The organism is Pseudomonas sp. EB271-G4-1, assembly GCF_058791355.1.
On the sequence record NZ_JBYTEO010000001.1, the window covers coordinates 115344 to 172293 of the forward strand.

The 56950-nt window shown below is 59.6% G+C and carries 52 protein-coding genes (2 of these 52 only partly in view); 25 read left to right on the forward strand and 27 right to left on the reverse strand.

From position 1 onward, the window contains the following. Positions 1-87, forward strand: the 3' end of a protein-coding gene (gene recF, locus AC3WWR_RS00545) for a DNA replication/repair protein RecF (RefSeq protein ID WP_008064628.1). It extends 1017 nt beyond the left edge of the window; only the last 87 of its 1104 coding nucleotides appear in the window; its start codon lies beyond the left edge, outside the window; it ends in the stop codon at positions 85-87. A 5-nt stretch (positions 88-92) separates the two neighbouring features. Further along, the gene (gene gyrB / locus AC3WWR_RS00550; protein WP_033041074.1) at positions 93-2510 is read left to right on the forward strand and encodes a DNA topoisomerase (ATP-hydrolyzing) subunit B; all 2418 of its coding nucleotides are present in this window, start codon (positions 93-95) and stop codon (positions 2508-2510) included. A 264-nt stretch (positions 2511-2774) separates the two neighbouring features. Here gyrB and AC3WWR_RS00555 read toward each other — a convergent pair whose 3' ends face one another. The 4 genes from AC3WWR_RS00555 to glyQ all read right to left on the reverse strand — a co-directional run bounded on the left by AC3WWR_RS00555 (position 2775) and on the right by glyQ (position 7165). After that, positions 2775-3554 carry a lysophospholipid acyltransferase family protein gene (locus tag AC3WWR_RS00555; protein WP_020797994.1) on the reverse strand — a complete coding sequence of 260 codons (780 nt, stop codon included), beginning with the start codon at positions 3552-3554 and terminating at the stop codon, positions 2775-2777. Positions 3555-3620: 66 nt separating this feature from the next. Then, a complete protein-coding gene (gene gmhB / locus AC3WWR_RS00560) occupies positions 3621-4154 on the reverse strand; it encodes a D-glycero-beta-D-manno-heptose 1,7-bisphosphate 7-phosphatase (RefSeq protein WP_033045461.1) in 534 nt (177 codons plus the stop codon). A 6-nt stretch (positions 4155-4160) separates the two neighbouring features. Then, on the reverse strand, positions 4161-6215 hold the full coding sequence (gene glyS / locus AC3WWR_RS00565; protein WP_020797996.1) for a glycine--tRNA ligase subunit beta: 2055 nt from the start codon (positions 6213-6215) through the stop codon (positions 4161-4163). Continuing rightward, the gene (glyQ, locus tag AC3WWR_RS00570; protein ID WP_003213601.1) at positions 6212-7165 is read right to left on the reverse strand and encodes a glycine--tRNA ligase subunit alpha; all 954 of its coding nucleotides are present in this window, start codon (positions 7163-7165) and stop codon (positions 6212-6214) included. The genes glyS and glyQ overlap by 4 nt, the downstream gene beginning before the upstream one ends. Before the next feature lie 81 nt (positions 7166-7246). On the opposite strand from glyQ, the gene tag reads away from it, so the two are divergent. Both tag and AC3WWR_RS00580 read left to right on the forward strand, forming a co-directional pair. Next, positions 7247-7804 carry a DNA-3-methyladenine glycosylase I gene (tag, locus tag AC3WWR_RS00575; RefSeq protein WP_033045429.1) on the forward strand — a complete coding sequence of 186 codons (558 nt, stop codon included), beginning with the start codon at positions 7247-7249 and terminating at the stop codon, positions 7802-7804. Positions 7805-7844: 40 nt separating this feature from the next. Beyond that, on the forward strand, positions 7845-8732 hold the full coding sequence (locus AC3WWR_RS00580; RefSeq protein WP_020797998.1) for a lysophospholipid acyltransferase: 888 nt from the start codon (positions 7845-7847) through the stop codon (positions 8730-8732). 25 nt (positions 8733-8757) lie between these two features. Here AC3WWR_RS00580 and AC3WWR_RS00585 read toward each other — a convergent pair whose 3' ends face one another. The 5 genes from AC3WWR_RS00585 to def all read right to left on the reverse strand — a co-directional run bounded on the left by AC3WWR_RS00585 (position 8758) and on the right by def (position 13434). Continuing rightward, positions 8758-9072: a tetratricopeptide repeat protein gene (locus AC3WWR_RS00585; RefSeq protein WP_020797999.1), complete on the reverse strand. Its 315-nt coding sequence runs from the start codon at positions 9070-9072 to the stop codon at positions 8758-8760. Positions 9073-9195: 123 nt separating this feature from the next. Further along, on the reverse strand, positions 9196-10569 hold the full coding sequence (gene trkA, locus AC3WWR_RS00590) for a Trk system potassium transporter TrkA (RefSeq protein WP_020798000.1): 1374 nt from the start codon (positions 10567-10569) through the stop codon (positions 9196-9198). Between the two features lie 22 nt (positions 10570-10591). Beyond that, entirely contained in the window at positions 10592-11902 is a 1311-nt protein-coding gene (gene rsmB, locus AC3WWR_RS00595; protein WP_020798001.1) for a 16S rRNA (cytosine(967)-C(5))-methyltransferase RsmB, read from the reverse strand. Next, a complete protein-coding gene (fmt, locus tag AC3WWR_RS00600) occupies positions 11899-12858 on the reverse strand; it encodes a methionyl-tRNA formyltransferase (RefSeq protein WP_033045430.1) in 960 nt (319 codons plus the stop codon). Before fmt ends, rsmB begins: the two co-directional genes overlap by 4 nt. 69 nt (positions 12859-12927) lie before the next feature. Continuing rightward, a complete protein-coding gene (gene def, locus AC3WWR_RS00605; RefSeq protein WP_008064647.1) occupies positions 12928-13434 on the reverse strand; it encodes a peptide deformylase in 507 nt (168 codons plus the stop codon). A 175-nt stretch (positions 13435-13609) separates the two neighbouring features. Between def and AC3WWR_RS00610 the strand changes: the two genes are divergently transcribed. From AC3WWR_RS00610 to tsaC, 3 genes are all read left to right on the forward strand, one after another. Next, positions 13610-14635 (forward strand): LysM peptidoglycan-binding domain-containing protein, encoded by a 1026-nt coding sequence (locus tag AC3WWR_RS00610; protein ID WP_020798003.1) that lies wholly within the window; start codon positions 13610-13612, stop codon positions 14633-14635. An 80-nt stretch (positions 14636-14715) separates the two neighbouring features. Continuing rightward, complete coding sequence (dprA, locus tag AC3WWR_RS00615; RefSeq protein ID WP_020798004.1) at positions 14716-15822, forward strand: DNA-processing protein DprA; 1107 nt, start codon at positions 14716-14718, stop codon at positions 15820-15822. A gap of 54 nt (positions 15823-15876) precedes the next feature. Next, the gene (tsaC, locus tag AC3WWR_RS00620; protein ID WP_020798005.1) at positions 15877-16434 is read left to right on the forward strand and encodes an L-threonylcarbamoyladenylate synthase type 1 TsaC; all 558 of its coding nucleotides are present in this window, start codon (positions 15877-15879) and stop codon (positions 16432-16434) included. A 116-nt stretch (positions 16435-16550) separates the two neighbouring features. Here tsaC and AC3WWR_RS00625 read toward each other — a convergent pair whose 3' ends face one another. Beyond that, the gene (locus tag AC3WWR_RS00625; protein WP_020798006.1) at positions 16551-17528 is read right to left on the reverse strand and encodes an NADPH:quinone reductase; all 978 of its coding nucleotides are present in this window, start codon (positions 17526-17528) and stop codon (positions 16551-16553) included. A 162-nt stretch (positions 17529-17690) separates the two neighbouring features. On the opposite strand from AC3WWR_RS00625, the gene hemF reads away from it, so the two are divergent. Beyond that, positions 17691-18605 (forward strand): oxygen-dependent coproporphyrinogen oxidase, encoded by a 915-nt coding sequence (hemF, locus tag AC3WWR_RS00630; RefSeq protein ID WP_033045431.1) that lies wholly within the window; start codon positions 17691-17693, stop codon positions 18603-18605. 13 nt (positions 18606-18618) lie between these two features. Next, positions 18619-19440, forward strand: coding sequence for a shikimate dehydrogenase (gene aroE, locus AC3WWR_RS00635; RefSeq protein WP_033045432.1), 822 nt, complete (start codon positions 18619-18621; stop codon positions 19438-19440). Between the two features lie 121 nt (positions 19441-19561). Here aroE and AC3WWR_RS00640 read toward each other — a convergent pair whose 3' ends face one another. From AC3WWR_RS00640 to betC, 3 genes are all read right to left on the reverse strand, one after another. Then, entirely contained in the window at positions 19562-21130 is a 1569-nt protein-coding gene (locus tag AC3WWR_RS00640; protein WP_033045433.1) for a SulP family inorganic anion transporter, read from the reverse strand. Positions 21131-21295: 165 nt separating this feature from the next. Beyond that, positions 21296-22216: a choline ABC transporter substrate-binding protein gene (gene choX / locus AC3WWR_RS00645; protein WP_033040456.1), complete on the reverse strand. Its 921-nt coding sequence runs from the start codon at positions 22214-22216 to the stop codon at positions 21296-21298. 16 nt (positions 22217-22232) lie between these two features. Continuing rightward, on the reverse strand, positions 22233-23747 hold the full coding sequence (gene betC, locus AC3WWR_RS00650) for a choline-sulfatase (RefSeq protein WP_492598391.1): 1515 nt from the start codon (positions 23745-23747) through the stop codon (positions 22233-22235). Between the two features lie 114 nt (positions 23748-23861). Here betC and AC3WWR_RS00655 point away from each other — a divergent pair, with 114 nt between their 5' ends. After that, positions 23862-24812, forward strand: coding sequence for a choline sulfate utilization transcriptional regulator (locus AC3WWR_RS00655; RefSeq protein ID WP_492598392.1), 951 nt, complete (start codon positions 23862-23864; stop codon positions 24810-24812). On the opposite strand, the gene AC3WWR_RS00660 is transcribed toward AC3WWR_RS00655, so the two are convergent. Further along, the gene (locus tag AC3WWR_RS00660; protein WP_492598393.1) at positions 24809-25471 is read right to left on the reverse strand and encodes an NAD(P)-dependent oxidoreductase; all 663 of its coding nucleotides are present in this window, start codon (positions 25469-25471) and stop codon (positions 24809-24811) included. The genes AC3WWR_RS00655 and AC3WWR_RS00660 overlap by 4 nt on opposite strands. Before the next feature lie 85 nt (positions 25472-25556). Between AC3WWR_RS00660 and AC3WWR_RS00665 the strand changes: the two genes are divergently transcribed. Beyond that, positions 25557-25883, forward strand: coding sequence for a DOPA 4,5-dioxygenase family protein (locus AC3WWR_RS00665; RefSeq protein ID WP_492598394.1), 327 nt, complete (start codon positions 25557-25559; stop codon positions 25881-25883). Here the strand turns inward: AC3WWR_RS00665 and AC3WWR_RS00670 are convergent, their stop codons facing one another. Then, positions 25884-26285 (reverse strand): GFA family protein, encoded by a 402-nt coding sequence (locus AC3WWR_RS00670; protein ID WP_020798014.1) that lies wholly within the window; start codon positions 26283-26285, stop codon positions 25884-25886. A 409-nt stretch (positions 26286-26694) separates the two neighbouring features. On the opposite strand from AC3WWR_RS00670, the gene AC3WWR_RS00675 reads away from it, so the two are divergent. The 9 genes from AC3WWR_RS00675 to AC3WWR_RS00715 all read left to right on the forward strand — a co-directional run bounded on the left by AC3WWR_RS00675 (position 26695) and on the right by AC3WWR_RS00715 (position 36929). Further along, the gene (locus AC3WWR_RS00675; RefSeq protein WP_020798016.1) at positions 26695-28002 is read left to right on the forward strand and encodes a CitMHS family transporter; all 1308 of its coding nucleotides are present in this window, start codon (positions 26695-26697) and stop codon (positions 28000-28002) included. 85 nt (positions 28003-28087) lie between these two features. After that, positions 28088-28855: a TerC family protein gene (locus tag AC3WWR_RS00680; RefSeq protein WP_020798017.1), complete on the forward strand. Its 768-nt coding sequence runs from the start codon at positions 28088-28090 to the stop codon at positions 28853-28855. A 213-nt stretch (positions 28856-29068) separates the two neighbouring features. After that, on the forward strand, positions 29069-30727 hold the full coding sequence (locus tag AC3WWR_RS00685; RefSeq protein WP_168757031.1) for a Na/Pi cotransporter family protein: 1659 nt from the start codon (positions 29069-29071) through the stop codon (positions 30725-30727). A gap of 166 nt (positions 30728-30893) precedes the next feature. Continuing rightward, entirely contained in the window at positions 30894-32270 is a 1377-nt protein-coding gene (locus AC3WWR_RS00690; RefSeq protein ID WP_020798019.1) for a M16 family metallopeptidase, read from the forward strand. A gap of 64 nt (positions 32271-32334) precedes the next feature. Further along, positions 32335-33363, forward strand: coding sequence for a DUF5924 family protein (locus AC3WWR_RS00695; protein WP_020798020.1), 1029 nt, complete (start codon positions 32335-32337; stop codon positions 33361-33363). Positions 33364-33417: 54 nt separating this feature from the next. Beyond that, complete coding sequence (locus tag AC3WWR_RS00700; protein ID WP_020798021.1) at positions 33418-34566, forward strand: ABC transporter permease; 1149 nt, start codon at positions 33418-33420, stop codon at positions 34564-34566. Further along, positions 34563-35366, forward strand: coding sequence for an ABC transporter ATP-binding protein (locus AC3WWR_RS00705; protein ID WP_020798022.1), 804 nt, complete (start codon positions 34563-34565; stop codon positions 35364-35366). Before AC3WWR_RS00700 ends, AC3WWR_RS00705 begins: the two co-directional genes overlap by 4 nt. A 1-nt stretch (position 35367) precedes the next feature. Continuing rightward, positions 35368-36306 (forward strand): MlaD family protein, encoded by a 939-nt coding sequence (locus AC3WWR_RS00710; protein WP_020798023.1) that lies wholly within the window; start codon positions 35368-35370, stop codon positions 36304-36306. After that, on the forward strand, positions 36303-36929 hold the full coding sequence (locus AC3WWR_RS00715; RefSeq protein WP_492598395.1) for an ABC-type transport auxiliary lipoprotein family protein: 627 nt from the start codon (positions 36303-36305) through the stop codon (positions 36927-36929). The genes AC3WWR_RS00710 and AC3WWR_RS00715 overlap by 4 nt, the downstream gene beginning before the upstream one ends. A 127-nt stretch (positions 36930-37056) precedes the next feature. On the opposite strand, the gene AC3WWR_RS00720 is transcribed toward AC3WWR_RS00715, so the two are convergent. The 4 genes from AC3WWR_RS00720 to AC3WWR_RS00735 form a co-directional block, all read right to left on the reverse strand. Then, positions 37057-38286 carry a nucleoside recognition domain-containing protein gene (locus AC3WWR_RS00720; protein ID WP_020798025.1) on the reverse strand — a complete coding sequence of 410 codons (1230 nt, stop codon included), beginning with the start codon at positions 38284-38286 and terminating at the stop codon, positions 37057-37059. A 90-nt stretch (positions 38287-38376) separates the two neighbouring features. Next, positions 38377-39708, reverse strand: coding sequence for a glutamate/aspartate:proton symporter GltP (gene gltP / locus AC3WWR_RS00725; RefSeq protein WP_020798026.1), 1332 nt, complete (start codon positions 39706-39708; stop codon positions 38377-38379). A 662-nt stretch (positions 39709-40370) separates the two neighbouring features. Continuing rightward, on the reverse strand, positions 40371-40535 hold the full coding sequence (locus AC3WWR_RS00730; RefSeq protein WP_020798027.1) for a DUF1328 domain-containing protein: 165 nt from the start codon (positions 40533-40535) through the stop codon (positions 40371-40373). Positions 40536-40606: 71 nt separating this feature from the next. Further along, complete coding sequence (locus tag AC3WWR_RS00735; protein ID WP_083349947.1) at positions 40607-40894, reverse strand: hypothetical protein; 288 nt, start codon at positions 40892-40894, stop codon at positions 40607-40609. A 436-nt stretch (positions 40895-41330) separates the two neighbouring features. Between AC3WWR_RS00735 and algB the strand changes: the two genes are divergently transcribed. Further along, complete coding sequence (algB, locus tag AC3WWR_RS00740) at positions 41331-42677, forward strand: sigma-54-dependent response regulator transcription factor AlgB (RefSeq protein ID WP_020798029.1); 1347 nt, start codon at positions 41331-41333, stop codon at positions 42675-42677. Positions 42678-42687: 10 nt separating this feature from the next. Beyond that, complete coding sequence (locus AC3WWR_RS00745) at positions 42688-44472, forward strand: KinB sensor domain-containing domain (RefSeq protein ID WP_168757034.1); 1785 nt, start codon at positions 42688-42690, stop codon at positions 44470-44472. Between the two features lie 7 nt (positions 44473-44479). On the opposite strand, the gene AC3WWR_RS00750 is transcribed toward AC3WWR_RS00745, so the two are convergent. The 7 genes from AC3WWR_RS00750 to AC3WWR_RS00780 all read right to left on the reverse strand — a co-directional run bounded on the left by AC3WWR_RS00750 (position 44480) and on the right by AC3WWR_RS00780 (position 51733). Beyond that, entirely contained in the window at positions 44480-46090 is a 1611-nt protein-coding gene (locus AC3WWR_RS00750; protein ID WP_020798031.1) for an EAL domain-containing protein, read from the reverse strand. 75 nt (positions 46091-46165) lie between these two features. Further along, positions 46166-46945: an N-acetylmuramoyl-L-alanine amidase gene (locus AC3WWR_RS00755; protein WP_033038845.1), complete on the reverse strand. Its 780-nt coding sequence runs from the start codon at positions 46943-46945 to the stop codon at positions 46166-46168. A gap of 102 nt (positions 46946-47047) precedes the next feature. Beyond that, the gene (locus AC3WWR_RS00760) at positions 47048-49039 is read right to left on the reverse strand and encodes a GGDEF domain-containing protein (RefSeq protein ID WP_492598396.1); all 1992 of its coding nucleotides are present in this window, start codon (positions 49037-49039) and stop codon (positions 47048-47050) included. After that, entirely contained in the window at positions 49036-49914 is an 879-nt protein-coding gene (locus AC3WWR_RS00765; RefSeq protein ID WP_020798034.1) for an endonuclease/exonuclease/phosphatase family protein, read from the reverse strand. Before AC3WWR_RS00765 ends, AC3WWR_RS00760 begins: the two co-directional genes overlap by 4 nt. A 14-nt stretch (positions 49915-49928) precedes the next feature. Continuing rightward, positions 49929-50570 (reverse strand): thiol:disulfide interchange protein DsbA/DsbL, encoded by a 642-nt coding sequence (locus AC3WWR_RS00770; protein ID WP_020798035.1) that lies wholly within the window; start codon positions 50568-50570, stop codon positions 49929-49931. Positions 50571-50769: 199 nt separating this feature from the next. Beyond that, the gene (locus AC3WWR_RS00775) at positions 50770-51399 is read right to left on the reverse strand and encodes a c-type cytochrome (protein WP_033038853.1); all 630 of its coding nucleotides are present in this window, start codon (positions 51397-51399) and stop codon (positions 50770-50772) included. Between the two features lie 43 nt (positions 51400-51442). Further along, positions 51443-51733, reverse strand: coding sequence for a c-type cytochrome (locus AC3WWR_RS00780; RefSeq protein ID WP_033038856.1), 291 nt, complete (start codon positions 51731-51733; stop codon positions 51443-51445). Between the two features lie 191 nt (positions 51734-51924). Here AC3WWR_RS00780 and yihA point away from each other — a divergent pair, with 191 nt between their 5' ends. Continuing rightward, the gene (gene yihA / locus AC3WWR_RS00785; protein ID WP_020798038.1) at positions 51925-52569 is read left to right on the forward strand and encodes a ribosome biogenesis GTP-binding protein YihA/YsxC; all 645 of its coding nucleotides are present in this window, start codon (positions 51925-51927) and stop codon (positions 52567-52569) included. Between the two features lie 332 nt (positions 52570-52901). Here the strand turns inward: yihA and polA are convergent, their stop codons facing one another. Continuing rightward, the gene (gene polA, locus AC3WWR_RS00790; RefSeq protein WP_033038859.1) at positions 52902-55721 is read right to left on the reverse strand and encodes a DNA polymerase I; all 2820 of its coding nucleotides are present in this window, start codon (positions 55719-55721) and stop codon (positions 52902-52904) included. 74 nt (positions 55722-55795) lie between these two features. On the opposite strand from polA, the gene AC3WWR_RS00795 reads away from it, so the two are divergent. Next, positions 55796-56086, forward strand: a complete 291-nt coding sequence (locus tag AC3WWR_RS00795; protein ID WP_020798042.1) for a DUF2782 domain-containing protein — start codon at positions 55796-55798, stop codon at positions 56084-56086. 58 nt (positions 56087-56144) lie between these two features. Further along, positions 56145-56950 carry the 5' portion of a homoserine kinase gene (locus AC3WWR_RS00800; RefSeq protein ID WP_020798043.1) on the forward strand. 145 nt of this gene lie beyond the right edge of the window, so the window shows 806 of its 951 coding nt (coding positions 1-806); its start codon is at positions 56145-56147; its stop codon lies beyond the right edge, outside the window.

Consider the following 56950-nt stretch of genomic DNA (forward strand, 5'->3'; position numbering starts at 1 on the left):
AGGGAAGGCTGGCAGACGGAAACGCCAGTCGCCCTGTTCCACGTGGAACAGGGCCGTATCACCCAGACCCACGACCATCGGGAGTGAAGGCATTGAGCGAAGAAAATACGTACGACTCAACGAGCATTAAAGTGCTGAAAGGCCTGGATGCCGTACGCAAACGTCCCGGTATGTACATTGGTGACACCGACGATGGCAGCGGTCTGCACCACATGGTGTTCGAGGTGGTCGATAACTCGATCGACGAAGCGCTCGCCGGCCACTGCGACGACATCAGCATCATCATTCACCCGGATGAATCCATCACCGTCAAAGACAACGGTCGTGGCATCCCGGTAGACGTGCACAAGGAAGAAGGCGTTTCGGCAGCCGAGGTCATCATGACCGTGCTGCACGCCGGCGGTAAGTTCGATGACAACTCCTACAAGGTATCCGGCGGCCTGCACGGTGTAGGCGTGTCGGTAGTGAACGCACTGTCTGAAGAGCTCGTCCTCACCGTTCGCCGTAGCGGCAAGATCTGGGAACAGACCTACGTCCATGGTGTTCCGCAGGAACCGATGAAGATCGTTGGCGACAGCGAAACCACCGGCACCCAGATCCACTTCAAGGCTTCCAGCGAAACCTTCAAGAACATCCACTTCAGCTGGGACATCCTGGCCAAGCGGATTCGTGAACTGTCCTTCCTCAACTCCGGTGTCGGCATCGTCCTCAAGGATGAGCGCAGCGGCAAGGAAGAACTGTTCAAGTACGAAGGCGGCTTGCGCGCGTTCGTTGAATACCTGAACACCAACAAGACCCCGGTCAACCAGGTGTTCCATTTCAACATCCAGCGCGAAGACGGCATCGGCGTAGAAATCGCCCTGCAGTGGAACGACAGCTTCAACGAGAACCTGTTGTGCTTCACCAACAACATTCCGCAGCGCGATGGCGGTACTCACCTGGTGGGTTTCCGTTCCGCCCTGACGCGTAACCTCAATACGTATATCGAAGCCGAAGGCCTGGCGAAGAAGCACAAGGTCGCGACCACCGGTGACGATGCCCGTGAAGGCCTGACCGCGATCATTTCGGTAAAAGTGCCGGATCCGAAGTTCAGCTCCCAGACCAAGGACAAGCTGGTTTCTTCCGAAGTGAAGACCGCGGTCGAACAGGAAATGGGCAAGTACTTCTCCGACTTCCTGCTGGAAAACCCGAACGAAGCCAAGCTGGTTGTCGGCAAGATGATCGACGCGGCACGTGCTCGTGAAGCGGCGCGCAAGGCCCGTGAGATGACCCGCCGCAAAGGCGCGCTGGACATCGCCGGCCTGCCGGGCAAACTGGCTGACTGCCAGGAAAAGGACCCTGCCCTCTCCGAACTGTACCTCGTGGAAGGTGACTCTGCTGGCGGCTCCGCCAAGCAGGGACGCAACCGCAAGACCCAGGCGATCCTCCCGCTCAAGGGTAAGATCCTGAACGTCGAGAAGGCACGTTTCGACAAGATGATCTCGTCCCAGGAAGTGGGCACCTTGATCACCGCGCTCGGCTGCGGCATCGGTCGCGAAGAGTACAACATCGACAAGTTGCGTTATCACAACATCATCATCATGACCGATGCTGACGTCGACGGTTCGCACATTCGTACCCTGCTGCTGACGTTCTTCTTCCGTCAGCTCCCAGAGTTGATCGAGCGCGGCTACATCTATATTGCCCAGCCACCGCTGTACAAGGTCAAGAAGGGCAAGCAAGAGCAATACATCAAAGACGACGACGCCATGGAAGAGTACATGACGCAGTCGGCCCTGGAAGATGCGAGCCTGCACCTGAATGAAGAGGCACCGGGTATCTCCGGCGAAGCCCTTGAGCGCCTGGTGAATGACTTCCGCCTGGTGATGAAGACCCTCAAGCGTCTGTCGCGCCTGTACCCACAGGAACTGACCGAGCACTTCATCTACCTGCCGGCCGTGAGCCTGGAGCAACTGTCCGATCACGCAGCGATGCAGGATTGGCTGGCCCAGTATGAAGTGCGTCTGCGCACCGTCGAGAAGTCTGGCCTGGTCTACAAGGCCAGCCTGCGTGAAGACCGTGAGCGTAATGTCTGGCTGCCAGAGGTCGAGCTGATCTCCCACGGCCTGTCGAACTACGTCACGTTCAACCGTGACTTCTTCGGTAGCAACGACTACAAGACCGTCGTATCACTGGGCGCTCAGTTGAGCACTCTGCTCGACGATGGAGCGTACATCCAGCGTGGCGAGCGTAAGAAAGCGGTCACCGAGTTCAAGGAAGCCCTGGAATGGTTGATGGCTGAAAGCACCAAGCGCCACACCATTCAGCGATACAAAGGACTGGGTGAAATGAACCCGGACCAGCTGTGGGAAACCACCATGGACCCAAGCGTTCGCCGGATGCTGAAAGTAACCATCGAGGACGCCATTGGCGCGGACCAGATCTTCAACACCCTGATGGGTGATGCGGTCGAGCCTCGCCGTGACTTCATCGAAAGCAACGCCCTGGCGGTTTCCAACCTGGATTTCTGATCCCGGTTCAATCGCCAAACGAAAAAGGCCAACGTCGCGCGTTGGCCTTTTTTGTGGAAAAAAGTAAATCCTCTGCAAGTGTGAAACACCCACATTACAGGCATAAAAAAACCGGCTATATCAGCCGGTTTTTTTGCGCCCAAAAAAAACTTATGCACGTTTTTTGGTTTTTTTACGGTTTAAGAAATATCTATATAAATCATCAAGTTAGAATCAAAAAACAGCACTTTTCTCACAAACGGTACACAGGTTATCCACAGAACCTCAGACAGCCACCTGATCGTTGGCAGCAGGTGCTTGTGGAGTCGGTGGCAGAGAGCCCATTTCCCGCTGCATCTGCTCGTTCCAGGCCTGAACCCGATCGTTCAAATCGGCGATGGCGCGTGGTCCGCTTCCTTCGGCATACATCGGCGCGCCGATGATCACGGTGATGACACCCTGCTTCTTCGCCCAACCGTTTTTTGGCCAGAACTTGCCAGCGTTGTGTGCAATCGGCAGCACCGGTAGCTCGGCATTAACGGCCAACGCCGTACCGCCTCGCGAGAATTTGCCGATGGTGCCGTAGGGAACGCGCGTGCCTTCGGGGAAAATCAGCACCCAGACGTTATCCTTGAGCAATTCATCGCCTTTCTTGGCGACGTGCTTGAGTGCCGCTTTCGGGTTGTCCCGGTCGATGGCGATCGGGCGCAGCATGGCCATGGCCCAGCCGAAGAAAGGCACGTAGAGCAGTTCGCGCTTGAGGACCTGGCTCAAGGGCTCGAAATAGGCCGAGAGGAAGAACGTCTCCCAGGTGCTCTGGTGGTTCGACTGAATCACGCAGGGCTGTGCCGGAACGTTTTCGGCACCCTTCACTTCATAGCGAATGCCCAGGAACACCTTGCTCAGCCACAAGGCGCATCGGCACCAATACACGTTGATGAACCGATAGCGCGCCTTGAACGGCAGAAAGGGCGCGATAAAAAAACTCAGGCTGCACCACAGCAGGGAACTGGTGCCCAGCAGCAGGTAAAAGAGAAATGTTCTGATGGCCTGCAGTATCGACATGGCGACGTTTACCGTTACGGGCACTGCCCGACTGTTCAAGCGCACTCCCGATCTGTCGAAAGCGCTCTAATTGTGGATAAGTTCTGCGGCAATCGCCGCCAGATCGTCGAAAATCAAAGTGCCTGCCGGTAGGGTCTTGCCCAAAGTCTTTTCGCCTTTCCCGGTCTTAACTAAAACTGGCTGAGAATCGACGGCTTTGGCGGCTTCCAGGTCACCGAGACTATCGCCGACAAACCATAGATCAGTCAGCGATACGTTGTAATGTGCGGCGATGCTTTTCAACATCCCGGGTTTGGGTTTGCGGCAATCGCAGCCGTCGTCCGGCCCGTGCGGGCAGTAGACGATCAGGCCGACTTCACCACCCTGCTCGGCCACCAGTGAGCGCAAGCGCTCGTGCATGGCGTCGAGGGTGGCGAGATCGTAATAGCCGCGAGCGATGCCCGACTGGTTGGTGGCAACCGCCACCGTCCAGCCAGCCTTGCTCAACTGCGCGATGGCTTCGATCGAACCGGGGAGTGGAATCCACTCCTCCACCGACTTGATGTAAGCGTCGGAGTCGTAATTGATCACCCCGTCCCGATCGAGAATCAGCAGTTTCAAACAGTCTTACCCCAGCAACGAAATATCGGCGACGCCGAGGAACAAGCCACGCAAGCGCGCCAGCAGTGCATAACGGTTGGCGCGCACATTGGCGTCTTCCGCATTGACCATCACCGCTTCGAAGAACGCATCCACCGGCTCGCGCAATGCAGCCAGGCGAGCCAGCGATTCACTGTACTGACGTGCCGCGGCCATAGGCTGGACAGCCTGGTCAGCCTGCTGGATCGCCGAGTACAGGGAGAACTCGTTGGCATTGTCGAAGTACTTGGCTTCCACCACGGTCGGCACCGAGCCTTCGACCTTGCTCAGCAAGTTCGATACGCGCTTGTTCACCGCCGCCAGGGCCGCCGCTTCCGGCAACTTGCGGAAAGCCTGCACCGCTTGCACGCGCTGGTCGAAGTCCAGGGCCGAGCCCGGGTTCAAGGCACGAACCGACAGGTAGGTGGCCACATCGACGCCTTCATCCTCATAACGAGCACGCAGACGGTCGAAGATGAATTCCAGTACGGCATCGTTGAGGCCGGCAGCCTTGACCTTGGAACCGAACGCATTCACGGCGAAAGCCACGGCGTCGTTCAGGTCCAGATCCAGTTGTTTCTCGATCAGGATACGCAGCACGCCCAGTGCGGCACGGCGCAGGGCATAGGGGTCTTTGCTACCGGTCGGCAGCATGCCGATCCCGAAAATCCCCACGAGGGTGTCGAGCTTGTCGGCGATGGCCACGGCCGCACCGGTCAGGGTGGCAGGCAATTCGGCACCGGCACCGCGCGGCATGTATTGCTCGTTCAGGGCCAGGGCGACATCTTCCGGCTCGCCGTCATTGAGGGCGTAGTAGTAGCCGGCGACACCTTGCATCTCCGGGAACTCGCCGACCATTTCGGTGGCCAGGTCGCATTTCGACAGCAAGCCTGCACGAGCGGCCCACGAAGCGTTGCCGCCGATGCGCGCAGCGATGTAGGCGGCGAGCTTGGAAACGCGCTCGGCCTTGTCGTAGACGCTGCCGAGTTTTTCCTGGAACACCACGTTCTGCAGACGCTGGTTGAATTCTTCGAGCTTCTGCTTCTTGTCTTGCTTGAAGAAGAACTCGGCGTCAGTCAGGCGTGGGCGAACCACTTTTTCGTTACCGGCGATGATCTGCTGCGGGTCTTTGCTTTCGATGTTGGCCACGGTAATGAAACGTGGCAGCAACTTGCCTTCAGCATCCAGCAGGCAGAAGTACTTCTGGTTATCCTGCATGGTGGTGATCAGCGCTTCTTGCGGCACGTCGAGGAAACGCTCCTCGAACGAGCACACCAGCGGCACCGGCCACTCGACCAGCGCGGTCACTTCATCGAGCAAGGCTGGTGGAACGATTGCCGTGCCTTCCTGGCGGGTGGCCAGCTCTTCGGTGCGCTTGCTGATGATGTCGCGACGCTCGTTGGCGTCGGCCAGCACGTAAGCGGCACGCAGGTCGGCCAGGTAGCTGGACGGCGAACCGATGCGCACGCTTTCTGGATGGTGGAAGCGGTGACCACGGGAATCGCGGCCGGACTTCTGGGCAAGGATGGTGCAATCGATGACCTGGTCCCCGAGCAGCATCACCAGCCATTGGGTCGGACGCACGAATTCTTCCTTGCGCGCACCCCAACGCATGCGTTTAGGGATTGGCAGGTCGTTCAGCGAATCTTCGACGATGGTTGGCAGCAGGCTCGCGGTCGGCTTGCCGGCAATGCTCTGGCTGTAACGCAGTTTCGGACCGCTCTGATCGATTTCGCTCAGGTCGACCCCACATTTCTTGGCAAAGCCCAGTGCCGCTTGAGTCGGGTTGCCTTCGGCATCGAACGCGGCCTGGCGTGGCGGGCCATCGAGGTTGATGCTGCGATCCGGCTGCTGGGTGGCCAGCGAGGTGATCAGCACCGCCAGACGGCGTGGCGCGGCGTATACGGTTTTGGTCTCGTAGTTCAGGCCGGCAGCTTGCAGGCCCTTGTCGATACCGGCAAGGAATGCCTCGGCCAGGGTGTTCAGGGCCTTGGGTGGCAGTTCTTCAGTGCCCAATTCAACCAGAAAATCCAGAGCACTCATTGTGCAGCCTCCAGCTTGGCCAGTACTTCGTCACGCAGGTCCGGGGTCGCCATCGGGAAGCCCAGCTTGGCGCGAGCCAGCAGGTAGGCTTGCGCAACGGAACGCGCCAGGGTGCGAACACGCAGGATGTATTGCTGACGCGCAGTCACGGAAATCGCCCGGCGCGCATCCAGCAGGTTGAAGGTATGGGACGCCTTCAACACCATTTCGTAGCTTGGCAACGGCAGCGGCTGGTCGAGTTCGATCAGGCGCTTGGCTTCGCTTTCGTAGAAATCGAACAATTCGAACAGCTTCTCGACGTTGGCGTGTTCGAAGTTGTAGGTCGACTGCTCCACTTCGTTCTGGTGGAACACGTCGCCGTAGGTCACTTTGCCGAACGGACCGTCAGCCCAGACCAGGTCGTAGACCGAATCCACGCCTTGCAGGTACATGGCCAGGCGCTCGAGGCCGTAAGTGATCTCGCCGGTTACCGGGTAGCATTCGATGCCGCCCGCTTGCTGGAAGTAGGTGAACTGGGTCACTTCCATGCCGTTGAGCCAGACTTCCCAGCCCAGACCCCAGGCGCCGAGGGTCGGCGATTCCCAGTTGTCTTCGACGAACCGAATGTCATGCACCAATGGGTCCAGGCCCACGTGCTTGAGGGAGCCCAGGTACAGTTCCTGGAAGTTGTCCGGGTTCGGCTTGAGCACCACCTGGAACTGGTAGTAGTGCTGCAGACGGTTCGGGTTTTCGCCGTAGCGGCCGTCAGTCGGGCGACGACTTGGCTGTACATAAGCGGCGTTCCAGGTTTCCGGGCCAATGGCGCGCAGGAATGTAGCGGTGTGGAAAGTGCCGGCGCCTACTTCCATATCGTAGGGCTGAAGTACCACACAACCTTGCTCGGCCCAGTATTGCTGGAGGGCGAGGATCAAGTCTTGGAAGGTACGCACGGCTGGCGTAGGCTGGCTCACGAAATTCACCTGTTTCTTGGGCTGCGATTTAAAGAGCGGGAGTATACCCGATTCGTTGCTGCGCACGCCCCCTGGAGCCCTATGCCACGCTGCTTTTGGTGTACCGAAGATCCGCTGTACATGGCTTATCACGATCAGGAGTGGGGCACGCCGCTACGCGATGCGCAGGCATTGTTCGAGTTGCTTTTGCTCGAAGGGTTCCAGGCCGGCCTTTCCTGGATCACCGTGTTGCGCAAGCGCGAGCATTATCGCCGGGTGATGTACGGCTTCGACGTCCAGCGCGTGGCGCAGATGAGCGACGCGGAAATCGATGAACTGATGCTCGACCCGGGGATCATCCGCAATCGCCTCAAGCTCAACGCGGCCCGACGCAATGCCCAGGCCTGGATGGCACTGGAGGATCCGGTGGCGTTTCTCTGGTCCTTTGTCGGCGGTGTGCCGAAGATCAATCATTTCAAGGATCGCAGCGAAGTGCCGGCGATCACACCCGAGGCAGTGGAGATGAGCAAAGGCTTGAAAAAGGCCGGGTTCACCTTCGTTGGCCCGACCATTTGCTACGCACTGATGCAGGCATCGGGCATGGTCATGGACCACACCCGCGATTGCGATCGCTACGCGATGCTGGTCAACGGCGGTTAGAATGGCCGCCTCGCGCACAGCACAAGATCAGGAGTGACCTGTGGATAAGTTGAAAGGCGCCTTGCTGGTAGGCGCTCTGCGGCTGTTTGCCCTGCTTCCGTGGCGGGCCGTTCAAGCCGTGGGCTCGGCGATAGGCTGGGTCATGTGGAAAACCCCGAACCGTTCCCGCGATGTGGTGCGGATCAATCTGTCCAAGTGCTTTCCCGATATGGACCCCGCCGAGCGTGAGCGCCTGGTGGGCCAGAGCTTGCGGGACATTGGCAAGTCCCTGACTGAAAGCGCCTGTGCCTGGATCTGGCCGGCCCAGCGCTCCATCGACCTGGTTCGCGAGGTGGAAGGCCTCGACGTATTGAAAGACGCCCTCGCCTCCGGCAAAGGCGTGGTGGGCATCACCAGTCACCTGGGCAACTGGGAAGTGCTCAACCATTTCTACTGCAGCCAGTGCAAACCGATCATTTTCTATCGCCCGCCAAAATTGAAGGCGGTGGATGAGTTGCTGCAAAAGCAACGGGTTCAACTGGGCAACAAGGTGGCCGCTTCCACCAAGGAAGGCATCCTCAGTGTGATCAAGGAAGTGCGCAGAGGTGGTGCGGTGGGTATTCCAGCCGACCCGGAACCGGCCGAATCCGCGGGGATCTTCGTGCCGTTCTTCGCCGTACAGGCGCTGACCAGCAAGTTTGTGCCGAACATGCTCGCCGGTGGCAAAGCGGTGGGCGTGTTCCTGCATGCCCTGCGGTTGCCGGACGGTTCGGGCTACAAGGTGATCCTGGAAGCCGCGCCCGAGGCCATGTACAGCACCGATACCGCCACTTCTTGCGCAGCCATGAGCCAGGTCGTCGAGCGCTATGTGCGGGCGTATCCGAGCCAGTACATGTGGAGCATGAAGCGCTTCAAGAAGCGTCCTGCGGGTGAAGAACGCTGGTACTGAACCGGATGGCTTGGGCTGTCTGCAGTCAGTGCGCCTGACGGTCGAGTTTCTTCAGAAACACTGTCATTTCTTTTTCGGCCTGTTTGTCGCCGTGGTTTCGGGCGGCTTCCAGGCCTTTCTCCCAGGCTTGTCGCGCAGCCGCGACATCCGCCAGCGCCAGATGAGCCTTGCCTAACAGTTTCCAGGCGGCCGAGTACTTCGGATCGATCTCGACGCAGCGCTGGAAATGCTCGACGGCCTTGGCGTTTTCCCCAAGATCCAGGTAACCCTTGCCCAGGCCGAAGCGCAGTAATGAGTTATCCACACCCTTGGCGAGCATTTTTTCCAGGGATTCGATCATGGGTGACACCTCTTATGATCGTTCCCACGCTCTACGTGGGAACGCCTCAATGGACGCTCTGCGTCCGCTTTGGGACGCGGAGCGTCCCGGGCTGTATTCCCACAGAGAGCGTGGGAATGATCGTCAGAAGAAGCTGAGTCCAACGTGGAACAGCTTTTCCACATCGCGAATATGCTTTTTATCCACAAGGAACAGGATCACATGGTCGCCGGCGGCGATCACGGTGTCATCGTGCGCGATAATGACCTCTTCATCACGAATAATCGCGCCAATCGTCGTGCCCGGTGGCAAGCCGATGTTTTCGATGGCCTTGCCGATCACCTTGCTCGATTTCGCGTCGCCGTGCGCAATCGCCTCGATGGCTTCCGCAGCGCCGCGACGCAATGAGTGCACGCTGACGATATCGCCGCGACGCACGTGCGCCAGCAAGGTGCCGATGGTCGCCAGTTGCGGGCTGATGGCGATGTCGATGTCGCCGCCCTGGATCAGGTCGACGTAGGCCGGGTTATTGATGATGGTCATCACCTTCTTAGCGCCCAAGCGCTTGGCCAGCAGCGACGACATGATGTTGGCCTCGTCGTCGTTGGTCAGGGCCAGGAAGATGTCCGCGTCGGCGATGTTCTCTTCCAGCAGCAGGTCACGGTCCGAAGCGCTGCCCTGCAACACCACGGTGCTGTCGAGGGTGTCCGAGAGGTGTCGGCAGCGTGCCGGATTCATCTCGATGATCTTCACTTGGTAACGGCTTTCAATGGCTTCGGCCAGGCGTTCGCCGATTTGCCCGCCACCGGCGATGACGATGCGCTTGTAGGTCTCGTCGAGACGGCGCATTTCACTCATGACCGCGCGAATGTTCGCCCGAGCGGCGATGAAAAACACTTCGTCGTCCGCTTCGATCACCGTATCGCCCTGGGGCAGGATCGGTCGGTCGCGACGGAAAATGGCGGCCACGCGGGTTTCGACATTCGGCATGTGTTCACGCAGCTGGCGCAGTTGCTGACCTACCAGCGGCCCGCCGTAATAGGCCCGCACCGCAACCAACTGCGCCTTGCCCTCGGCGAAGTCGATCACCTGCAAGGCGCCCGGATGCTGGATCAGGCGCTTGATGTAGTTGGTGACCACCTGCTCGGGGCTGATCAGCACATCCACCGGGATCGCTTCATTGTCGAACAATTCGTTGCGGGTCAGGTACGCCGCTTCACGCACGCGGGCGATCTTGGTCGGTGTATGGAAAAGGGTATGGGCAACCTGGCAGGCCACCATATTGGTTTCATCGCTGCTGGTCACGGCGACCAGCATGTCGGCATCATCGGCGCCAGCCTGGCGCAGAATACTGGGCAGCGAACCGCGGCCTTGTACCGTACGGATGTCCAGTCGGTCGCCGAGGTCACGCAGGCGTTCGCCATCGGTGTCGACCACGGTAATGTCATTCGCTTCGCTTGCCAGGTGCTCCGCCAGCGAACCGCCGACCTGCCCCGCTCCGAGGATGATGATTTTCATCCAGTCACTCCGTTGAATCCGTTTAGCCGCGTGCGGCGGCGATCTTGATCAGCTTGGCGTAGTAGAACCCGTCGTGACCACCTTCCTGGGCGAGCAATTGCCGACCATGGAGTTGCTTGATCCCGGCCGTCGTGGCCAGGTCCAGTTCGCGGGCGCCCGGGGTGCGAGCGAGGAAGGCCTCGATCACTTCGGTGTTTTCGGTCGGCAGCGTGGAACAGGTGGCATAGAGCAGGATGCCGCCGACTTCCAGCGTCATCCACAGGGCGTCCAGCAATTCACCTTGCAGCAACGCCAGCGCAGCGATGTCATCGGGCTGGCGAGTCAGCTTGATGTCCGGGTGACGGCGAATCACGCCGGTGGCCGAGCACGGTGCATCGAGGAGGATGCGCTGGAAGGGCTTGCCGTCCCACCAGGTGGCGGTGTCGCGGCCGTCGGCGGCGATCAGTTCGGCGCTCAATTTCAGGCGTTCGAGGTTCTCGCGCACCCGCACCAGGCGTTTGGCTTCAAGGTCCACGGCGACGACGCCGGCCAGCTTGGGTTCGGCTTCGAGGATATGGCAGGTCTTGCCGCCGGGTGCACAGCAAGCGTCGAGCACGCGTTGGCCCGGCGCCAGGTCCAGCAAATCGGCAGCCAGTTGTGCCGCTTCGTCCTGCACGCTGATCCAGCCTTCGGCGAAGCCCGGCAGGCTGCGCACGTCGGCGGCTGCATCGAGGATGATGCCATCGCGGCTGTAAACGCATGCATTGGCGGCGATACCCGCTTCACTGAGCAGGCCAAGGTAGGCATCACGGCTGTGATGGCGGCGGTTGACCCGCAGAATCATGGGCGGGTGCGCGTTGTTCGCCGTGCAAATGGCTTCCCATTGCTCGGGCCAGAAGGCTTTGAGCGATTTTTGCAGCCAGCGCGGGTGGGCGGTGCGCACTACCGGGTCGTGTTCCAGCTCGGTCAGCAGGGTTTCGCTTTCCCGTTGCGCGCGGCGCAGTACGGCATTGAGCAAGGCCTTGGCCCAGGGTTTTTTCAGCTTGTCGGCGCAACCCACGGTTTCGCCGATCGCGGCGTGGGGAGGGACTCGGGTGTAGAGCAGTTGGTAGAGGCCCACTAGCAAGAGCGCCTCAACATCGGCGTCGGCAGCCTTGAACGGTTTCTGCAGCAGCTTGGCCGCCAGCGCGGATAAGCGCGGCTGCCAGCGAGCGGTGCCAAACGCCAGATCCTGAGTGAAACCGCGATCACGGTCTTCGACTTTGTCCAGTTGTGTCGGCAATGAACTGTTGAGGGAAGCTTTGCCGCTCAGGACAGCGGCGAGTGCCTTGGCGGCGGCCAAACGCGGGTTCATTGAGCGTCCACCGCTTGACCGAGGACGGTGCCGATGGCGAATTTCTCTCGACGGCTGTTGAACAGGTCACTGAAGTTCAGCGCCTTGCCACCGGGCAATTGCAGGCGGGTCAGGCACAGGGCCTGCTGACCGCAGGCAACGATCAGCCCGTCTTTGCTGGCAGCAAGAACTTCCCCCGCTGTGCCCTGCCCTTCGGCCACGTTCGCCGCCAGCACTTTCAACGCTTCGCCGTTCAGTGTGCTGTGGGTGATTGGCCAAGGATTGAAAGCGCGAACCAGACGCTCCAGCTCAACTGCTGGCCGCGTCCAGTCGATGCGCGCCTCATCCTTGTTCAATTTGTGTGCGTAGGTGGCCAGGCTGTCGTCCTGCACTTCACCTTCCAGCGTACCGGCGGCGAGGCCGGCAATCGCCTGGAGCACGGCGGGCGGACCCATTTCGGCCAGACGGTCGTGCAGGCTGCCACCGGTATCCTGGGCGCTGATCGGCGTGATGACTTTCAGCAGCATCGGCCCGGTGTCGAGGCCGGCTTCCATGCGCATTACCGTCACGCCGCTTTCGCTGTCACCGGCTTCGACGGCACGCTGGATCGGCGCCGCACCGCGCCAGCGAGGCAGCAGGGACGCGTGGCTATTGATGCAACCCAGGCGCGGAATATCCAGCACCACCTGAGGCAGGATCAGGCCGTAGGCAACCACCACCATCAAGTCCGGCTTCAGTGCGGCCAATTCGGCCTGGGCGTCGGCATTGCGCAAGGTCGGGGGTTGTAACACCGCAATATTGTTTTCAAGGGCGAGTTGCTTGACCGGGCTCGGCATCAGCTTTTGCCCACGACCCGCCGGACGATCCGGCTGGGTGTAGACCGCAACGATCTCGTAAGGGCTGTCGAGCAGGGCCTTGAGGTGTTCGGCGGCGAATTCCGGGGTGCCGGCAAAGACAATGCGCAGTGGCTCAGTCATGAAAGCTCTCGATTACAAAGCATCTTGAAAAGAAAAAGGCTTGCCGCAGCAAGCCTTTGAAGAGGGGCATCAAGCATTCTGGCGGTGAAGTTTTTCCAGTTTCTTCTTGATACGGTCACGTTTGAGCGTGGACAGGTAGTCGACGAACAATTTGCCGTTGAGGTGGTCGCATTCGTGCTGGATGCAAACGGCGAGCAGGCCTTCGGCGATCAGTTCGTATGGCTGGCCATCGCGGTCCAGGGCCTTGACCTTGACCTTTTGCGGGCGATCGACGTTTTCGTAGAAACCCGGCACCGAGAGGCAGCCTTCCTGGTATTGCTCCATCTCGTCGGTCAGGGGCTCGAACTCGGGGTTGATGAACACCCGTGGTTCGGTGCGGTCTTCGGAGAGGTCCATCACGACGATACGTTTGTGCACGTTGACCTGGGTCGCGGCGAGGCCGATGCCTGGCGCTTCATACATTGTTTCAAACATATCATCGACCAGCTGACGCACTTCGTCGTCCACTACGGTCACTGTCTTGGCGATCGTACGCAGGCGCGGGTCAGGGAATTCGAGGATGTTTAAAATGGCCATAAGCTTTGATTACTGCACGTGTGAAGTAAAGTCGGGTCGATGGCCTGGCTGCTCCGGAGAAGATGCAGGCTACCGTTGTAAAACGTAGCTCCCTTCTTTTCATAAGCAAGCGGGGAGCGAGCCACCGAGGGCTCTGGCGTTTCACGCGAACGTACATAATAAAGGGATTCATCGCATGAGGAAATCACTACTCGCCCTGCTCCTTCTGGCCTCGGCAGGTTTTGCGCACGGGCAAGTGCAACTTCGGGAGGGTTTTCCACAGCAGTACACCGTCGCTGCGGGCGACACACTTTGGGACATATCGGGTAAGTACCTGCGTGAGCCCTGGCAGTGGCCGCAACTCTGGCAGGTCAATCCACAGGTTGAAAACCCGAATCTCATCTACCCCGGGGACACGCTATCGCTGGTCTACGTCAACGGCCAACCACGATTGACCCTTAACCGCGGCACCTCGCGAGGCACCATTAAGCTTTCGCCACAGGTGCGTAGCAGCCCGGTGGCCGACGCCATACCGAGCATTCCGCTGAAATCGATCAACAGCTTTTTGCTGAGTAACCGCATCGTCGACAACGCCGAGGATTTCGACAAGGCGCCTTATATCGTTGCCGGTGATGCCGAACGCGTACTCAGCGGCATCGGCGACCGTATCTTCGCCCGCGGCCTCGTCGACCCGGCTCAACCGGTGTACGGCATTTTTCGTCAGGGCAAGGTCTACACCGATCCGCAGACCCAGGAATTCCTGGGCATCAACGCCGATGACATAGGCGGTGGCGAGATCGTCGCCACTGAAGGTGACGTCGCGACGCTGGTGCTGCAACGCACCACCCAGGAGGTGCGCCTCGGCGACCGCCTGTTCAGCGGCGAAGAACGTTCGATCAATTCGACGTTCATGCCGAGCGCTCCCGACACCCAGGTCAACGGCCTGATCATCGATGTACCACGCGGGGTCACGCAGATCGGTGCGCTGGACGTAGTTACCTTGAACAAGGGGAAACGCGACGGCCTGGCCGAAGGGAATGTCCTGGTAGTGATGAAAACCGGCGAAACCGTGCGTGACCGGATCACCGGCCAGCCATTGAAAATTCCGGATGAACGCGCCGGTCTTCTGATGGTTTTTCGCACCTACGACAAGCTCAGCTATGGACTGGTGCTGAAGGCCTCGCGTTCTTTGGCGGTGCTGGACAAGGTGCGGAATCCTTAGCGGACTTCACAAGTTACCAACAGAGTTATCCACAGCTTATTCCCATTTCGATGGGGGCTCATAACGATCAAGGATGATCCATGTCGATACCCGCTGTTTCATCGGTTTCCCCTGCGGAACTGGAAGCCCGTTTACGTCTGCACCGGTTACCGGAACTTGGTCCGGCGCGTTTCCGGAAATTGCTGGAAGCCTTCGGTTCGGCGTCCAAAGCCATCAGTGCACCCGCCAGTGCGTGGCGAGCGTTGGGCTTGCCGCAGGTGTGTGGCGAGGCCCGGCGCTCCCCTGAAATTCGTGACGGCGCCAGCCACGCATTGGCCTGGATAGAGCGTCAGGACCAGCATTTACTGATGTGGGACCAGCCCGACTACCCGGCGCTGCTGGCGCAAATCAGCGACGCGCCACCGTTGTTGTTCGTGGCGGGCGATCCGCAGATCCTGGAAAAACCGCAGTTAGCGATGGTCGGCAGTCGTCGTGCTTCACGGCCAGGCATGGACACCGCAGCCGCGTTTTCTCGCAGCCTGGCGGGTGCCGGGTTTGTCATCACCAGCGGGCTGGCCCTGGGGATCGATGCAGCCGCGCACCAGGCGGCACTGGATGTTGGCGGGCGAACGGTCGGGGTACTTGGCACGGGACTCGAAAATTTTTATCCACAGCGCAATCGGCGCCTGGCGGACGCAATGATCGCATCGGGCAGCGCGGTGCTCTCGGAGTTTCCGCTGGACGCCGCTCCGAGCGCCAGCAACTTCCCCCGACGCAACCGGATCATCAGCGGTTTGTCCCTCGGCGTGCTGGTCGTCGAAGCCAGTGTTGCCAGTGGTTCATTGATCACGGCCAGGCTGGCGGCGGAACAGGGGCGCGAGGTGTATGCGATTCCAGGGTCGATTCATCATCCCGGTGCTCGCGGCTGCCATCAGTTGATCCGCGACGGCGCCGTGCTGGTGGAGACCATAGAGCATATCCTCGAAGCCTTGCGCGGCTGGCAGCAGCTACCGTTTTCAACAGAAACACTCGCGACCGTAACGAGTCATCCGCTACTTGTACTGCTCCACGCCGCCCCCCACACCAGTGAAGCACTGGCCGATGCCAGCGGTTGGACCTTGCCCAAGGTCCTGGCGACGTTGACGGAGCTGGAAATGGATGGCCGCGCAGTCTGCGAAAACGGGCGCTGGTTTGCGCGGGTAAGCTAGGTTTTACAAGGAAGATCGGTAAACTGCGCAGAGCCTTATTCTGGAGAATTTTTCATGGTCAACAGTTGGCGTGTGCAGCAAGCCGCACGAGCAATTCGCGCAGGGGCGGTGATTGCCTACCCAACCGAAGCTGTCTGGGGTCTGGGTTGCGACCCGTGGGATGAAGAGGCAGTGGATCGTTTGCTGCTGATCAAGGGGCGGTCCGTGGACAAGGGGCTGATACTGGTGGCTGACAATATCCGCCAGTTCGACTTCCTCTTTGACGACTTTCCCGAGCTGTGGATGGATCGCATGGCCAGCACCTGGCCGGGGCCGAACACCTGGTTGGTGCCGCATCAGAACATGCTGCCGCAGTGGATTACCGGCGTGCATGAAACGGTGGCGCTGCGGGTCAGCGATCACCCGCAGGTGCGGGAATTGTGCGCACTGGTCGGGCCGTTGGTGTCGACGTCCGCCAACCCCCAGGGCCGGCCGGCAGCGCGCACGCGGATTCGCGTGGAGCAGTATTTCCGTGGTCAGGTTGATCTGGTGTTGGGTGGGAACCTGGGTGGGCGCAAGAACCCGAGTGTTATCCGGGATCTGGCGACCGGGCATGTTGTGCGCCCCGATTAAGACCGAGGTGACCGCATTCGCGAGCAAGCCCGCTCCCACATTTGATTAGTGTCGAACACCAATTCTGTGGTCACTGAAGATCCAATGTGGGAGCGGGCTTGCACGCGAAGAGGCCTTCAAGGCAATAAAATTACCGATCCGGTCGTACGCCGCGCGGACAACTCGGTCTGCGCCTTCGCTGCGTCCGCCAGTGGATAACGCTGGCTGATATCCACTTTCACTTTGCCGCTGATGATCATCTCGAACAGCTCATCGGCCATACGCTGCAGGTTTTCCGCGTTATTGGCGTAGGTCGCCAGCGTCGGCCGAGTGACGTACAACGAGCCTTTCCCCGCCAGAATCCCCAGGTTCACCCCGTCCACCGCCCCGGACGCATTGCCGAAGCTCACGACCAGCCCACGGGGCGCCGCGCAGTCTAGAGAGGTCAGCCAAGTGTCCTTGCCGACGCCGTCGTACACCACCGGGACCTTTTTGCCGTCAGTCAATTCCAGTACGCGTTGCGCGACGTTTTCATGGCTGTAGTCGATGGTCGCCCAGGCACCATTGGCCTTGGCCAGCGCGGCTTTCTGCGCCGAGCTCACGGTGCCGATCAACTTGACGCCCAAGGCCTTGGCCCATTGGCAGGCCAGGGAACCGACGCCACCGGCAGCGGCGTGGAACAGGATGGTCTCGCCACCCTTGAGTTCATAGGTCTGGCGCAGCAAGTACTGCACGGTCAGGCCCTTGAGCATCACACCCGCGGCCTGCTCGAAGCTGATGGCGTCCGGAAGGTGTACCAGGTTGGCCTCGGGCAAGACGTGGACCTCGCTGTAGGCACCCAACGGGCCGCTGCCGTAAGCCACGCGATCGCCGACCTTGAATCGGGTCACTTCGCTACCGACCGCTTCGACAACGCCCGCGCCTTCCGAACCGACACCCGATGGCAGGGCCGGTGGCGGATAGAGGCCGCTGCGGTAATAGGTGTCGATGAAGTTCAGGCCGATGGCCTTGTTGGTCACGCGAACCTGCTGCGGGCCGGGTTCGGAGGGCTGATAATCGACATACTCAAGCACTTCGGGGCCACCGTGGGCACGGAACTGGATACGCTTTGCCATCTGCACTCTCCTGAGATTGTTTTACCAAGCGCCCTATGGGACTGCGAAGCGTGATCTGCGTCAACTGCGACGAGCGCTTCGGCGGTGGTATGCTACGCGCCCATTTGCGCAGGCTGGCTCCTGTGGAGCGCCGCGTAGCTTTGCCCGATCCAAGGTGATGCCATGACTACCCGCACCGAGGCCGTAAAAGCCTACCTGCTCGATCTGCAAGACCGTATTTGCGCTGCCCTGGAGGCCGAAGACGGCGGCACGCGCTTCGTCGAAGACGCCTGGACCCGGCCTGCCGGCGGTGGCGGACGCACCCGAGTGGTCGAAAATGGCGCGGTCATTGAAAAGGGCGGCGTCAACTTTTCCCACGTCTTCGGCACCGGTTTACCACCGTCGGCCAGTGCCCACCGGCCGGAACTGGCCGGACGCGGTTTCGAGGCCCTGGGTGTGTCGCTGGTGATCCACCCGCACAACCCGCATGTACCGACTTCCCACGCCAACGTGCGGTTTTTCATCGCCGAAAAAGAAGGTGAAGAGCCGGTCTGGTGGTTTGGCGGCGGCTTCGACCTGACACCGTACTACGGCAATGAAGAAGATTGCGTGCACTGGCACCGCGTCGCCGAACAGGCCTGTGCGCCGTTCGGTGCGGACGTCTACCCGCGTTACAAGGCCTGGTGCGACAGCTACTTCTACATCAAGCATCGCCACGAACCGCGGGGAATCGGCGGCTTGTTTTTCGATGACCTGAATGAGTGGGATTTCGACACCAGCTTCGCGTTCATGCGTGCTATCGGTGACGCCTACATCGAGGCGTACCTGCCAATCGTGCAGCGCCGCAAAAACGACGCCTATTCCGCCAAGCAGCGGGAGTTCCAGGAGTACCGTCGTGGGCGTTACGTCGAATTCAACCTGGTCTACGACCGTGGCACCTTGTTCGGGCTGCAATCGGGCGGTCGCACCGAGTCGATTCTCATGTCGCTGCCGCCGCAAGTCCGCTGGGGTTACGACTGGAAAGCCGAGCCTGGCAGCGAAGAAGCACGCCTGACTGAGTATTTCCTGCAAGATCGCGATTGGTTGGCCAAGGCCTGAACGAGGAATCCAGATGGACCGTTACGTCGTATTCGGTAACCCGATTGGCCATAGCAAATCGCCGTTGATTCATCGTCTGTTCGCCGAGCAGACCGGGCAGAAACTCGACTACAGCACTTCACTGGCGCCCCTCGATGATTTTTCGAGCTGTGCCCGGGCGTTTTTCCTCGAAGGCCGTGGCGCGAATGTGACAGTACCGTTCAAGGAAGAGGCTTATCGCCTGGCCGACAAACTCACGGCGCGGGCACAGCGGGCCGGCGCGGTAAACACACTGAGCAAGCTGGAAGATGGCAGTTTGCTGGGCGATAACACCGACGGTGCTGGCCTGGTACGGGACCTGACGGTCAATGCCGGGTTCAGCCTCAAGGGCAAGCGCATCCTGCTGCTCGGTGCCGGCGGCGCAGTGCGCGGTGCGCTGGAGCCGTTGTTGGCTGAGCAGCCGGCGTCGGTGGTCATCGCCAACCGTACGGTGGACAAGGCCGAGTTGCTGGCCGAACTGTTCTGCGATCTGGGCCCGGTATCGGCCAGTGGTTATGACTGGCTTCAAGAGTCGGTAGACCTGATCATCAATGCGACGTCCGCGAGTCTGTCGGGCGATGTTCCGCCGATTGCCACCAGCCTGATCGAACCGGGCAAGACGGTGTGCTACGACATGATGTACGGCAAGGAGCCGACCTCGTTTTGCCGTTGGGCCAGCGAGCATGGCGCGGCGGTGTCGATGGATGGGCTGGGGATGTTGGCCGAGCAGGCGGCGGAAGCCTTCTTCCTGTGGCGCGGCGTGCGTCCGGATACGGCGCCGGTGCTGGCCGAACTTCGTCGGCAACTGGCTGAGTAAGACCCCCTGTAGGAGCGAGCCTGCTCGCGAAGAACCCAAGGACAACGCATGCATCCTGAATGCACGCGTTATCGTTGACGTCCATCGCGAGCAGGCTCGCTCCTACACGTATTAGGTTGTTTCAGTCTTCAAACCGGATCGGGCATTTCTCTGCCCCTTCCAGCTTCCTCAATTCATCCACCACCTGCGGCCGAGCCCGGCGCAGGGTCAGGCTGCGGTCCTGGCGCAGTAACCGCCGTGCTTCCTGATGCAGCATCTCAACCCCTGAATAGTCGATGAAGTTGATCTGCTGCGCCTCGATCACCACGCGTGCACCCTGCATTCGTTGCAGGCGAACTTGCAGGTAGTGGCTGGCGCCGAAGAAGATCGAGCCGCCGACCCGCAGAATGTCTTCATCGCCGTCACGCAAATGCTGCACCCGTGGTTGCGAGGTGCGCTTGAGGTAAAAGAACAGCGATGCCAGCACCCCGGCATAGATCGCTGTCTGCAGTTCCAGCAGCAGCGTGGCGACACAGGTCAGGCCCATGACCACGAACTCGGCGCGGCTGACCCGTAGCAACGCACGAATGCCACGATGGTCCACCAGGCCCCAGGCGATCAGCAAAATACTGCCGGCCATGGCCGGGATGGGAATGTGTGCGATCAGACTGGCACCGAAGACGGCGAACAACGCTACCCACAAAGCCGAAAAGACTCCCGCCAACGGCGAACAGGCCCCCGCTTCGTAGCTCAGGCCTGAACGGGTGAAGGAGCCGGCCGACAGCGATCCGGAAAAAAACGCGCCGACAATATTGGACAAGCCTTGGGCGCGGACTTCCTGATTGGCGTCGAGCAACTGTTGCGAGCGCGCCGACAGCGAACGGGCAATCGACAGGCTGGTGACCAGCCCGAGCATTCCGACCGCCACGGCACTGGGCAGCAGGCGCAGGATCAGGTCGAGGTCCAACGGCAATGGGCTAAAAGGCGGTAGCTTACCGGTGAAGGCGCTCACCAGTTTTACGTGACCGAACATGGAGGGCCAAAGCCAGACCATCACGGCAGCCAGCACCAGGGTAATCAACAGCGTCGGCCAGCGCGGCAAGCACAGCTTGAGGATCAGCCCGACCGCCACGGTGGCCAATCCGAGAATGAGCGAAGGTTTATCCACTTCACCCAGGTGTGTGGTCAGTGTGATGAAACTGTCCAGTGCGGTGGCCTGGCTGGGCAGCTCCAGCCCCAGCAAGTTGGGCAACTGGCCAACGGCAATGACCACCGCCGCGCCGAGGGTAAAGCCAAGCACCACCGAATGAGAGACGAAATTGACCAGCGCACCAAAGCGCAGCAACCCCAGCAGCCACTGGAAAATCCCTGCCAGAAGGGTCAGCAACAGGATCACGGTGACGTAGTCCTGCGTCGCAGGAATGGCCAGGGGACTGACGCTGGCGTACAGGACGATGGAAATGGCCGCCGTCGGACCGCAGATCAAATGCCACGACGAGCCCCACAGACAAGCGATCAACACCGGGATGATCGCCGCATACAAGCCGTATTCCGGTGGGAGGCCGGCAATCAGTGCGTAGGCGATGGATTGCGGCAACGCGAGAATCGCGCCACTGAGGCCGACGATCAGGTCACGACCGACGCTGGCGCGGGTTTGCCTGGGTAACCATGTGAGGAATGGGAAGAGTGAATGGCGGCTGGGAAGGGCCATGGGTCCTCTCGGATTGGGTTTTGCACAAGGTTAACAGACGCTGATCGTTCCCATGCTCTGCGTGGGAATGCCGCCATGGACGCTCCGCGTTTGCCCTTGGAGTGTGACGCGGAGCGTCACGGGATGCATTCCCACGCAGAGCGTGGGAACGATCAGTGGCGGGAGTTAGAGCTTGGCTTTCACTGCCGGTAACGCATCCTTGCCATCCACGGTCTTCACGCCATCGAGCCACTTGTCCAGCACTGCCGGGTTGGCCTTGATCCACGCCTTGGCCGCATCGGCATTGCTGACTTTCTTGTTCACCACCTCGGCCATGATGCTGTTCTCCATCTCTTGGGTGAAGCTCAGGTTGGTGAGCAGCTTGCCGACGTTCGGGCAGGCCTGTGCATAACCTTTGCGGGTCAGGGTGTGGACGCTGCCGGTGTCGCCGAAGTATTTCTCGCCACCCTTCAGGTAATGCATTTTCAGCTGCACGTTCATCGGGTGCGGTGTCCAGCCGAGGAAGGTCACGAACTTCTGTTTCTTCACCGCGCGGGACACTTCCGCAAGCATGGCCTGCTCGCTGGATTCGATCAGTTTCCATTGACCCATGTCGAAATCATTTTTCTTGATGATCTCTTGCAGCGAAATGTTTGCCGGTGCACCAGACCCGATGCCATAGATCTTGTGGTCGAACTTGTCGGCGTATTTGTTCAGGTCGGCAAAGTTATGCACACCCGCATCCCAGACGTAATCCGGGACAGCGAGGGTGAACTCGGTGCCGTCGAGGTTCTTCGCCAGTTGCGTGACGTCCCCGGTGGCGATGAACTTGTCGTAGAAACCCTGCTGCGCCGGCATCCAGTTGCCGAGGAAAACATCCACCTGGCCATCCTTGAGCCCGCCAAAGGTAATCGGCACCGCGAGGGTGTCGACCTTGGCCTTGTAGCCCATGCCGTCCAGCAGAAACCCGGTAATGGCGTTGGTTGCGGCGATATCGCTCCAGCCAGGGTCGGCCATTTTCACCGTCTCGCAACTTTGATCGGCATACACCGATGCACTGCCCAGGGCCAGAAGTCCGACCGTCAGTACTGTGGATAACTTTTGCATGGACTTCCCCTTAACATTATTGGTTTTGGCAGGGTTGTGGATAACGTGCTTTGCGCTCCAGATCGTCGAGGTCGATGTGATTGCGCATGTATTGCTGACTGGCATCCACCAGTGGCTGGTGATCCCAGCTCTTCAGCTTGCCGATGGTCAGGGCATCGGCGACGAAACGCCGGCGCCGCTGGCTCGCGAGCACCTGTTGATGGATAGCTGGAATGTCCCATTTGGCGCGAGCTTCGGCGAGAAATTCGTCGAAAAGTTGACGATGTTGCGGCGATTTGCTGAGTTCTTCCAGTTCTCGCGGGTCATTGCCTACATCGAAGAGCAGGCAAGGGTCATCTTCACTGTAGATGAATTTGTAAGCGCCACGACGAATCATCATCAATGGACTGATGGTGCCTTCGGCCATGTATTCGCCGAACACTTCATCGTGCCCGCCCTGCCCTTGCAAATGCGGAACCAGCGAACGGCCATCGAGCGGCAAGCCCGGTTCCAGAGTGCCGCCGGCCAGTTCTACAAAGGTCGGCAACAGGTCGGCGGTGGATACCGATGCACTGACCCGGCCGGCGCCGAATTGCCTTGGAGCACTTATCAACAGGGGGACACGAGCGGCCATTTCATACCAGTGCATTTTGTACCAGAGGCCCCGTTCGCCCAGCATGTCACCGTGGTCGCCGGAGAATACGATGATGGTGTCATCGATTAGCCCAGTATCCTCGAGGGTTTGCAGGAGTTTGCCGACGTTGCTGTCGATATAGCTGCAAGCACCGAAGTAGGCGCGGCGAGCGTCGCGGATTTTATCCACAGGCAATGGTTTGTCCCACAGGTCATAAACCTTGAGCAATCGCTGGGCATGCGGATCGAGTTGGTGTTGATCCGGTGTTTCCGGCAAAGGAATTTCGGCGTCGTCGTACAGGTCCCAGAAAGCCTTGGGAATCGTGTACGGGTCGTGGGGGTGAGTCATCGAAACCGTCAGGCAAAACGGCTGCTCGCCATCCTCGCGAATGTGGTCGAACAGGTACTGCTGGGCCTTGAACACTACCTCTTCATCGAAATCCAGTTGGTTGGTGCGCACGCAAGGGCCTGCCTGGAGAACCGACGACATGTTGTGGTACCAGGTCGGACGCACGTCCGGTTCGTCCCAGTTCACGGCCCAGCCGTAGTCGGCCGGGTAGATATCGCTGGTCAGGCGTTCTTCATAGCCGTGCAATTGGTCCGGACCACAGAAATGCATTTTGCCTGACAGCGCAGTGCGATAGCCGAGGCGCCGCAGGTAATGGGCATAAGTCGGCACATCGGCCGGGAAATCCGCCGCGTTGTCATAAGCCCCGATCTTGCTCGGCAGCTGGCCGCTGACCAGGGTAAAGCGCGAAGGTGCGCACAGCGGGCTGTTGCAATAAGCGCTGTCGAATACCACGCCCTCGGCGGCGAGGCGGCTCAGATTAGGCAATTTGATAGGCGAAGGACCGTAGAACGGCAACATTGGCGCGGCCATTTGATCGGCCATGATGAAAAGAATGTTCTTGCGCTTCATGTGATCGCGGCATTCCATAGTGGATGTTTATGCGAGAGTGCTGGGGTCGAGGATGTAACCCACACACTTTGCGGTAAAGCCCACGGGCGGCAATGACTAGGATAAGCACTGCTTATGTATGACGCGCTTGGTGACCTTTCTCTGGATTTGCTCCGCGCTTTCGAATCAGCGGCCCGTCAACGCAGCTTTACGGCGGCGGCGGTCGAGCTGGGAACCACGCAGCCGGCGGTCAGCCAGCAAATCAAGCGACTGGAGGAGCAGTTGGGGGCTCGACTGTTCGACCGCATCTATCGCGGCATTGAACTGACTGAGTCAGGTGCTATCCTTTTCGAGCAAGTTCAGCTGGGTTTGCAGAATATCGATGCAGGATTGAGCGCGATCAGCGCCCAGCATCAGCATGAAGTGCTACAAGTCGCCACCGATTTTGCCTTTGCCGCCTATTGGCTGATGCCTCGTTTGCACCGCTTTCACGCGGCCAACCCACAGGTCGACGTCAGTCTGGTGACCAGTGAACGTAGCCATAACATGTTGCGCAGCGACATCGATGTGGCAGTGCTGTTCGGGGATGGCCGCTTCAAGCAGGGCGAGAGTCATTGGTTATTCAGCGAGGAAGTGTTCCCGGTGTGCAGCCCGCAACTACTGAATGATCGCACCCTGCCCCTACCCGCTCGATCATTGTTGGAGTTTCCACTTCTGCACCTGCGTGGCGAAAACAGCAGCCACTGGTTTGACTGGAGCGGTGTCTTTCGCGAGTTGGGCATCACTTCGCCCCCGGCGCCCGGCCAATTGCGTTTCGATAATTACACCTTGTTGATTCAGGCCGCCATTGGCGGCCAGGGCGTGGCGATTGGCTGGCGGCACCTTGTGGATAACTTGCTGGCACAAGGTTTGTTATGTCGGCCGATTGCCGAAACGGTGATCTCCAGGCTGGGTTATTACGTGGTTTTGCCGCAGCGCAAGCGGCGTGGCGCCTTGATCCAGCAGTTTTTCGATTGGTTGATGGCCGAGCAGGCCAGCAGTGAGCAATCGTTGAACGGGATGGCACTGCCCTCAATTGCGATCTAGTTATCGGTGGCAACAAAATTTACGTGCTCGCCAATATGCAGGTTCAGATGCAACTCATCAGCGATCCCCACTGCCGTGCGGGCCAAACGTGCGAGCGGCTCGGTCAGTCCCGGCTCAAGGTTGCCGCCGATTTGACTGAAGTGCTCGATGGTCAGCCCCGGCACCCCGCGCGGGGCGTTTACCATCGTCCAGTGCAAGGGGCTGCTTTGTAGCGCTTCGCGGATTTCTTCGGCGGCGTGGCGTTGCAACCCGTCCTCGAACTCCGGATCGTCCAGCACCTCGAAATCCCCCACTAGAAACAATCGGGTAATGCCTGCTGCCTGCATGCCATCAAGCAATGCATCCACCGCCAGCACCTGCTCGACCGGGCCGGGCACAATGTTTTTTTCCACGTGTTCACTATTGAATGGCAACCCCGGTGCGTCTAATAAACAGATGACCGCCGAACTGCCGGCCACGCTTTGCTTGACCCGTTGTGCGTCGAACAGGTCGCCGGCCTTGGTACGCAAACCCGGGCGCGGCGCCAGCGCCGTCAAGTCATCGAGAATGGCGATCACTTCATGTTGGCGCCGCAACATTTCAGCCATCAGCGCACTGCCCAAGCTACTCATGGCACCATAAAGCACCACTTTCACCACCGGGGTTTCGGCATTTTTCATGGCTGAACTCCCTTGTTCTCTTTCCTGTATGGCATTTGACCTTTAGGAAACGGTGAGGGTTCGACTCGGTTTTGGAGGGATTCAGATGCAACAGATCAAGGGTTACCACGCCCATGTCTATTTCGATGCCAGCACCATCGACCAGGCGCGAGCCCTGTGTGAGCAAGCGGCACAATTGTTCCCGCTGAAAATGGGCCGGGTGCACGAACGCCCCGTCGGCCCGCACCCGGACTGGAGCTGCCAACTGGCGTTCGGCCCTGAACTGATCGGTGATGTGCTGCCGTGGTTGGCGCTCAACCGCAAGGGGTTGGTGGTGTTCCTGCACCCCGACACCGGCAACGATCTGCTGGATCACAGCGAGCACGCGATCTGGATGGGCGCGATTCGCCCGCTCGACCTGTCTATTTTCTGATCAGAGTGTTTCTTCGGCTTCGCCCGGTAAATGCTCATCCAGATGCAACCACGGCAGGCGGCTGTCGGTCCAGATGTGGCGTTCGGCCGGGGCCCGCTCCGGGTGATCGAGGGTGGCGATGGTCACGTCGATGCTGCCCGGGCTCAGGTGAGTCTCCAATGCCAGTTGCGCCCCACAGTTGCCGCAAAAATAGCGCGCGCAGGTTGGCGAAGAGTCGTACCGCGCCGGTTTTCCCGCGAGCCATTGAAAGGTTGTCGCCGGCACAGTGATCCAGGTGGTCACGATCCCGCCGCTGACCCGCCGGCAAATCGAGCAATGGCAATGGGCGATATCGTGTAAAGGCCCGCTGAATTGATATCGCAGTTGTCCGCAGTGGCAGCCGCCTGTGTGAAAGTCGACCATTCCTTTTCCTCCGGATGCGTTTTCACTGGCGTCTTCGCGAGCAGGCTCGCTCCCACAGGGGATCAAAATCATTGTGGGATCGAGCCTGCTCGCGAAGGGCACAACTCGGTTTCCCCTCCCTGCCCCGGTCCGACGACCGGTTGCACATCCGGTCAATGCTTTCATCGGCGAAAGCTGGCTGAAAGCTTCCACGATTAGGATCGCCCTCACTGCCGGCAACAGACCGGTTGGCTAAAGCGAATGTTCGATTGTTCGCCCAGCCCATTAAACAACAACAATGGTGACCCTGATGTCCTCTTCTATCCGCCGCTTCGCTGCAACTCCGCCCGTACGTCTCGTGCTTCCCGTTCTGCGCTGATCCCATCCGATCCGCCCATTTCCCTAGCCGCGCTACGCCTGGAGTATTCCCATGCTGACTTTCCTTGGCTTCGCCATGGTCATCACGTTCATGTTCCTGATCATGACCAAGCGCCTGTCCGCGTTGATCGCCTTGATCATCATCCCGATCGTTTTCGCCTTGTTTGGCGGTTTCGGCCCGAAAATCGGCCCGATGATGCTCGAAGGCATTACCAAGCTCGCGCCAACCGGCGTGATGCTGATGTTCGCGATTCTCTATTTTGCCCTGATGATCGACTCCGGCCTGTTTGACCCGGCCGTGCGCAAGATCCTCAAAATGGTCAAGGGCGACCCGTTGAAAGTGTCGGTGGGTACCGCCGTCCTGGCGCTCGTCGTTTCCCTCGACGGTGACGGCGCGACCACCTACATGATCTGCGTGGCCGCCATGCTGCCGCTCTACAGCCGTATCGGCATGAGCCCGCGGATCATGGCCGGCTTGATCATCCTCGCCGGTGGCGTGATGAACATGACTCCGTGGGGTGGCCCGACCGCCCGTGCCGCCAGTGCGCTGCACGTCGATCCATCGGCCATCTTCGTGCCGATGATTCCCGCGATGGCCGCCGGTGTCCTGGCCATCCTTGCCATTGCCTACTTCTACGGCAAACGTGAACGTGCGCGTCTGGGAGAGTTGCATCTGGTCGGTGATGAGGTGGATCACAGCGAGATCACCGTTTCGCAATTCCCGGATGCACGTCGGCCAAGCTTGATCTGGTTCAACGGCGCCCTGACCCTGGTCCTGATGTGCACCCTGATCGCCGGCCTGTTGCCGCTGCCGGTGCTGTTCATGGTGGCGTTCAGTATCGCGATGATCGTCAACTACCCGTGCCTGCAACAGCAGAAGGATCGCGTCGCGGCCCACGCTGGTAGCGTACTGGCGGTGGTCGGGCTAATCTTTGCCGCGGGTATCTTCACCGGTATCCTGTCGGGCACAGGCATGGTCGATGCCATGTCCAAAAGCCTGCTGTCGGTGATTCCGGACTTCCTCGGCCCATACCTGGCAGTGATCACGGCGTTGGTGAGCATGCCATTCACCTTCTTCATGTCGAATGATGCATTTTATTACGGCGTGTTGCCGGTACTGGCCGAAGCCGCCAGCCATTACGGTATTACCGCGGTGGAAATGGCACGTGCCTCGATCGTCGGTCAGCCCGTCCACTTGTTGAGCCCGCTGGTACCATCGACTTACCTCTTGGTGGCCCTGGCTGGCATCGATTTTGGTGATCACCAGCGCTTCACCCTGAAGTGGGCAGTGCTGGTTTGCATGTGCATACTGGTTGCCGCATTGCTGATGGGGATTTTTCCGCTGTTCAGCACTCTATAAGCCCAAGACTCACCATTTCGGGTCCAGGCTTCGCGGTTTGAAGTCGGGGCCCTTTTTGGTTTAACAATCGCTCAAAGGAATACACATGGAATGGCTGACCAACCCTGAAATCTGGGTTGCCTTCTTTACCCTGACTGCCCTGGAAATCGTCCTGGGTATCGATAACATCATCATGATTTCGATCTTGGTCAGCCGGATGCCCAAGCACATGCAACAGCGCACCCGGATTTTCGGCCTGGCGCTGGCCATGATCACGCGGATTCTGTTGCTGTTGTCGATCACTTGGGTCATGCGCCTTACCGCCGACTTGTTCGAAGTGTTCGGCCAGGGTATCTCCGGGCGTGACCTGATCCTGTTCTTCGGTGGCCTGTTCCTGCTGTGGAAAAGCTCGCAAGAGATGTACCACGCGCTGGAAGGTGAAGACGAAACCGATGACGAGCCTTCGATGAAGGGCGGCAACTTCCTCTACACCATCATCCAGATCGCGATCATCGACATCGTGTTCTCCCTGGACTCGGTGATCACTGCCGTCGGCATGGTTTCCCACGTACCGGTCATGGTGGCGGCGATTGTCGTGGCGGTGTTGGTGATGATGCTAGCCTCGGGCACGATCAGCGCGTTCATCGACAAGCACCCTTCGCTGAAGATGCTCGCGCTGTCGTTCCTGTTGATCGTGGGTACGGTGCTGATCGCCGAATCCTTCGACGTGCACGTGCCAAAAGGCTACGTCTACTTCGCCATGGCGTTCTCGCTGGCGGTGGAAGCGATCAACATCAAGATGCGCACCGCCATTGCAAGAAAGAAAAAGCAGCAGGACCCGGTGAAACTGCGCAAGGACATTCCGGGGCAGTAACTGGAATGTTGTGCTGAACAAAAGGGGCCTTGAGAGGCCCCTTTTTTGTCTGCATCAAACTGTTTTCATGACAGTTTCATTTCAATCGCTTCTTTAGCTATGCGATGCTGGCGCCCAGACCGTTAGCCAACTACAGCTTAATTACAGAACGTAGAATGTCGCGCGGCACCGCCAACTTGCTCCTTTGGGGCGCTACCACCACAGGGGGCCAGCATGCTCACCCTGCTCAATTTGCTCTCAGCCGTGGCCTTGCTGATCTGGGGCACGCATATCGTCCGAACCGGCATCTTGCGGGTCTACGGTTCCAACCTGCGCCACGTCATCGGCCAGAACATGTCCAAGCGCTGGCTGGCGTTCATCTCGGGGATCGTCGTGACCGCGATGGTCCAGAGCAGTAACGCCACGGCGATGCTTGTCACGTCGTTCGTCGGCCAGGGCCTGATGGCGCTGACCCCTGCTATGGCAACCATGCTGGGGGCCGATGTCGGTACGGCGTTGATGGCACGGGTGCTGACCTTCGATCTGTCATGGCTCTCGCCACTGCTGATTTTTCTCGGGGTGATTTTCTTCCTGTCGCGCAAACAGACGCGACTAGGGCAAATGGGCCGGGTCAGCATCGGCCTGGGGTTGATCATTCTGGCGCTGCAACTGATTGTCGAAGCAGCCGCGCCGATCACCAACGCCCAAGGGGTGAAAGTGATTTTCGCCTCTCTGACCGGCGACATTTTGCTCGACGCCCTGGTCGGCGCGTTGTTCGCGATGATTTCCTACTCCAGCCTGGCGGCGGTCCTGCTGACCGCAACCCTCGCCGGCGCCAGCGTGATCAGCCTGCCGGTGGCCATCGGCCTGGTGATCGGCGCCAACATCGGCAGCGGCATTCTCGCGTTCCTCAGCACCAGCATGCAGAACGCCGCCGGCCGCCAGGTGGCGCTGGGCAGCCTGTTGTACAAGATGATCGGGCTGTTGCTGATCATTCCCGTGCTCGACCCCTTGGTGCACTGGATCGACAGCCTCGACTTCAGCCCCCAGGAAATGGTCATCGGCTTCCACCTGCTCTACAACACGGCGCGTTGCCTGATCCTGCTGCCCAGTGTCGGGCCGATGGCCAGGTTCTGTGCGTGGATACTGCCCGAACGTCCGCAAACCAACGGTATGGCCAAACCCCGGCACCTTGACCCGACAGCATTGGTCACGCCAAGCCTGGCATTGGCCAACGCGGCCCGGGAAACCCTGCGCATGGGCGATCTGATCGACAACATGTTGGAAGCCATGCTCGACGTGCTGCACGGCAAGCAAACTGCAGTGACCCAGGAGGTGCGTCGTCTGAGTGATGACGTGGAGGCGCTCTACAGTGCGATCAAGCTGTACCTGGCGCAAATGCCCCGGGAAGACTTGAGTGACCAGGACAGCCGGCGCTGGGCGGAAATCATCGAGCTGGCGATCAACCTCAAGCTTGCCAGTGACTTGATCGAGCGCATGCTGCGCAAAGTCCAGCAACAGAAAACCTCCCAGCGCCGGTCGTTTTCCGAAGTGGGTCTGGAAGAGTTGGCCGGGCTGCACAGCCAGTTGATCTCCAACCTGCGCCTGGGCTTGTCGGTTTTCCTGAGTGCCGACAAGGAAAGTGCCCGCCAGTTACTGCGTGAGAAACGTCGCTTTCGCGCACAGGAACGCCGCCTGGCCCACGCTCATGTCAGTCGTTTGCAACGTAAGATCGTGCAAAGTATCGAGACCAGTTCGCTGCACCTGGAGTTGATTGCCGACATGAAGCGTTTGAATTCGCTGTTTTGCAGCAGTGCCTATGTGGTGCTGGAAACTTCCGACACTGGGGCGCTGGCCGTCGACGATTTGGCTGACATCACGCATTCGCCTTGAACGTCTGGCACGGTGGTCAGTCAGTAACATTGGTTTCGGGTTCAAGATCATCGCGAGCAGGCTCGCCCCCACAGTTGATTTGAGAAGCCTCTGTGGGAGCGAGCCTGCTCGCGATGGCTGCCTGGAAAGCGACACGGATCTCCAATCAGCCGTATGGAAGCTCGTTATGCGTTGTCTGTTGTTCGCCTGTCTGTTGCTTGGCTCATTCCCTTCGTTTGCCCTGGATCGCTTCCAGGTCGAAGGCTACACCCTGCGCAACGGTTTGCAGTTGGTGCTCAAGCCCGCCCCTGAGCGCGGCCACGTGGCGATCCGGTTGGTGGTCGGGGTAGGCCTGGATGATTTCGGTTGCGCCGATAAAGAACTGCCACACCTGCTCGAACACCTGCTGTTCAGCGGCATCGACGCCAGCGGTGAAGGCGGCCTGGAGGAGCGCATGCAGGCGCTGGGTGGCGAGTGGAATGCTTTCACCAGCAACGCCGACACCACCTTTGTGATCGAGGCCCCGGCGAAAAACCAGCGCAAGGTGCTCGATCTGCTGCTGGCGTTGCTGACGCAGACTCATTTCGACGACGACGCCATCCACGCCGCCAAGCAAGTGGTCGAGCGTGAAGATGGTGGCCACTACACCCACCTGCAACGCTGGCTGGATCGACAGGACCTGGGCAATACCGCCAGCAAACAACTGGCCGTGGAACTGGGCCTCAAATGCCCTGAGCGTGCGCAAGTCCATCACCTGACCCGCGAACAGCTGGAGAACGTGCGCAAGGGCTGGTACGCGCCCAACAACATGACGCTGATTGTCGTCGGCGACCTCGACCGCTTGCTGCCGGCCTATCTGGATCGGGCTTATGGCGCGTTGACCGCCATCGACCCGACAGAGCACCCGCCCCTGCCACAAATCCAGGCCAGCGCGGCCCATGAGCGCAACCTGATTCGCGGCTTCGTCGGTGGTGGGGCCAAGCTGCACTGGCTGGTACCGGAGCCGGTGCTGGACAATCAGCACGACGAAACCTTCGACCTGCTCAAGGACTATCTGGACTGGGCACTCTATCGCCAACTGCGCCTGGCGCACAGCTTGTCCTATGGTCCCTGGGCCGAGCGTGAGGTGTTTGGCGGCGTTGGCTTCATGAGCCTGAATGCCGACCTGGATCGCGACGACGTGGCCGAAGCGCAAGAGGTGCTGGATGAGCTGAAGGCCGGTTTGCTCAAGGATGGTCTCAACGCCGAGACCTTCAATCGCCTCAAACAGGCCGCCATCGCCCGCCAGTCGTGGGCCGTTCAAGGCAACAGCGCCCTGGCCGATTACTACTGGAGTTCCTTGGGAGACTATGCAGACGGCCGTTTCGCCAACCCGGTCAGGGAATTGCAAGCCGTCACGCTGGCGCAAGCGAACAAGGCCATGCGCGAATTGCTCTTGCAACCGGGCTATGTGCGGATCGAAAAACCGTTGGTGAGTTATGACCAATTGATGTGGATGATCGCCGGGTTGTCGGGATTGTTGCTGCTGAGCCTGGCGGCGTGGCGTTTTCATCGCAGAAAGTAAGCACTTTCGCTGATGAGGCGGTAACCTGTCAGGGATTTTTCCTACGACTAATGTGAACCGCCGAATGCCGACCCTGACCCTCTTCGTCCAGCGCATCCTCGAGCTGATGAAGCGTTACCCCGGGGTCATCGCGGCCGGTGGCTTTATCTCCGGAATCGGCAGCTTCATTCTGGTGGATCGCCAGCAGGGTCTGGCGAGCTGGATCACCACCATCATGCTGATCAGCTGGGTCTGGCTAATGCTGGAAAACAGCCTGACCAAGCTGTTCACCAGAATCTTCAAGCGGGAAATTCCCCAGCCTCTTCTGCGTTATGCGACGCAGATGATTCACCAGGAAAGCCTGTTCTTCGTCCTGCCGTTCTTTTTCATCACCACGACGTGGAACAGCGGCCAGTTTTTCTTCACCGGGCTGTTGGGTATCGCGGCGCTGATTTCCATCATCGACCCGCTCTACTACAAGTGGCTGGCACCCCGGCGCTGGGCGTTCCTGGCGCTGCACACCCTGACCCTGTTCGCCGCCCTCCTCACCGCATTGCCGGTGATCATGCACCTGACCACCTCGCAAAGCTTCAAATGGGCACTGGGCATCGCCGTGCTGTTGTCGTTTCCCAGCCTGGCGTCGATCTTTCCGATCCGCACCGTGCGCAATGCCCTGGCGATCCTGAGTATTACCGTGGGAATCGGCGGTGTCGGCTGGGTGCTACGTTCGTGGGTGCCACCCGCGACCCTGTGGATGACCGACGTGGCCATCAGCACGCAGATGCAGGATCGCACCCCCGGCGCCAGCCTCGAAGAAGTCAGCGCCGAGCAGATCCGCGGCGGTGGCCTCTATGCCTACACGGCGATCAACGCGCCACGCGGACTGGACGAGCGGATTTATCACGTGTGGCAATTCAACGGCAAAGAGGTCGACCGCATCCCTCTCGATATTCACGGTGGACGCAAGGAAGGCTACCGGGCCTGGACTCACAAGCAGAACTTCCCTGGCAATCCGGCAGGCAAATGGCAGGTGCGGGTGTTGACCGAAGACGGCCAATTGATCGGTGTGCTGCGCTTCAAGGTATTAGACAGCACACCGGTCAAAGAAAAGTGAGTGAGTTCGTGATATTACATAGCTCTGCGTAATAGCCGAAAAAGCACGGAGCTTATGACCAGTAGCACAGTGGCCGGCAATGCCCAACTGGATACCTCGCACTCCCCGCCTCAGATTCGGGTGACGGGAGACTGGACGCTTGCCCATTACGCCGACCTCAAGCACCTGAGTGAAAAGCTCGAAGGCCAGTACGACGACAGCACCCACATCGACCTCAATGGCCTCGGGGCCCTTGATACGGCCGGCGCCTCGCTGCTGGTGGAACTGTTGGGTTCCGAGCGCCTGGGTCGATCCGCCGAACATCCCGATTGCACCCTCTCCACTGCCGACCGCGCGTTGTTGCAAACCGTCTATCAGTCGATGACGGATTTCTGCGTGCCGCTCAAGGAGCCGGAAATCAGCGTCGGCATTCAATTGCTGACCCGCATCGGCCGCGCGGTGGACGCGGTCTGGCAGGACACCCTGCAATTGTTGGGGTTCGTCGGCCTGATTCTGGAAACCATCGTGCGTGGTCTGTTTCGCCCCAGCCGCTGGCGCATCACGCCGATGGTGGCGCACATCGAACAGACCGGTCTCGACGCCGCGCCCATCGTTGCACTGCTGACTTTTCTGGTGGGCGCCGTGGTGGCCTTTCTCGGGGCGACGGTGCTGACCACGTTCGGCGCCAGTGTGTTCACGGTGGACCTGGTGGCGTTTGCCTTCTTGCGCGAATTCGGCGTGCTGCTGACCGCAATCCTGATGGCCGGGCGCACCGCCAGTGCGTTCACCGCGCAGATCGGCTCGATGAAGGCCAACGAGGAAATCGACGCCATTCGCACCCTGGGTCTCGACCCGATCGAGTTGCTGGTGGTGCCGAGGGTCCTGGCGTTGCTGGTCGCCTTGCCAATGCTGACCTTTCTGGCGATGGTCTCGGGGATTATCGGTGGCGGCGTCGTTTGCGCAGTAGCGCTGGATATTTCGCCAGCGATGTTTCTGTCGCTGCTGCAATCGGACATCGGCGTCCAGCACTTTCTGGTGGGGATCGTCAAAGCGCCGATCTTCGCGTTTCTCATTGCAGCGATCGGTTGCCTGGAAGGCTTTAAAGTCAGCGGCAGTGCGGAGTCCGTCGGCGCTCACACCACGTCCAGCGTGGTGCAGTCGATTTTCGTGGTGATCGTGCTCGATGCCGTGGCCGCGCTGTTTTTCATGGAGATGAGTTGGTGAGTCGTTTACCCCGAGCGCCCGCCGAGGCGGTGATCGAAGTCCGCGGGCTGTGCAATCGTTTCGGTAGCCAGAGCGTGCACGAAAACCTCGATCTGGATCTGTACAAGGGCGAGATCCTGGCTGTGGTCGGTGGTTCCGGCAGCGGTAAGTCCGTGCTGCTGCGCAGCATCGTCGGTTTGCGCCAGCCCAGCGAGGGCGTGGTGAAAGTCTTCGGTAAAAACCTGCCGACCCTGCCTGAGCACGAGCGCTCCCTGATCGAACGGCGCTTTGGAGTGCTGTTCCAGAAAGGCGCCCTGTTCTCTTCGTTGACGGTGACCGAGAACGTCGCCCTGCCCCTGATCGAACACGCGGGATTGAGCCGTGACGATGCCGAGCACTTGGCGGCGGTAAAACTGGCCCTGGCTGGCTTGCCGCTGTCGGCGGCGGACAAGTACCCCGCGTCCCTGTCCGGCGGCATGATCAAGCGTGCGGCACTGGCACGGGCCTTGGCGCTGGACCCGGACATCCTGTTTCTCGACGAGCCCACCGCCGGTCTCGATCCGATTGGTGCCGCCGCCTTCGATCAACTGATCCTGACCCTGCGCGATGCCTTGGGCCTTAGCGTGTTCCTGGTGACCCACGACCTCGACACGCTCTACACCATCACCGACCGCGTGGCGGTGCTGGCGCAGAAGAAAGTGCTGGTGGCCGATGCCATTGATGTCGTCTCGGAAACCGACGATGCATGGATTCACGAATACTTCCATGGCCCTCGCGGCCGCGCGGCGCTGACGGCCGCTCAACAGCTCAACGAGGTCTGACATGGAAACCCGAGCCCATCATGTATTGATCGGCCTGTTCACCGTGATTGTGGTGACAGGCGCCCTGCTCTTTGGCCTTTGGCTGGCCAAGTCCAGTGTCGACACCGAGTTCAAGGACTACGAGGTTGTGTTCAACGAGGCGGTCAGTGGTCTATCCAAGGGCAGCCCGGTGCAGTACAGCGGGATCAAGGTCGGCGACGTGGTGCTGCTGCGGCTGGACCCGAAAGACCCGCGTCGGGTGCTGGCCAGGATTCGTCTGGGCGGCGACACACCGATCAAGGAAGATACCCAGGCCAAGCTGGCGCTGACCGGAGTCACCGGAACATCGATCATCCAGCTCAGCGGCGGTACGCCCCAGAGCCCGCCCCTCAAGGGCAAGGACGGCAAACTGCCGACCATTGTCGCTTCGCCCTCGCCCATCGCCCGGTTGCTCAATGACAGCAACGACCTCATGGCCGGAGTGAACATGCTGATGCACAACGCCAACCTGATGTTTTCCACGGAAAACATCGAGCGCATCAGCAAGACCCTGGAGCATCTTGAAGTCACCACCGGCACCATCGCCGACCAGCGTGGCGATATCCGCCAGGCCATGCAGCAACTGGCGGCGGTCGGCAAACAGGCCAGCACCATGATGGAACAGACGTCGACGCTGATGCGCAGCGCCAACGGCTTGCTCAATGATCAGGGCAAGCAGATGTTCGGCAGCGCCGAACAAGCCATGAAATCCCTGGAACAGAGCAGCGCGACGATCAACAAGCTGCTCAGCACCAATCAGGACTCGTTGAACAGCGGCATGCAGGGCCTCAATGGCCTGGCCCCGGCAATACGCGAGCTGCGTGAAACCCTGACCTCGTTGCGCTCCATCTCCCAACGCCTTGAGGCCAACCCCAGCGGTTACCTGCTGGGCAGTGACAAGAACAAGGAATTCACCCCATGAAGCTGTCCGCCCTCGCCCTCCTCGCCAGCTTCACATTGATCAGCGCCTGCTCGATCCTGCCCAAGCCCGAACCCTTCGATCTCTATCGATTGCCTTCGGCGCAAAGCAGTGTGACGCCTGCTCACGCCACGCCGCAGCGCTGGTCGTTGCGCCTGAACAAACCCCAGGCCAGCGAAGCGTTGAACAGCCCGAACATCGCCGTCATCCCCCAGGGTGACGTGATCAGTAGCTACAAGGGCGCACGTTGGAGCGACCCTGCGCCGGTGCTGATGCGCAATCGCCTGCTCGATGGTTTCCAGCGTGATGGCCGGGTGACGCTGCTTAGCACCGATGACAGCAACTTCCAGGCGGACCTGGAACTGGGTGGCAGCTTGCAGGCGTTTCAGACCGAATATCAGGGTACAAACGCCGGCGTGATCGTGCGCCTGGACGCCTTACTGGTGCGTGGTTATGACCAGCGCATCCTCGCCAGCAAACGTTTTGAAGTGCGCCAGCCTTTGAGTGATGTGAAGGTGCCGGCGGTGGTGGCCGGATTTGGCCAGGCCAGCGATCAACTGACGACGCAGGTGGTGGCGTGGGCGGTTGAGCAAGGGCAAAAGGTCGCACCGCCACCAAGGCCGTGAACCTGGCGCAAACCCCTGTAGGAGCGAGCATGCTCGCGATGGACGCCAAAGCAACGCTGGTTACCAGACACCCCGCGTTATCGTTGACGTCTTTCGCGAGCATGCTCGCTCCTACAGGGGATTGTGGTTAGCCGAAGAACCAGTAGCAGACCCCGATGGCGCCCAGTACACCGGCCAATTCCGCCAGTAACGCACACCCCACCGCATGCCGCGCTCGCTGGATGCCCACTGCGCCGAAGTACACCGCCAGCACATAGAACGTGGTTTCTGTACTGCCCTGAACCGTCGCCGCCACCAGTGCCGGGAAGCTGTCCACACCCGATGTTTTCATCGTTTCGATCAGCATCGCCCGGGCGGCGCTGCCGGAGAAGGGTTTGACCATCGCCGTTGGCAGCGCATCGACGAAGCGCGTGTCCCAGCCGGCCCATTCCACCAGGTGACGAATCCCGTCCAGGCCGAAATCCAGGGCGCCGGACGCCCGCAACACGCCTACGGCGCACAGCATCGCCACCAGATATGGCAGCAGGTTCTTCGCCACGTCAAAGCCTTCCTTGGCGCCTTCGACGAACGCTTCGTAGACCTTGACCTTGCGCAACGCGCCAATCACCAGAAACAGCATGATCAAGCCAAATAGCGTCAAGTTGCCGAGGATCGAAGACAAACCCGCCAGTGCAGTCGCTGACATCGTTCCCAGAAGCGCCATGAAACCGCCGAGGGCGAGGGCGCCGGGAATCAGGTACGCCAACACCACCGGGTCCCAGACGCGCAGGCGTTGCATGAAGGCTACGGCCAGGAAACCGACAATGGTCGAGCAACTGGTGGCGAGCAGGATCGGCAGGAACACCAGCGTCGGGTCGGGCGCACCTTGCTGGGCGCGGTACATGAAGATCGTCACCGGCAGCAGGGTCAGGGAGGAGGCGTTGAGCACCAGGAACAGGATCTGCGCGTTACTGGCAATCGTATCGCTGGGATTGAGCTCCTGCAGCGCCTTCATGGCCTTGAGGCCGATGGGCGTGGCGGCGTTATCCAGGCCCAGGCCGTTGGCGGCGAAGTTCAGGGTGATGAGACCGATGGCGGGGTGGCCAGGCGGGACTTCCGGCATCAGGCGCAAGAACAGCGGCCCGAGGGCCTTGGCCAGCCATTCGACGATCCCGGCCTTCTCGGCGATCCGCAGAAAGCCCAACCACAGGGTGAGGGTACCGAACAGCAGGACCATGACTTCGACGGACAACTTGGCCATGGCGAAGATGCTTTCCACCATCGCCGCGAAGATCCCGGCGTTGCCGCCGATCAACCATTGCGCCAGCGCCGACACGGCAGCCACGATGAAGAAGCCAAGCCACAGGCCATTAAGCATCAGTCAAATCCCCCAAAAGATGCGCGAATGATAGCGGGGTGGCCAGAAACGACAAACCCCGGATTTCTCCGGGGTTTGTCTGGTATTACATTAGTTGCTGGAGGTTTCACCCGCTGGCAGCTTTTCCTTGCTGCGCCAGTGCGGCAGGGAGTTCCAGTAGCGCTGGCCCTTGGCGTCGTCGTACATGCCTTCCCAACGAGCGATGACCAGCACGGCCAGGGCATTGCCGATCACGTTCAGAGCGGTACGTGCCATGTCCATGACACGGTCGACACCGGCGATGAATGCCAGGCCTTCGAGCGGGATGCCGACGCTGCCCAGGGTAGCGAGCAGGACTACGAAGGACACGCCAGGTACACCGGCGATGCCCTTGGAGGTGACCATCAGGGTCAGCACCAGCAGCAATTGCTGGCTGATCGACAGATCGATGCCATAGAGCTGGGCAATGAAGATGGCCGCAATGCTCTGGTACAGGGTCGAACCGTCCAGGTTGAACGAGTAACCGGTTGGCACGACGAAGCTGCAAACGGCTTTGGGCGCGCCATAGGCTTCCATTTTTTCGATCACACGCGGCAGCACGGTTTCGGAGCTGGCGGTGGAGTAGGCCAGTACCAGCTCATCCTTGAAGATGCGCATCAGCTTGAGCACCGAGAAGCCGAACAGTCGAGCGATCAGGCCCAGCACCACGAAGGCGAAGAAGGCGATGGCGAAGTAAACCAGGATGACCAGTTTTGCCAGTGGCAGCAGGGAAGCGAAGCCGAAGTTGGCCACGGTCACCGCGATCAGTGCGAATACGCCGATCGGTGCGTAGTTCATGATCATGTGGGTGACCTTGAACATGCTTTCCGAAACGCCCTGGAACATCTTCACCAGCGGTTCGCGCAGGTCCGCCTGCAAGCTCGACAAACCGAGGCCGAACAGCACAGAGAAGAAAATGATCGGCAGCATTTCGCCGCGAGCCATGGCCGCGAAGATATTCGACGGGATCAGGTTGAGGATGGTTTCGATGAACGCATGTTCATGCTGAACCTCAGCAGCTGTTGCCTGGTACTTGGAAATGTCCACAGTGCCCAGGGTGCTCATGTCGATACCGGCACCTGGATGGAACAGGTTGGCCAGCAGCAGACCCACCACAATGGCGATGGTGGTGACGATCTCGAAGTAGATGATGGTCTTGAGGCCGATGCGCCCAAGTTTCTTGGCGTCACCGACGCCAGCAATGCCGACGATCAGGGAAGATATGACGATCGGAATTACGATCATCTTGATCAGACGGATAAAGATATCGCCTGCCGGTTGCAGGACGTTGCTGATCCACCAGGCTTTTTCGGCACTGAAATGGTTGAGCAGCGCACCGATTGCAATCCCCAATACCAGACCGATGAGGATCTGCCAGGCGAGGCTAAGCTTTGCCTTCTTCATATCTTTACCCTTACTTCAGTTTGACTCGGGCAGATGCATGAACGGCCTCGCTTGTGGCGAAAACGTCAGAGCACTTGCCCCCGTATAAGGAGCCCCGGAGCGCTTGTTAATGGCTCTCTGGCAGGCGAAAAAAGGCGCAACTATTCCGATGCAAGGAAGCGACGTCTAATGCCGTAAACGCCTACCCTATGCCGAATCGGCATGAGGTTTTTTGAGTGAAACGCGCGTCCCAACCGGTTCGAATACGACATATTGGCAGGCATAAGTGCCGTGAACCGGCCATTACAGAGCAGATTGTATGTTTTTTGAACAGCGGGGAAGGGTGTCAAAATGATTGGAATTCAGCAGATCTGCGCAGAGATATGAGCGCAAAAGAAAGGCGATTTTTCTCGATGTACGGTCGCTCATGACGCCCTTGGGGACTTTTCCCGCAGGTGCTGCAACCTTCAAGCACTACGCAAGCTCGTCGAACCCAACTCGGCCGGCGAACTTGCGTGGCAGCTTTACCTGACCCGGCCCTTGCGCAGGCACTCCCTGTACCCGTAGGTCACTCCGCCCCTGAAGCAGGCAGAACGTCCCGACCCCTTGGTCATGCGCCTTTCCTTCCTCAGGTGGCGCAGTGGGAAAGAAGCGATGTGCTTCTTTCGCGTCTTGAACTTTGTTCAGCCACGACCGCGACGGCTAAAGAAGAAAGATGCAATGAACATCACCAGGAACACGACAAAGAGAATCTTGGCGATACCCGTGGCGGTGCCCGCGATACCACCGAAGCCCAGGACGGCGGCGACAATGGCAATGATCAGGAACGTGATTGCCCAGCTCAACATGATGATTCTCCTTACGCTTCTATTAAGAGGTGTTGCTATCCCGGCGCGTCGAGCGCACCAAGTTGATGTGCTCAGAACACCCAGCGTTCCTGACGGGGCATCTCATTGGCCGGTTGCGCCTGGTCGACGTCCATCATTCTCATCGGGGTGTTATCTACCAAACCGCTGCCTGCCGCGCTGAAATGGGTTTGGGTCGGATGCTCAAACGAAATGCGCGGGGCTTCTGGCTGCTGACTCTGTTCCCATAGAAGAAACTGTTGACCGGCGATCAAGGTGATCACCAGTGCAAGTACCGCAAACAGGCCTTGCTGAACATGCAGTGGCGAGAAATGCAATTGGGCGGCAAGTTGGCGATTCATCCTGAAGCTCCTCCCACGCTGGGGAAATCAGACTGAGGGCCTTTGTTTCTTGCCCTGCGTTAATCAGGTTATTGCAGCCTGCATGCCAGCTTTTTTTATTAAAAAAAACCTTTAAAAACAACAAGTTATGTTTGTCGTGTGAATGTGAGTCGACGCATCCTGCACGATGAGCCCTCGTCCGGTCGTGCGTAATGCACGACTCTTGGCAAACACATCGCAATCTTTTTGAATTGAGAGGAGGGCGCGGCTGTCAGAAATGGACGCAAAGGCATCTCTGATAAAGGGGTTTTGCGTTCCAGTAAGCTAATTTCGGGCGTTGCAGCGAGGGGACAGGAGTTAGCTACCCTGCTAAGGCAGGAATGGATCAGAATAAACCATGCAACTTGCCCGATTTTTCCGGGACTAACCAAGATCATTCTTTAAGGAGCGTAGGAAAATGGAATCCGCCACTGAGCATCAAGGCCGCATTCTTCTGGTAGATGATGAGTCTGCCATCCTGCGAACCTTCCGCTATTGCCTTGAAGATGAAGGCTACAGCGTTGCGACCGCTAACAGCGCTGCGCAAGCTGAAGCCTTGCTGCAACGTCAAGTTTTCGACCTGTGCTTCCTCGATTTGCGCCTGGGGGAGGACAACGGTCTGGACGTTCTGGCACAGATGCGCATCCAGGCCCCATGGATGCGCGTGGTGATCGTCACCGCGCATTCGGCCGTAGACACCGCCGTTGATGCGATTCAGGCGGGTGCCGCGGATTATCTGGTCAAGCCGTGCAGCCCCGATCAATTGCGCTTGGCCACGGCCAAACAGCTGGAAGTGCGGCAATTGTCGGCTCGTCTGGAGGCTCTGGAAGGTGAGATGCGTAAACCCAAGGAAGGTCTGGACTCTCACAGCCCGGCCATGAAGGTCGTGCTCGAGACCGCCCGCCAGGTGGCCAATACCGATGCCAACATCCTGATCCTTGGGGAGTCCGGCACCGGTAAAGGCGAGTTGTCCCAGGCGATTCACGGCTGGAGCAAGCGCTCGAAAAAATCCTGTATCACCATCAACTGTCCGTCGCTGACGGCCGAGCTCATGGAAAGCGAGTTATTCGGCCACAGCCGGGGTGCATTTACCGGTGCCAGTGAAAGCACCTTGGGGCGCGTCAACCAAGCCGATGGCGGAACCTTGTTTCTCGACGAAATCGGCGATTTTCCCCTGGTGTTGCAACCAAAGTTACTGCGTTTCATTCAAGACAAGGAATACGAGCGGGTGGGTGACCCCGTCACGCGTCGGGCCGATGTGCGCATTCTTGCGGCCACCAACCAGAACCTGGAAGACATGGTCCGCGACGGGCGTTTCCGCGAGGACCTGTTGTATCGGCTCAATGTCATTACGTTGCACCTGCCACCTCTGCGCGAACGCCGGGAAGACATTCTCAACCTCGCAGACCGGTTTCTGGCCCGTTTCGTCAAGGAATATGCACGTCCGGCGCGGGGTTTCAGCGACGAGGCCCGTGAAGCGCTCCTGGGTTACCGCTGGCCGGGGAACATTCGCGAGCTGCGTAACGTAGTGGAGCGTGCGAGCATTATTTGCCCGCAGGAGCGGGTCGAGATCAGCCACTTGGGCATGGCCGAAGCGCCGATCAACAACGCACCGCGTATTGGTGCGCCGTTAAGCCTGGATGAGCTGGAAAAGGCCCATATCGGTGCCGTCCTTGCCACCGCAGGCACGCTGGATCAAGCCGCCAAGACCTTGGGAATCGATGCGTCGACGCTGTACCGCAAGCGCAAGCAGTACAACCTGTGAGTTCGCGGCGATGAAACCGGCGATGAAGTTGCAGACCCGGCTTTTCCTCAGCATTTCTGCACTGATCACTGTCGCACTGCTTGGGCTACTGCTCGGTCTTGTCAGTGTGCTGCAGATGGCTGGGAGCCAGGAAGCGTTGGTGCGCAACAACTTCGTCACTCTGGACCTGGGGCTCAAATTGCGACAGACGCTGGGTGATCAGCTGCTCATCATGCTCAGTGAAAAAAGCGATCCCGCCGCCCTCGAGGCGTCCAAGCAGCGTTACCTTGAGTTGCTGGAGGAAGGCATTGCCCAGGAACCCTCAGATGAAACCCACGGCTTCAAAAAGGCCAAGGCCGATTATTTGAGCTTTATGGGTGCGTATGAAGTGTCCGCTGACCCGACGCGCGTACTCAGTGGCAACGATGAGCTGACCGAAAAATTCAATCTATTGCGCAATGGCTTGATCACGGAGCACAAGCGGGCGCTGGATGACATCAGCACTGTCGAACGCAAAGCCCGTGAGCGTGCACTGCTGATCGCCGGGCTGCTTGGCCTGGTTGGGCTGGCGGTGTTGATCATCGGCTTCATTACCGCACACGCCATCGCCCGGCGATTCGGTGAGCCCATCGAGGCTCTGGCGCAGGCAGCGGATCGTATTGGCCAGGGTGATTTCGACGTCACGCTGCCGGTGTCTTCGGCCGTGGAGCTGAATCAGCTGACCCGGCGCTTCGGGATCATGGCCGAGGCTTTGCGTGAACATCAGGCCACTAACGTCGATGAGTTGCTGGCGGGACAGCAGCGTTTACAAGCGGTGCTCGACGGTATCGACGATGGCTTGCTGATGATTGATCGCCAGGGGAATCTGGAGCACCTTAACCCCGTAGCGCAGCGCCAGTTAGGCTGGGACTCCGATCGGCTCGGGCGAGGCTTGGGTGAGGCGCTGGAGCATCCCGAACTCGATGAGCAACTGCAACTGGTACTTCGTGGCGGTACGCTGGAACGTATGCCGGATGACCTGAGCATCGAGGTCGATGGCGAGACGCGGTTGCTGACGTATAGCCTGACGCCGGTCATCCACACCCAAGGGCATATTCTCGGTGCAGTGATGGTGCTGCACGATGTGACTGAACAGCGTGCTTTCGAACGAGTGCGTAGCGAGTTCGTCTTGCGCGCCTCCCATGAACTGCGCACGCCCGTGACTGGCATGCACATGGCATTTGGGCTGTTTCGCGAGCGCTCGCATTTTCCACCGGAGTCCCGGGAGGCGGACCTGCTGGACACGGTAAACGAAGAAATGCAGCGGCTGATGCAACTGATCAATGACTTGCTGAATTTCTCCCGTTACCAGAACGGCTTGCAGAAACTCACCCTGGCGCCATGCTCCATCGAGGATTTGCTGGAGCAAGCGCAGATTCGCTTTACCGACGGGGCGCGAGAGAAGGGTGTCGAGCTGTTGGTAGAAGTCCAGGGGCCCTTGCCACGGTTGCAAGCCGATCAGGCGCAACTCGACCGGGTGCTCGACAATCTGATCGATAATGCACTGCGTCATACCGCCACCGGCGGGCGGATACGCCTGCAAGCCAGGCGTCATGGGGAACGGGTCATCATCAGCGTCGAAGATAACGGTGAAGGCATCGCCTATGGCCAACAGGGCCGGATCTTCGAGCCGTTTGTCCAGGTCGGCCGCAAGAAAGGCGGGGCCGGCCTCGGTTTGGCGTTGTGCAAGGAAATTGTGCAGCTGCATGGAGGACGAATGGGTGTTTACTCGAGACCGGGGCAGGGGACTCAGTTTTATATGACGTTGACGGTGTAAGCGCTTTTTACGCTTCGTCATCCAGGCGTCGACCGGCCAGTCGGCGGCCTCGGGTTATCAGCTCAATGAACTGCACCGCACTTAATGCATGGGCAAACAGCCAACCCTGGCCGAATCTCACCCCCTCACTGCTGAGGAGCGCCGCCTGGGCTTCATGTTCGATGCCTTCGGCAATCACCTTCAAATGCAGTGACTGGGCCATGTGAATAATATGCGGCGCAACACCGCTGCTCGCTGCGTCATGGCCCAGCGCATCGATGAACGCTTTGTCGATTTTCAGGCAATCCACCGGCAAGGTCTGCAGATACGCGAGACTGCAGTAGCCGGTGCCAAAGTCATCGATCAGTACCTGGTGCCCGACATCCCGCAAGGCTTGCAGGTTTTCCCGGGCCACCACCACATCGATCAATCCGCGTTCGGTGACTTCAAAGGCAATCTGCTTGGCCGCGACCCGGTGCAGGGTCAGCAAGCGAGCCATCACTTGGCCGATCCGCGGGATCATGACATCGCAGGCCGCCAGGTTGACCGAGATGTACAACTGCGGGTTGGCCCGCAGCAGTTGCCCCAGTTGCTCAAGCAGGCGTTGCAGGACAAAGTCGGTCATCTGGCGGATTTGCCCGGTGTTCTCTGCCATCGGGATAAACAGGTCGGGACTGGTCAGGGTGCCGTCCGGCCTTCGCCAGCGCAGCAAGGCTTCGGCCCCGACGCAGTTGCGGCTGTCGAGGTCAAAGATCGGCTGATAGAGCACCTGCAACTCACCTCGGCGGATGGCTCCCGTCAGCTCTGCGTCAAGTGACTGGCGCTGGCGCACCAGCAAAAACACCAGGAAACCTACGCAAAGAGCCAATAGCAGACAGGCAGGCAGCAACCACCACCACACGGGCGGTATATGGGTGCCACTGCGCGGGCTGATCAGCACCAGTTGGTATTCCGGGTTGTCGGTGGGCATGCGGTAAATCAAGCGTGTCTGGGTGACTTGCAGCGCATCGCGGGTTTTTGGCGGCCATTGGCTCGGTGGCCAGGCTTGCGAGACGCCCAGTACCGGAATTGCCCGGGTGCCATGGTCAAGTACCACCAGCAGGCTGCTTCCCGGCGAAAGGTCGACCATGTCGGTCAAATGGCCGCGAGATGTCGCAACCCGGAAATTGCCGCGTCCGAGCATCAGCGCGGCACGGTTTTCATCGGGTTCGGTGGTGGTATTCAACCAGTAACTGTAGGTGGGGCCCTTGATGTCCGGTGGGCGTATCAATGACAAACCTTCCTGGCGCGGACGATTGGAACAGATTCGCGAGGCGTCCATGTAGGCTGCCTCATAGACGAAGCGATAATTGAAGGTGACCTGCTGCAAAGTCGCGATCATGTCGTCATCGCAGCTGCGCAACGGCTGGGCTTCCAGGTCGTCAAGGCTTTCGCGCAATTGCCCGAACAGTTGCTCCAGACGAGCAAGAAAACGTTCACCCTGGGCGTTCATTTCCCAGCTTTCGTTTTGCTCAACCTGGTGAATGGCAACGAAGTAACTGCCGGCCATCATCAACGTAGCGCTCAAGACAGCAGCCAGCATCGCCAGAAACCAAGGGCGATAGAACCAGCTGCGAAGTGTCTCTCGAGCAACAGTCATTATGTAATATCCGACGAATTACCAATGAGTTATAGCTGCTATTTGAGAAACGCGCTGACCGTCGGGCGATCGTCATTATTTTGTCTGATTTAAAACCTGAAGCAGCGCGGCCGTTTGTGCATCCGGCGTACCGTCGAAGCGCGACGGTCGGAAATGCATCTGGAAGGCCGCCAGCACGTGGCGGGTGGCGACGTCCAGTTCGCCCGTTTGCGGTGTGTCATAACCGACGCGTGCCAGTTGTGCCTGATACCAGCTGATGCTCGGCAGCTGTGTTTCGAACCGGGTCTGCTGACGGGCTACGGCTTGTTCGTTCGGCCAAATACCCAATCCTTGCTCAGCCAGGCGCTTCCAGGGAAACAAGGGCCCCGGATCCAGCTTGCGCAAGGGGGCGATGTCGCTATGCCCGACAATGCTGCGAGGACTGATTGCGTAGCGCTGGCTAATGTCCTTGAGCAGGACGATCAGGGACTCGATCTGCGCTTCGGAGTAGGGATACCACAGGCGCCCGGTCGGGGTGTCCTTGAAGCCCGGGTTGACGATTTCGATGCCGATGGAACTGGAATTCATCCAGGTCCGGCCTTGCCATTGGCTTTCTCCGGCGTGCCAGGCCCGCAGGTTTTCATCCATCAGCTTGTAGATGGTCGCCTTCTTGTCGTCGCCGATCAGGTAGTGGCTGCTGACTTCGCCATGGGTTAGCAGTTGCAGCGAGCGCTCCTGTGATGCATTGGTGTAGTGGAGCACGACGAACTGAATACGGCTGTCGTGATTGGCCGAAGCATGGCTGGTGTCGTAGCGGGGACCGCTGGCGCAGCCGGCCAGCAGGATCAGCGACACGATGAGAGCAAGATATTTCATGGGGAAGCCAACACGCTAAAGACAGTAATGCAACAGTGTAACGTACTGTCTTGTGCGTGTTGGGCCATCGCAACGATTTGAACAACATGGAGCGATAAGCGCTCAGCCTGGCTCCACCCGGTTGCGCCCGGCATTTTTTGCACGGTACAGCGCCTGATCAGCTCTTTTGAGCACCGCATCGCCATGCTCGCCGGCCCTGAAAGCCGCCAGGCCTATGGAGAGGGTGATGGTCACCGGTTCACCCCTGAAGTGAAAAGGGCAGGCTTCGATAGAGGCGCGCAGGGTTTCCAGGAGTTTCATGCCGTTCGCCGGGGCTGTGGACGGCATTAGCAGGACAAATTCCTCGCCGCCAAACCGCGCAATGAAATCAGTTGGGCGCAGGCGTTTACGCAGCACATTGGCAATGATTTTCAGGACTTTGTCGCCCGCCAGGTGCCCGTAATTATCATTGATGCGCTTGAAGTGATCGAGGTCGAGCATGGCCAGCATCAGGGTGTTGCCGTGTTGCTGCCATTGGCCGATCTCATACTCAAGGCGCTCGCTCCAGGCCGCGCGGTTTGGCAGTCCGGTCAGCGGATCGATCAAGGCTTTCTGGCGTTGCTCTTCGAGGTGCTCGCGAAATCCCTGGGCTTCCTGTTCCATATGGGCAACCCGCTCGGCCAGGCTCTGCAGGCGGGCCGCCACTTCCTGCTCGCGCTCATCGCGCTGCTGGCGGTGCTGGTCCATGGTGCCGAGCAAGACTTCCAGATGGTTTTCCAGCACGTGCTTGAGATCATCCAGATCGGCCGCTTCCTGCACGCTGTTCTGCAAGCCGTCGACCTGTTCGCGAATCTGCGTGTCCATCGCATGTGCGGCGGATCGGCTGTCGGCATGGCCAGCGCTGGCGGCCTGCAAGTTGCTCTGGAACGATTCCAGGCGTTCGTTGAGCCGCTGCAGATAAGCTTCGAATTCGTGTTGGCCACCGTCGGAGATTGCCAGCATCAAAGTCGCCAGATCGTCGAGAATCGGCAGCAACTCGTACCAGTTAAGGCCATTTTTCAGCCGTTCACGCATTGATTCGGCTTGGGGGCGATGACGCTCCGGTACTGTCAGATCCTCGAGCAAGCCCAGCAAGGTATCTTCGATGTGTTTGGCCACCGAGCTATAGGACGGCTCGGGCGAGTCGGGCAGGGCGTAGAGCATGTCTTGCTCGGGCTGCTGCGGATCGATCGCAGCCAGTGCCTGGGCGATGGGCGAGGGCAGCGGCAGGGTATCGAGCAGTACCGCCGGGCTCAATTCGTCGGGATTGACTGCCGTTTCAGCTGGGAGGGTGGGAGTGCCGACAGGTTCGGACAGTCTCACGGGTTGTAGCGATTCGGCTTCGGCCATGACTTGCGCAGGCCGGGCCGGCGCTTGCTGTGGCTCCAGGGCTGGCGCAACAGCAATGGGCTGGGTCGTATCTGGCGTTACTTGCAGCACCTGCGGCACGGTGTCTGCAATGACCGGTCGGGTTGCGACCACGGACGCCGGAACGGTTTCGGCCGTCTGCACGATAAGAGCGTGTTCTGCGGGGACGGTCGCCTCTTCGGTGTCACGCTGACCGAACAGCCGCTGCAGCAGTCCCGGTCGTTCCGGTTCCGCCGGACTTTCCAGCTGGCTCAGGGCCTTGCCCTGCAGTCCGCTCAGCTCGCCGAGCAGTAGCGGGATCTCGCGTGCCTGGCTGACGCGACTGTCCAGTTGTTTGGCGAAGTGCTTGAGGGGGCGGCTCACTTCCCGGGGTAGCGGTAATGTTTGCAGCTGCGTGACCAGGGCGGTGAGTGCGGCGCTGGTCTGGTTGACCCGGGTTTCCCGACGCTGCTCGGAGTCGAGTACGGCTTTTTCAAGGCGAGGCAGCAGGGCGGCGAGTCCGGCGTCCATGTCGTCGGTGCGCACGACTTCGCGCATCTCCTTCATGCATTGGTCAACGGCGCGGTCGGTGCCTTCCGCTGCCAGCGTGCTGCGCACCAGTCCCCGGCGCAACAGGTCTAGCCTGGCATCCCAGCGACGTTCGAGCTTTTCCTGTTGTTCGATGCTTTGCAGGTACTTCTCTTTCCAGCGTTGTGCTTCGTCGCTCATTCATGGGATCCGCGGGGGGCAGGACTCAACGCGGGCAATGCATCGGCCGTGAGCGAACCCGGCAGACGAATCTCTACCGCGACCGGCAGGTGATCGGAAATGGGTTGTGCCAGCACCTCGACCTTTTCAAGGGTCAGGCTCGGGCTCAGTAGAATATGGTCCAGGCAGCGCTGCGGGCGCCAGCTTGGGAACGTCGCTTCCATTTGCGGGGCCAACAGCCCGAGGTCGCGCAATGGAGAGTGTTGCAGCAGGTCACTGGCGTGGGTGTTCATGTCGCCCATCAGCACCTGGTGCTTGTAACCGCCAATGACTTCGCGAATGTAAGCCAATTGCATGCTGCGGGCTCGCGCGCCCAATGCCAGGTGCATCATGACCACCACCAGCGCTTCCGGACCTTCGCCGAAGCGCACCAGAATCGCTCCGCGGCCCTTCGGCCCTGGCAGTGGATGATCCTCGATCGCCCAAGGCCGCAGGCGACTGAGCACACCGTTGCTGTGCTGGCCGAGGCGTCCGAGATTGCGATTGAGTTGTTGATACCAGTAGGGAAAGGCGCCGAGCTGGGCCAGGTGTTCGACCTGGTTGACGTAGCCTGAACGCAGGCTGCCACCATCGGCTTCCTGAAGGGCGACCAGGTCGAAGTCACCCAGCAGATTGCCGATCTTTTGCAGATTGTCGGCACGCCCGGTGTGCGGCAACAGATGTTGCCAGCCCCGGGTCAGGTAATGCCGATACCGCTCGGTGCTGATACCCACCTGGATATTGAAGCTGAGCAAGCGCAGACGGCTGTCGGCGGGCAGGCCTGTCGATTCCAGGTGATGTTCGTTGACCCGCGGATCATGCAGGCCAACGATGCGTTCGGTTCCCCAGCGGCGCATGGCGGGCGCCTCGCTCAGTTGGCGGCAGCCTTGTTAGCCGCTCGCTCTTGATCGACCAGTTTATCGGCCAGTTGCAGGGCTTGTTCAGCGCCGCCGGCGGAACCTACGTCAAAACGATATTTGCCGTTGACGATCATGGTCGGAACCCCGGTGATTTCATATTTTTTCGCCAGCTCTCGCGCCTTGTTGATCTGGCCCTTGATGGCGAAGGAGTCAAACGTGGCGAGGAACTTGTCCTTGTCGACGCCCTGGGTGGCCAGGAAGTCCGCCATATCGTTCTTGTCGGTCAGCTTCTTGTGTTCTTTCTGGATGGCTTCGAACACTGCAGCATGGACCTTGTGCTCGACGCCCATGGCTTCGAGGGTCAGGAACATCTGGCCGTGTGCATCCCATGGGCCGCCGAACATGGCCGGAATACGTACGAAATTCACGTCCGAAGGCAGTTTTTCAACCCATGGGTTGATCACGGGTTCAAAGGCGTAGCAGTGCGGGCAACCGTACCAGAACAGCTCCACCACTTCGATCTTGCCGGGCACGGCGACCGGCACCGGGTTGCTCAGCTCGACATAAGGTGCAGCGGGGGCTTCAGCGGCTTGGGCAGTCATGCCGAACAGGCTGGCAGCGGCAAAAACGGCGCTGATGATCAGATTACGCATGCTTTACTCCTGGACAATTTTTTCGCCTCGCGAGACCTGATTTCAGACAGGTCATGGCGGGCTTGAGTTCTGTAGTGTAACGGCAGCGGCCACAAAAAAGGGCGGCCAAAGCCACCCTTTTTATACTTGCTGTGACGGATTAATCGAGCGTTAACGCTGCAAGGGTTCTATGCCTTGCGCAACGCCCGATCCATCGGTCTTAGTGCAGGCCCTGGATATAGCTGGACACTGCGGCGATGTCTTCGTCGCTCAGCTTTTTGGCAATGCTCTGCATCGGTTTGGTATCGCCGTCGTTATTGCGACCGCCTTCTTCCTTGCGGAAGTCAGTCAGTTGCTTGGCGATATATTGAGCGTGCTGGCCACCCAGGTGTGGGAAGCCGGCGGCCGCGTTGCCCGCGCCATTTGGCGAGTGGCAGCCGGTGCACGATGGCAGGCCCTTGGCCAGGTCGCCGCCACGGAACAGTGCTTCACCGCGAGCCACGATTTTCGGGTCGGCGGCACCGACGCTGCCCTTCTGGCTGGCGAAGTAGGCGGCGATGTCCGCCAGATCCTGGTCGCTCAGGTTGGTCAGCAGGCCGGTCATTTCCAGGACGGTGCGCTTGCCCGACTTGATATCGTGCAACTGCTTGGTCAGGTAGCGTTCACCCTGGCCTGCCAGTTTTGGAAAGTTAGGCGCCATGCTGTTGCCATCCGGGCCATGACAGGCGCCACATACGGCGGCTTTTGCCTGGCCTGCGGCGGCGTCACCAGGTTTGACTGGCTCACCTGCAGCATGGGCAATGCCGGAGATCCCCACGGTCAACAGCAGACTCACGATCAATTTGTTCATCAGCTAATCCAACTACGGCTAAGGGTTAAGTTATGGACCGGGTTTACTCGCTCATCCAGCGGATGATGGCTTGGTAATCCTCGGCACTGCAGTCCATGCACAAACCACGCGGCGGCATCGCCTTGAAACCCTGGGTCACGTGTTGCACCAGCGTCTCCATACCTTTCGCCAACCTCGGCTTCCAAGCTTCCTGATCGCCCTTGCGGGGCGCCATGGGTAGTTGGCCGGAATGACAGGCACCACAAACACGGTTGTACACAGTTTCCGGATCCTGTGTAGCCTGAGCGCTGTAAAGCGGCATCAAGACTCCGGTAACTAGCAGCCATTTCGTCATAAAACGACCTTTTCAGGGTTGAGAGCGATCTGCGTTCTAGTGCGCAATCAAGGTCTGTCGCTCTCGTGAACTTCATCCTGCATCGGGACAAAGCGCACACAAAATCTGCGGCATTATATACTGGCGTCACTGAAACGGAAGCGACACTGCTTGCCGCGCCCATTCCTGGCGCCGCCCACATCGGAAATCCCATGCAACTCAAGAATCCCATCCTCGGTCTGTGCCAACAGTCCACCTTCATGCTCAGCGCCGCCAAAGTCGACCAATGTCCGGATGACGAGGGCTTTGAAGTCGCCTTCGCCGGGCGTTCCAACGCCGGCAAGTCCAGTGCCCTGAACACCCTGACGCATGCCAGCCTGGCGCGAACCTCGAAAACGCCGGGGCGCACGCAACTGTTGAACTTCTTCAAGCTAGACGATGAACGCCGTCTGGTCGACCTGCCGGGCTACGGTTATGCAAAAGTACCGATCCCGCTCAAGCAACACTGGCAGCGTCACCTGGAAGCTTACCTGGGCGGTCGTGAGAGCTTGAAAGGTCTGATCCTGATGATGGACATCCGCCACCCGATGACCGACTTCGACCTGTTGATGCTCGATTGGGCCGTCGCAGCCGGCATGCCGATGCACATTTTGCTGACCAAGGCGGACAAGCTGACCTACGGCGCGGCCAAGAACACATTGCTCAAGGTGCAATCGGAAATTCGCAAGGGTTGGGGCGATGCTGTGACGATCCAGTTGTTTTCGGCCCCTAAGCGCATGGGCCTGGAAGACGCCTACACTGTATTGGCGAACTGGATGGAACTGCCGGACAAAGGCGCTGACGAAGTAACTGGATAAGCGTGAAAAAACTGTCTCAGGAGCGGTCAGGCCAGCGTGGCGTGACCGAATCAGGCAGTTTTCAGGCAAAAAAAACCCCGGACTTCTATGGGGAGGGGGAAGTTCCGGGGTTCAAGTTCTAGACCGCTAGGGCGGGGTCCAGATATCTGCCAACACTTAACACAACATAGGAGCATCGAAGGGCTTCACCAGCCATTCAGTAAATCTGAGTGGCCTTGGCGAGATTAGTTCAGTTTATTTTCAGAAGCTTTGGAATAAACCCAATCACTTTTTGGACTAAGCAGCGCAGGTTGGGGTCTGCCGCGGCATCATGCCGCAGCAGCGTTTTGCACTCAGTGCGCCTCATCCCAGTTATTGCCTACCCCGACTTCCACCAGCAATGGCACATCCAGTTTCGCTGCACCGCTCATGTGCAGGCGAATCTCGTTGCTGACTTGATCGACAAGGTCCTCGCGCACTTCCAGTACCAATTCATCGTGGACCTGCAGAATGACCTTGGCGTCCAGGCCGGAGGAGGTCAGCCATCCATCCACGGCCACCATGGCTTTCTTGATGATGTCGGCTGCCGTGCCTTGCATCGGCGCGTTGATGGCCGTGCGTTCGGCTGCGGCACGCTCCTGCGGCTTGTTGGAATTGATCTCCGGCAAGTACAGCCGTCGCCCGAAGAACGTTTCCACGTAGCCTTGATCCGCGGCCTGCACGCGGGTGCGATCCATGTATTCGCGCACACCGGGATAACGGGCGAAGTAGGTGTCGATGTACGCCTTGGCGGTCTTGGTATCAACGCCGATGTCCTTGCCGAGTTTTTGCGCACCCATGCCATAGATCAGGCCGAAGTTGATCGCCTTGGCGCTGCGACGCTGGTCGGAGGTGACCTGGTCCAGTTCGACCTTGAACACTTCGGCAGCGGTGGCGGTGTGCACGTCCAGGTTATTGCGGAAGGCATTCATCAGGCCTTCATCGCGAGACAGGTGCGCCATGATCCGCAGTTCAATCTGCGAATAGTCGGCAGCCAGCAGCTTGTAGCCGGCCGGGGCGACAAAGGCCTGGCGGATACGCCGGCCTTCCGCGGTGCGCACCGGGATGTTCTGCAGATTCGGGTCGCTGGATGAGAGACGCCCGGTGGACGCCACGGCCTGGTGATAGGAGGTGTGGATGCGCCCGGTGCGTGGATTGATCTGTTCCGGCAGACGGTCGGTGTAGGTGCTTTTGAGCTTGCTCATGGAGCGGTATTCCATCAGCACCTTGGGCAGTCGATAGTCGTCCTCGGCCAGCTTGGCCAGCACTTCTTCGGCGGTCGATGGTTGGCCCTTGGCGGTCTTTTTCAGCACCGGCAACCCGAGTTTCTCGTAAAGGATGACGCCGAGCTGCTTGGGTGAGCCCAGGTTGAATTCCTCTCCGGCAATCTCGAAGGCTTCACGCTCCAGCGCCACCATCTTATCGCCCAGTTCGATGCTCTGCACGCCCAGCAGGGCGGCATCTACGAATGCGCCTTGGCGTTCGATACGTGCGAGCACAGGCACCAGGGGCATTTCGATGTTCGTAAGCACGCTGGCCAGGGTCGGGATGGCGGACAGCTTGTCGAACAAGGCCTGGTGCAGGCGCAGGGTGATGTCCGCGTCCTCGGCGGCGTAAGGCCCGGCCTGCTCCAGCGCAATTTGATCGAACGTCAGTTGCTTGACGCCTTTGCCGGCAATGTCCTGGAAACTCACGGTGGTGTGATCCAGGTATTTCAGCGCCAGGCTGTCCATGTCATGGCGGGTGGCTGTGGAATTGAGCACATAGGATTCGAGCATGGTGTCGAAAGCGACGCCGCGCACGGTGATGCCGTTGGCCTGATCGCCACCGATGGCGCAGTTGGCGAGAATGTTCATGTCGAACTTGGCGTGCTGGCCGACCTTGAGTTTGTTCGGGTCTTCCAGGATCGGCTTGAGGGCGCGCAGGACGGTGTCGCGATCCAGTTGCTCGGGTACGCCGATGTACGAGTGGGTCAACGGGATGTAGGCCGCTTCGTTGGCTTGCACCGCAAAAGACAGGCCCACCAGTTGTGCCTGCTGTGCGTCGATGCCGGTGGTTTCGGTGTCGAAGGCGAACAGCTTGGCGTTTTTCAGTTTATCCAGCCAAACGTCGAATCGCGCTTGATCGAGGACGGTTTCATAGCGGGTTTCTGACGTTGTCGCCGGCACTTCAGCTTCAGCTCCGGCTTCGGCGGCACTGAACAGGTCGACTATCGGAGCAGGCTCAGAGGCAGCACCGCTCAATTCAAGACGCTTGGCGTCCCGATCAAGATCGTTCAGCCAGCTTTTGAATTCCAGCAGCGTGTAGAGCTCGTAGAGCTTGGCTGGATCTTCCGGGCCCATTTGCAAGTCGTCGAGGCCAATGTCCAGCGGCACATCGACCTTGATGGTCGCCAATTGGTAGGAGAGGAACGCCATCTCCCTGTGCTCTTCGAGCTTGGCCGGCAGGGTCTTGGCGCCGCGGATCGGCAGGGTTGGGACGATGTCGAGCTGCGCGTAGAGCTCGGTCAAGCCACCATTCACACCCACCAGCAGGCCGGAAGCGGTCTTTGGACCGATGCCCGGAACGCCTGGGATGTTGTCGGACGAATCGCCCATGAGTGCCAGATAATCGATGATCTGCTCGGGAGCGACGCCGAATTTCTCCTTCACGCCCTCTACGTCCATGCTGCTACCGGTCATGGTATTGACCAAGGTAATGTGGCCGTCGACCAACTGCGCCATGTCCTTGTCCCCGGTGGAGATGATCACCGGGCGATCGGCCGCCGCGCTGCTGCGGGCCAGCGTGCCGATCACGTCATCGGCCTCGACGCCTTCTACGCACAGCAGCGGGAAGCCCAGGGCGATCACGCTTTGATGCAGGGGCTCGATCTGCACGCGCATGTCGTCGGGCATGCTCGGCCGGTTGGCCTTGTATTCGGCGTACATGTCATCGCGAAATGTCCCGCCCTTGGCATCGAATACCACGGCGAAGGGACTGTCCGGGTACTGCTTGCGCAGACTCTTGAGCATGTTCAGCACGCCCTTGACCGCGCCGGTGGGCAAGCCTTTGGACGTGGTCAGCGGTGGCAACGCGTGAAAGGCGCGGTACAGGTAAGAAGAACCGTCCACCAGGACGAGGGGGGCTTGGCTCATGAGCAGGATCAACCTTTTCGGCGGGTCTGGCGCTAGAATAGCGGGACCGTTGACGACAAAGGGACAAGGTTATCATGCGCACACTAAATCGCCTGTTGCTGGCTGGCTTGTTTGCAATTACACCGTTGGCCGTCATGGCGGCGGACGATGCGCCATCGCCAGATCCGGAAGTGACCATTCGCACGGAAGGCGACAAGGTCATTCAGGAGTACCGCCAAAACGGTTTCCTGTATGCGATCAAGGTCACGCCGAAGGGCGCACCGCCGTATTTTTTGGTGCGCGCGGATGGGACCGATGCAAACTTCATCCGCTCGGATCAACCGGATATGCTGATACCGTCGTGGAAGATCTTTGAGTGGAAGTAGTTTCTTAATTTCAATCGGCGTTGGCTCAAGGGCGGCGCCTCGTACTGGCAGTTTAACCATGTCTGTGTTTACCCCCCTGGCTCGGCCCGAGCTGGAAGCTTTTCTCGCCCCTTATGGCCTAGGCCGCCTGCTTGATTTCCAGGGGATTGCCGCCGGTAGCGAAAACACCAATTTCTTTATTAGCCTGGAGCAGGGCGAATTCGTCCTGACCCTGGTCGAGCGCGGCCCGGTCCAGGAGATGCCGTTCTTCATCGAATTGCTCGACGTGCTGCACGAAGCCGACCTGCCGGTGCCTTACGCGCTGCGCACTACCGACGGTGTCGCGTTGCGCGAGCTGGCCGGCAAGCCTGCGCTGCTGCAACCGCGCCTGGCCGGCAAGCACATCAAGCAAGCCAACGCACAGCATTGCGCGCAAGTAGGCGAGTTGCTTGCTCACCTGCACCTGGCGACCCAGGCCAAGATGATCAAGCGCAAGACCGATCGTGGCCTGGACTGGATGCTGGAAGAGGGCGCGCAATTTCTCTCGCACCTCAATGCCGGGCAGAAAGCTTTGCTGGAGCGGGCGCTTGAAGAAATCACACAGCAGAAAGAGAAAATTCTGGCGTTGCCACGCGCCAATATCCACGCCGACCTGTTCCGCGATAATGCGATGTTCGAAGGCACGCACCTGACCGGTCTGATCGATTTCTACAACGCCTGCTCGGGGCCGATGCTCTACGACGTGGCGATCGCCTTGAACGACTGGTGTTCGGACGATGACGGCTTGATCGACGGCCCACGGGCGCGGGCGTTGCTGGGGGCTTATGCCGCGTTGCGTCCGTTCACCGCGGCCGAGGCCGAGCTGTGGCCGACCATGTTGCGGGT

Excerpts from the sequence above, each read along its gene's own strand:
- AC3WWR_RS00690 (WP_020798019.1), top strand. The coding sequence starts at position 30,894 with ATGCGTTGTCTGTTGTTCGCCTGTCTGTTGCTTGGCTCATTCCCTTCG.
- AC3WWR_RS00765 (WP_020798034.1), bottom strand. The coding sequence starts at position 49,914 with ATGCGCCGCTGGGGAACCGAACGCATCGTTGGCCTGCATGATCCGCGG.
- tsaC (WP_020798005.1), top strand. The coding sequence starts at position 15,877 with ATGGTCAACAGTTGGCGTGTGCAGCAAGCCGCACGAGCAATTCGCGCA.
- AC3WWR_RS00755 (WP_033038845.1), bottom strand. The coding sequence starts at position 46,945 with ATGAAATATCTTGCTCTCATCGTGTCGCTGATCCTGCTGGCCGGCTGC.
- AC3WWR_RS00625 (WP_020798006.1), bottom strand. The coding sequence starts at position 17,528 with ATGGCAAAGCGTATCCAGTTCCGTGCCCACGGTGGCCCCGAAGTGCTT.
- AC3WWR_RS00655 (WP_492598392.1), top strand. The coding sequence starts at position 23,862 with ATGTATGACGCGCTTGGTGACCTTTCTCTGGATTTGCTCCGCGCTTTC.
- choX (WP_033040456.1), bottom strand. The coding sequence starts at position 22,216 with ATGCAAAAGTTATCCACAGTACTGACGGTCGGACTTCTGGCCCTGGGC.
- AC3WWR_RS00780 (WP_033038856.1), bottom strand. The coding sequence starts at position 51,733 with ATGACGAAATGGCTGCTAGTTACCGGAGTCTTGATGCCGCTTTACAGC.
- AC3WWR_RS00665 (WP_492598394.1), top strand. The coding sequence starts at position 25,557 with ATGCAACAGATCAAGGGTTACCACGCCCATGTCTATTTCGATGCCAGC.
- AC3WWR_RS00685 (WP_168757031.1), top strand. The coding sequence starts at position 29,069 with ATGCTCACCCTGCTCAATTTGCTCTCAGCCGTGGCCTTGCTGATCTGG.
- AC3WWR_RS00555 (WP_020797994.1), bottom strand. The coding sequence starts at position 3,554 with ATGTCGATACTGCAGGCCATCAGAACATTTCTCTTTTACCTGCTGCTG.
- AC3WWR_RS00585 (WP_020797999.1), bottom strand. The coding sequence starts at position 9,072 with ATGATCGAATCCCTGGAAAAAATGCTCGCCAAGGGTGTGGATAACTCA.
- AC3WWR_RS00760 (WP_492598396.1), bottom strand. The coding sequence starts at position 49,039 with ATGAGCGACGAAGCACAACGCTGGAAAGAGAAGTACCTGCAAAGCATC.
- AC3WWR_RS00695 (WP_020798020.1), top strand. The coding sequence starts at position 32,335 with ATGCCGACCCTGACCCTCTTCGTCCAGCGCATCCTCGAGCTGATGAAG.
- AC3WWR_RS00675 (WP_020798016.1), top strand. The coding sequence starts at position 26,695 with ATGCTGACTTTCCTTGGCTTCGCCATGGTCATCACGTTCATGTTCCTG.
- dprA (WP_020798004.1), top strand. The coding sequence starts at position 14,716 with ATGTCGATACCCGCTGTTTCATCGGTTTCCCCTGCGGAACTGGAAGCC.
- polA (WP_033038859.1), bottom strand. The coding sequence starts at position 55,721 with ATGAGCCAAGCCCCCCTCGTCCTGGTGGACGGTTCTTCTTACCTGTAC.
- gltP (WP_020798026.1), bottom strand. The coding sequence starts at position 39,708 with ATGAAGAAGGCAAAGCTTAGCCTCGCCTGGCAGATCCTCATCGGTCTG.
- AC3WWR_RS00670 (WP_020798014.1), bottom strand. The coding sequence starts at position 26,285 with ATGGTCGACTTTCACACAGGCGGCTGCCACTGCGGACAACTGCGATAT.
- AC3WWR_RS00720 (WP_020798025.1), bottom strand. The coding sequence starts at position 38,286 with ATGCTTAATGGCCTGTGGCTTGGCTTCTTCATCGTGGCTGCCGTGTCG.
- AC3WWR_RS00715 (WP_492598395.1), top strand. The coding sequence starts at position 36,303 with ATGAAGCTGTCCGCCCTCGCCCTCCTCGCCAGCTTCACATTGATCAGC.
- AC3WWR_RS00700 (WP_020798021.1), top strand. The coding sequence starts at position 33,418 with ATGACCAGTAGCACAGTGGCCGGCAATGCCCAACTGGATACCTCGCAC.
- glyS (WP_020797996.1), bottom strand. The coding sequence starts at position 6,215 with ATGAGTGCTCTGGATTTTCTGGTTGAATTGGGCACTGAAGAACTGCCA.
- AC3WWR_RS00735 (WP_083349947.1), bottom strand. The coding sequence starts at position 40,894 with ATGAATCGCCAACTTGCCGCCCAATTGCATTTCTCGCCACTGCATGTT.
- AC3WWR_RS00710 (WP_020798023.1), top strand. The coding sequence starts at position 35,368 with ATGGAAACCCGAGCCCATCATGTATTGATCGGCCTGTTCACCGTGATT.
- hemF (WP_033045431.1), top strand. The coding sequence starts at position 17,691 with ATGACTACCCGCACCGAGGCCGTAAAAGCCTACCTGCTCGATCTGCAA.
- def (WP_008064647.1), bottom strand. The coding sequence starts at position 13,434 with ATGGCCATTTTAAACATCCTCGAATTCCCTGACCCGCGCCTGCGTACG.
- AC3WWR_RS00660 (WP_492598393.1), bottom strand. The coding sequence starts at position 25,471 with ATGAAAAATGCCGAAACCCCGGTGGTGAAAGTGGTGCTTTATGGTGCC.
- algB (WP_020798029.1), top strand. The coding sequence starts at position 41,331 with ATGGAATCCGCCACTGAGCATCAAGGCCGCATTCTTCTGGTAGATGAT.
- aroE (WP_033045432.1), top strand. The coding sequence starts at position 18,619 with ATGGACCGTTACGTCGTATTCGGTAACCCGATTGGCCATAGCAAATCG.
- AC3WWR_RS00610 (WP_020798003.1), top strand. The coding sequence starts at position 13,610 with ATGAGGAAATCACTACTCGCCCTGCTCCTTCTGGCCTCGGCAGGTTTT.
- AC3WWR_RS00730 (WP_020798027.1), bottom strand. The coding sequence starts at position 40,535 with ATGTTGAGCTGGGCAATCACGTTCCTGATCATTGCCATTGTCGCCGCC.
- AC3WWR_RS00750 (WP_020798031.1), bottom strand. The coding sequence starts at position 46,090 with ATGACTGTTGCTCGAGAGACACTTCGCAGCTGGTTCTATCGCCCTTGG.
- rsmB (WP_020798001.1), bottom strand. The coding sequence starts at position 11,902 with ATGAACCCGCGTTTGGCCGCCGCCAAGGCACTCGCCGCTGTCCTGAGC.
- AC3WWR_RS00640 (WP_033045433.1), bottom strand. The coding sequence starts at position 21,130 with ATGGCCCTTCCCAGCCGCCATTCACTCTTCCCATTCCTCACATGGTTA.
- AC3WWR_RS00775 (WP_033038853.1), bottom strand. The coding sequence starts at position 51,399 with ATGAACAAATTGATCGTGAGTCTGCTGTTGACCGTGGGGATCTCCGGC.
- yihA (WP_020798038.1), top strand. The coding sequence starts at position 51,925 with ATGCAACTCAAGAATCCCATCCTCGGTCTGTGCCAACAGTCCACCTTC.
- betC (WP_492598391.1), bottom strand. The coding sequence starts at position 23,747 with ATGAAGCGCAAGAACATTCTTTTCATCATGGCCGATCAAATGGCCGCG.
- fmt (WP_033045430.1), bottom strand. The coding sequence starts at position 12,858 with ATGACTGAGCCACTGCGCATTGTCTTTGCCGGCACCCCGGAATTCGCC.
- AC3WWR_RS00795 (WP_020798042.1), top strand. The coding sequence starts at position 55,796 with ATGCGCACACTAAATCGCCTGTTGCTGGCTGGCTTGTTTGCAATTACA.
- trkA (WP_020798000.1), bottom strand. The coding sequence starts at position 10,569 with ATGAAAATCATCATCCTCGGAGCGGGGCAGGTCGGCGGTTCGCTGGCG.
- AC3WWR_RS00770 (WP_020798035.1), bottom strand. The coding sequence starts at position 50,570 with ATGCGTAATCTGATCATCAGCGCCGTTTTTGCCGCTGCCAGCCTGTTC.
- tag (WP_033045429.1), top strand. The coding sequence starts at position 7,247 with ATGCCACGCTGCTTTTGGTGTACCGAAGATCCGCTGTACATGGCTTAT.
- AC3WWR_RS00680 (WP_020798017.1), top strand. The coding sequence starts at position 28,088 with ATGGAATGGCTGACCAACCCTGAAATCTGGGTTGCCTTCTTTACCCTG.
- AC3WWR_RS00745 (WP_168757034.1), top strand. The coding sequence starts at position 42,688 with ATGAAACCGGCGATGAAGTTGCAGACCCGGCTTTTCCTCAGCATTTCT.